Source organism: Pedobacter sp. ok626, from assembly GCF_900100435.1.
Taxonomy (GTDB): domain Bacteria; phylum Bacteroidota; class Bacteroidia; order Sphingobacteriales; family Sphingobacteriaceae; genus Pedobacter.
In genome coordinates, this window is the sequence record NZ_FNEX01000010.1 from 1 (window position 1) to 57671 (window position 57671).

40 protein-coding genes and 1 pseudogene (1 of these 41 running past the window's edge) are annotated in these 57671 nt (G+C 41.0%); 26 read left to right on the forward strand and 15 right to left on the reverse strand.

All coding sequences use genetic code 11. From position 1 onward, the window contains the following. The 7 genes and pseudogenes from BLS35_RS27840 to BLS35_RS14810 form a co-directional block, all read left to right on the forward strand. Positions 1–2730: pseudogene (locus BLS35_RS27840) on the forward strand (hypothetical protein); the annotation flags it as partial. 179 nt (positions 2731–2909) lie between these two features. Further along, positions 2910–4481, forward strand: a complete 1572-nt coding sequence (locus BLS35_RS14785; RefSeq protein WP_175459603.1) for a DUF11 domain-containing protein — start codon at positions 2910–2912, stop codon at positions 4479–4481. 18 nt (positions 4482–4499) lie between these two features. Continuing rightward, positions 4500–5012: a hypothetical protein gene (locus BLS35_RS14790; protein ID WP_090782362.1), complete on the forward strand. Its 513-nt coding sequence runs from the start codon at positions 4500–4502 to the stop codon at positions 5010–5012. A gap of 31 nt (positions 5013–5043) precedes the next feature. Further along, positions 5044–6342: a gliding motility-associated C-terminal domain-containing protein gene (locus tag BLS35_RS14795; RefSeq protein WP_165973324.1), complete on the forward strand. Its 1299-nt coding sequence runs from the start codon at positions 5044–5046 to the stop codon at positions 6340–6342. A 71-nt stretch (positions 6343–6413) separates the two neighbouring features. After that, the gene (locus tag BLS35_RS14800) at positions 6414–7382 is read left to right on the forward strand and encodes a PorP/SprF family type IX secretion system membrane protein (RefSeq protein ID WP_090782366.1); all 969 of its coding nucleotides are present in this window, start codon (positions 6414–6416) and stop codon (positions 7380–7382) included. Between the two features lie 53 nt (positions 7383–7435). After that, a complete protein-coding gene (locus BLS35_RS14805; protein ID WP_090782368.1) occupies positions 7436–9397 on the forward strand; it encodes an OmpA family protein in 1962 nt (653 codons plus the stop codon). A 110-nt stretch (positions 9398–9507) separates the two neighbouring features. Next, positions 9508–9714, forward strand: coding sequence for a hypothetical protein (locus tag BLS35_RS14810; protein ID WP_139205886.1), 207 nt, complete (start codon positions 9508–9510; stop codon positions 9712–9714). A 432-nt stretch (positions 9715–10146) separates the two neighbouring features. Here BLS35_RS14810 and BLS35_RS14820 read toward each other — a convergent pair whose 3' ends face one another. The 6 genes from BLS35_RS14820 to BLS35_RS14845 form a co-directional block, all read right to left on the reverse strand. Beyond that, a complete protein-coding gene (locus tag BLS35_RS14820) occupies positions 10147–11610 on the reverse strand; it encodes a heparinase II/III domain-containing protein (RefSeq protein ID WP_207909120.1) in 1464 nt (487 codons plus the stop codon). Between the two features lie 440 nt (positions 11611–12050). Further along, positions 12051–13316, reverse strand: a complete 1266-nt coding sequence (locus BLS35_RS14825; RefSeq protein WP_090782376.1) for a glycoside hydrolase family 88 protein — start codon at positions 13314–13316, stop codon at positions 12051–12053. Positions 13317–13335: 19 nt separating this feature from the next. After that, a complete protein-coding gene (locus BLS35_RS14830) occupies positions 13336–14862 on the reverse strand; it encodes a glycoside hydrolase family 53 protein (protein WP_090782378.1) in 1527 nt (508 codons plus the stop codon). Between the two features lie 11 nt (positions 14863–14873). Continuing rightward, positions 14874–15833 carry a DUF5017 domain-containing protein gene (locus BLS35_RS14835; protein ID WP_090782380.1) on the reverse strand — a complete coding sequence of 320 codons (960 nt, stop codon included), beginning with the start codon at positions 15831–15833 and terminating at the stop codon, positions 14874–14876. Between the two features lie 15 nt (positions 15834–15848). Continuing rightward, the gene (locus tag BLS35_RS14840; RefSeq protein ID WP_090782382.1) at positions 15849–17465 is read right to left on the reverse strand and encodes a RagB/SusD family nutrient uptake outer membrane protein; all 1617 of its coding nucleotides are present in this window, start codon (positions 17463–17465) and stop codon (positions 15849–15851) included. A 24-nt stretch (positions 17466–17489) separates the two neighbouring features. Continuing rightward, positions 17490–20675 (reverse strand): SusC/RagA family TonB-linked outer membrane protein, encoded by a 3186-nt coding sequence (locus BLS35_RS14845; RefSeq protein WP_090782384.1) that lies wholly within the window; start codon positions 20673–20675, stop codon positions 17490–17492. Between the two features lie 358 nt (positions 20676–21033). Between BLS35_RS14845 and BLS35_RS14850 the strand changes: the two genes are divergently transcribed. Then, positions 21034–24984, forward strand: a complete 3951-nt coding sequence (locus BLS35_RS14850) for a hybrid sensor histidine kinase/response regulator transcription factor (RefSeq protein ID WP_165973323.1) — start codon at positions 21034–21036, stop codon at positions 24982–24984. Positions 24985–25092: 108 nt separating this feature from the next. On the opposite strand, the gene BLS35_RS27845 is transcribed toward BLS35_RS14850, so the two are convergent. Genes BLS35_RS27845 through BLS35_RS14865 form a run of 3 tightly spaced genes read right to left on the reverse strand, consistent with a single transcriptional unit; the run spans position 25093 to position 28144 of the window. Further along, entirely contained in the window at positions 25093–25269 is a 177-nt protein-coding gene (locus BLS35_RS27845) for a hypothetical protein (RefSeq protein ID WP_165973322.1), read from the reverse strand. A 34-nt stretch (positions 25270–25303) separates the two neighbouring features. Next, positions 25304–26890, reverse strand: a complete 1587-nt coding sequence (locus BLS35_RS14860; protein WP_090782390.1) for an ATP-binding protein — start codon at positions 26888–26890, stop codon at positions 25304–25306. A gap of 33 nt (positions 26891–26923) precedes the next feature. Further along, a complete protein-coding gene (locus BLS35_RS14865; protein ID WP_090782392.1) occupies positions 26924–28144 on the reverse strand; it encodes a sensor histidine kinase in 1221 nt (406 codons plus the stop codon). 413 nt (positions 28145–28557) lie between these two features. Here BLS35_RS14865 and BLS35_RS14870 point away from each other — a divergent pair, with 413 nt between their 5' ends. The 6 genes from BLS35_RS14870 (at position 28558) to BLS35_RS14895 (ending at position 38913) form a co-directional block, all read left to right on the forward strand. After that, on the forward strand, positions 28558–32154 hold the full coding sequence (locus BLS35_RS14870; RefSeq protein WP_090782394.1) for a SusC/RagA family TonB-linked outer membrane protein: 3597 nt from the start codon (positions 28558–28560) through the stop codon (positions 32152–32154). Positions 32155–32164: 10 nt separating this feature from the next. Further along, complete coding sequence (locus tag BLS35_RS14875; RefSeq protein WP_090782644.1) at positions 32165–33568, forward strand: RagB/SusD family nutrient uptake outer membrane protein; 1404 nt, start codon at positions 32165–32167, stop codon at positions 33566–33568. Between the two features lie 22 nt (positions 33569–33590). After that, positions 33591–35576, forward strand: a complete 1986-nt coding sequence (locus tag BLS35_RS14880) for a TlpA family protein disulfide reductase (protein ID WP_165973321.1) — start codon at positions 33591–33593, stop codon at positions 35574–35576. Next, complete coding sequence (locus tag BLS35_RS14885; protein WP_090782400.1) at positions 35576–36652, forward strand: alpha/beta hydrolase; 1077 nt, start codon at positions 35576–35578, stop codon at positions 36650–36652. The genes BLS35_RS14880 and BLS35_RS14885 overlap by 1 nt, the downstream gene beginning before the upstream one ends. Positions 36653–36905: 253 nt before the next feature. Beyond that, entirely contained in the window at positions 36906–38468 is a 1563-nt protein-coding gene (locus BLS35_RS14890) for a hypothetical protein (RefSeq protein WP_090782402.1), read from the forward strand. A 1-nt stretch (position 38469) separates the two neighbouring features. Further along, entirely contained in the window at positions 38470–38913 is a 444-nt protein-coding gene (locus BLS35_RS14895; protein WP_132226004.1) for a hypothetical protein, read from the forward strand. Between the two features lie 27 nt (positions 38914–38940). On the opposite strand, the gene BLS35_RS14900 is transcribed toward BLS35_RS14895, so the two are convergent. Then, positions 38941–39948, reverse strand: coding sequence for a FecR family protein (locus tag BLS35_RS14900; protein WP_090782406.1), 1008 nt, complete (start codon positions 39946–39948; stop codon positions 38941–38943). A gap of 79 nt (positions 39949–40027) precedes the next feature. Continuing rightward, positions 40028–40630, reverse strand: a complete 603-nt coding sequence (locus BLS35_RS14905) for an RNA polymerase sigma factor (protein ID WP_090782408.1) — start codon at positions 40628–40630, stop codon at positions 40028–40030. A 238-nt stretch (positions 40631–40868) separates the two neighbouring features. Here BLS35_RS14905 and BLS35_RS14910 point away from each other — a divergent pair, with 238 nt between their 5' ends. The 6 genes from BLS35_RS14910 (at position 40869) to BLS35_RS14935 (ending at position 44118) form a co-directional block, all read left to right on the forward strand. Then, positions 40869–41228 carry a VOC family protein gene (locus BLS35_RS14910; RefSeq protein WP_090782410.1) on the forward strand — a complete coding sequence of 120 codons (360 nt, stop codon included), beginning with the start codon at positions 40869–40871 and terminating at the stop codon, positions 41226–41228. A 75-nt stretch (positions 41229–41303) separates the two neighbouring features. After that, positions 41304–41765, forward strand: a complete 462-nt coding sequence (locus BLS35_RS14915) for a MarR family winged helix-turn-helix transcriptional regulator (RefSeq protein ID WP_090782412.1) — start codon at positions 41304–41306, stop codon at positions 41763–41765. 297 nt (positions 41766–42062) lie between these two features. Then, positions 42063–42284: a hypothetical protein gene (locus tag BLS35_RS14920; protein ID WP_090782414.1), complete on the forward strand. Its 222-nt coding sequence runs from the start codon at positions 42063–42065 to the stop codon at positions 42282–42284. A 16-nt stretch (positions 42285–42300) separates the two neighbouring features. Then, positions 42301–42852: an SMI1/KNR4 family protein gene (locus BLS35_RS14925; protein WP_175459604.1), complete on the forward strand. Its 552-nt coding sequence runs from the start codon at positions 42301–42303 to the stop codon at positions 42850–42852. Further along, positions 42845–43276, forward strand: coding sequence for a hypothetical protein (locus BLS35_RS14930; RefSeq protein ID WP_132226003.1), 432 nt, complete (start codon positions 42845–42847; stop codon positions 43274–43276). The genes BLS35_RS14925 and BLS35_RS14930 overlap by 8 nt, the downstream gene beginning before the upstream one ends. 8 nt (positions 43277–43284) lie before the next feature. Further along, entirely contained in the window at positions 43285–44118 is an 834-nt protein-coding gene (locus tag BLS35_RS14935) for a hypothetical protein (protein WP_132226002.1), read from the forward strand. Positions 44119–44244: 126 nt separating this feature from the next. Here BLS35_RS14935 and BLS35_RS14940 read toward each other — a convergent pair whose 3' ends face one another. The 4 genes from BLS35_RS14940 to BLS35_RS14955 form a co-directional block, all read right to left on the reverse strand. Next, positions 44245–45216, reverse strand: coding sequence for a hypothetical protein (locus BLS35_RS14940; RefSeq protein ID WP_090782421.1), 972 nt, complete (start codon positions 45214–45216; stop codon positions 44245–44247). 277 nt (positions 45217–45493) lie between these two features. Beyond that, complete coding sequence (locus BLS35_RS14945; protein ID WP_090782423.1) at positions 45494–47029, reverse strand: IS1182 family transposase; 1536 nt, start codon at positions 47027–47029, stop codon at positions 45494–45496. Between the two features lie 171 nt (positions 47030–47200). Then, complete coding sequence (locus tag BLS35_RS14950) at positions 47201–47956, reverse strand: SDR family oxidoreductase (RefSeq protein WP_090782425.1); 756 nt, start codon at positions 47954–47956, stop codon at positions 47201–47203. Between the two features lie 54 nt (positions 47957–48010). Next, positions 48011–48409: a helix-turn-helix domain-containing protein gene (locus BLS35_RS14955; protein WP_090782427.1), complete on the reverse strand. Its 399-nt coding sequence runs from the start codon at positions 48407–48409 to the stop codon at positions 48011–48013. A 310-nt stretch (positions 48410–48719) separates the two neighbouring features. Here BLS35_RS14955 and BLS35_RS14960 point away from each other — a divergent pair, with 310 nt between their 5' ends. The 6 genes from BLS35_RS14960 to BLS35_RS14985 form a co-directional block, all read left to right on the forward strand. Next, positions 48720–50654 carry a glycoside hydrolase family 127 protein gene (locus BLS35_RS14960; protein ID WP_090782429.1) on the forward strand — a complete coding sequence of 645 codons (1935 nt, stop codon included), beginning with the start codon at positions 48720–48722 and terminating at the stop codon, positions 50652–50654. A 93-nt stretch (positions 50655–50747) separates the two neighbouring features. Beyond that, entirely contained in the window at positions 50748–51965 is a 1218-nt protein-coding gene (locus BLS35_RS14965; RefSeq protein ID WP_090782432.1) for a glycoside hydrolase family 88 protein, read from the forward strand. A gap of 55 nt (positions 51966–52020) precedes the next feature. Then, complete coding sequence (locus BLS35_RS14970) at positions 52021–53922, forward strand: glycoside hydrolase family 97 protein (protein WP_254778891.1); 1902 nt, start codon at positions 52021–52023, stop codon at positions 53920–53922. Positions 53923–53955: 33 nt separating this feature from the next. Further along, positions 53956–55197 carry an L-fucose:H+ symporter permease gene (gene fucP, locus BLS35_RS14975; protein ID WP_090782436.1) on the forward strand — a complete coding sequence of 414 codons (1242 nt, stop codon included), beginning with the start codon at positions 53956–53958 and terminating at the stop codon, positions 55195–55197. Continuing rightward, positions 55198–57120: an alpha/beta fold hydrolase gene (locus tag BLS35_RS27850; RefSeq protein WP_132226001.1), complete on the forward strand. Its 1923-nt coding sequence runs from the start codon at positions 55198–55200 to the stop codon at positions 57118–57120. A 19-nt stretch (positions 57121–57139) separates the two neighbouring features. Then, positions 57140–57671, forward strand: the start of a protein-coding gene (locus BLS35_RS14985; protein ID WP_090782438.1) for a glycoside hydrolase family 43 protein. The gene runs 1103 nt beyond the window's last position; the window shows 532 of its 1635 coding nt (coding positions 1–532); the start codon lies at positions 57140–57142; the stop codon falls past the right edge of the window.

Here is a 57671-nt window from a genome sequence, read left to right on the forward strand (position 1 = left end):
CCACAGGGAGCAACTGGTGCTACCGGTGCTGCTGGTACTAACGGAACCAATGGGACGAACGGTAAATCGATGCTAAGTGGAACGACAGTTCCTGGAGCTGGTACAGGTGTTGATGGCGATACGTATGTAGATACGACAACTGGTCTAACCTATATCAAAACAGGTGGTACATGGACAGCAGACGGTGGAACATTAAAAGGTCCTGAAGGTGCTCAAGGTATCCAAGGTATTCAAGGTCCAAAAGGAGATACGGGTACTACTGCAGCAGTAACTGCCGATAATGGTTTAACTAAAACGGCTGACAATATTCAATTAGGTGGTCCATTAACTCAGGCTACTACAATTGCAACAAATCCTTCGGGAACAACATATCCATTAAACATTACAGGTTTGCCAACAGGAGTAGCGACTGATAATATTGTAGTATCAAGTACTGGCGGACAATTAAAAACGGTGGCCTCATCTGCCTTAGCTATTGAGCCGTGGAATGTACAAAATACATCAAACAAAGCAACTTTAAATACAGATAATATTTATCAGACAGGTAGTGTGGCAGTAGGCGATTTCAGTACTGCAGCTTCAACCAAAAAAATGGAGGTAAAAGGTGATTTTAAATCAGAGGTGATATCTGGTAACACTTCGTTTGGAACCGAAGTTGCTAGCCCCAGTAATCCACTGGGGGCCATGCATTACTGGCAAAATACAAACGGAGATTTTAGAACATCAACTGCCAATTCAACTTCTGCAGCATTATTAGCTAAAACTGGTACTACAACCAATACCATAAGTGCAGAAGAAACTCAAGCCGCATTATCTTCACAGAATGGTACCAACTCGTTATCGGGTATAAGATCAACTAACACAGGTAACTTTTTTATGGAAAGTTATAATGTTACTGGCAATTTTGGTTCAACTATATCATTACAAAATGATGGTATGCGCTTAAGACATACCAATACCAATGGAGCAGCCGATCCGTTCCCGCTTAATAATAGTTCGGAGATTTTCGTTCAAAAAACAAATGGGGTACGCTTTAATTTTAGAGATGCGAGCGCTGTTCAAACTGGAGAGTATTGGTTTCCAACAACCAGTGGTACCGATGGTCAGATCATGACCCAAACTGCATCGGGAAAAATTGTGTGGACAAGCCCTTCTGCCCTTTCGGTAACCGAAGTTGATGGAGTTATTGGTAACGAAGTAACTAATGCCACTACAAATGGCGGCTTAACACGTGCCGGTGCCGGAACAAATGTTAGTCCTTACACATTGGGCTTAACGCCTGGATCAGCGACAGGAAATGTAATGACTTGGAATGGCACTGCTTGGAACCCGGCGGCTCCTGTTAATATTTACAATGCAAACGGTTCACTAACAAGTAACAGAGTAGCAAATTTAGCTGGAAACAGCCTTAGGTTTACTTCACCAGAAAGAGATATTTATTTTGATAATAATGGTCGTATTGGCACTGAGGCAAAAGGTACTTGGGATGCAGATATATATGCGAGTTCAGGTACTGGAGCTACTTATAACCGTTTTGATATTCAGTCTTTTCCAAGTGGTGAGGTTAATTTAACAGCAACAGGGGCTGTTGGGCAATTGGCGATAGCTACCCATCTGACAACACTTCCATCACCGATAACATTTTCAACAAGTCCAGGTGGTGTTTCGGGAGTAGAAAGAATGCGTATTACGGGAACAGGAAATGTTGGTGTGAATACCGCATCACCAACTGAAAAATTAGACAATGATGGAATTACGAGATTAAGAATCCTTCCGCTAAATGGTGCTACTAATGCTATTAATACCACAGTTGATGGAGATGAGTCCTCAAGTCAGGATCAAACCTTTACAGCAACTAGAACTGTAGTGGCAGATGCTAATGGTGTATTGGGTACGGTGGCAGGTCTACCTGCAACCCCTGTAAATATTTATAGTGCTGATGGTGCCTTAGCAGGGCCAAGAACGGTAACAACAGGTAGTAACTTCCTAAGATTTACAGGTAACAGTAATACAGTTGGTATAAGTAACTCGGGTACACAAGGAAGGTTAAGTGCAACAGGGAGCAGTAGGGGGTCTATCGGTATTGATGGTGGTTCGGGCGCATCAAATAGCTCACTCGAGTTGTATGCAGATGCGAGCAATTTTGCTCAAATCAATGCTGCTGGAACGGGATCAACAGGGTTATCTATGGGGACAACCACTGCTACACCTCTTATATTTAAAACAAGTGGATCAAATAGAATGCGGATAACGCCAACTGGAGAGTTAGCGATAGGAGCGACAACAGCACCTTCGTTTGTAGTAGGCGGCACAACTATTCAACCTCTATTGCATGTAGCTGGAGATATCTCTACAACGGGTAAAATCTGGACGACGAATAGTGTTTATGCCGATTATGTATTTGAAGATTATTTCAACGGATTTTCAAAAATTTATAAAGACTACAAATTCAAATCTTTAAAAGAGGTTGCCGAGTTTATCAAAGCTAATAAGCACTTACCAGGAATAACGCCAATTTCGGAAATCACCGTAGGGAAAAATGGCTATACTATAGATCTGACCCAACTTTCTATGCAACAATTAGAAAAACTAGAAGAATTGTATCTGCATGTAATTGAAATGAACGATGCATTAGGTCAGAAAGATAAGGAAATCAAAGCGCTTCAAAATAAAACTGATGAATTAGAAGAACGATTAAAAAAGTTAGAAAGTTTACTAATTAAAAAATAAGTTAAATCAATTGAGGAAGGTCATTTTAGACTAGTTCCTGTGATCTAATATCCACATCTAATTTAATATTCCCTTCCTAAATTTTTAGAAAGGGAATATTTAAAGTACAAATTATGAGAAGCTTAGTTTCATTAATATTTACTCCCCCATTAAACTTGCTGCTAAACAAGCGAAAGATAATGCTATGCCTACTTCTGTTTACTGGCTTGTTTGCTCATGCGCAAAATAATATAGGTAATCCAGATTTTGAAATTAACAGTTCGGCTCCAACTACTTATGCTCAGACAGATAGGGCAATGGGTTGGATTAATCCGATGAGTCTCTCTGATAAAATAGCGCCAATAAGTGGTGCAGGCAATGTTTATTTAGGGGTATCGGCAGTGCCATTTGATTGCAATTCGCAGATGTATTTATTACAAAATACCAGTACCGGGCTGTATAATGTGGTCACATCCACAAACCCTTTTACTTTCCCTATCATAGGTTCCCCAGCAGGATATCAATACAACGCCTCTGGTTTTAATCCAAGCGATGGTTATATCTATGCGATGAAGACTTTTAGCAACAACCTTCTTAAAATTGATCCTTTGGGTGCAATTACAGATATGGGAGCAATTACAGGTCTGCCTGCTGTAACAGGAACGACTAACTATAATAGTGGGGAGATAGATAACCTTGGAAACTACTATATTAAACCCGTAGGTTCTAATTCCAGCTTATATAAGGTAAATATCAGTACACAGACAGCCACGGAAATCGTACTAAATCAACCTACGAATCCATCTGATTTGGCATATAGTGTACCTACAGGACTATTATATGGTGTAGGAACCGATGGTAGGTTGTTTTCTATTAACCCTGCAAATGGAAATGTTACTTTTATAGGGACTTCTCCTGGAACAGCCACTTTCGGTGCGCTCTTTGGATCAAGCACTGGTGAAATTTACGGTATCAATAATGCTGGAGATTTTTTTCAATTTAATTTAACAACGGGAGCCAGGACAATTATTTCAAGTGCCCCAGCAAGTGGTAATAACGATGGAGCCCACTGTGTTACTGCTCCCATTACTTTTAGTGCTGATCTTTCTGTTACCCAAACAGATAATTCTACTACTTACACACCGGGAACAAATAAGGTGTATACGGTAGTTGTTACAAATAACGGCCCTTTTGGAGTGCTTAATGCAAATGTTTTAGATTATGTGCCGGCAGGTATCCCTAATGCAAATGTTAGCTACACAGCAGTTGCTTCTGCAGGTAGCTCTACAGCAGTTATTGGTACTCAAATTGGAGCAATTAATGATTTGATATCCTTACCGGTAAATGGAACGGTAACCTATACCATTACGGTTGCAGTTCCTGCATTGTTTTCTGGAAACCTAGTTAGCACTGTGAGCGTCAGCCCCCCAGCTAACATTACAGATGCCAACTTAACCAATAACCAGGCAACAGATACCAATATTAATGCTTGTACACAACCTGGAGCTTTCGATCAAGCTGGCCAAGTTAGCACCACAGGAGTTTCTAGTCTAGCAGGTTTTACAGGCGGTGCCACAGGCTGGCCTGCTAATGTACCTAACGGGCATGTGGTTATCGAATCGAAAAATAAAGGTTTTGTAATAACAAGGGTAAGTTCATCAGCAGCAATAGTAAACCCAGTAGAAGGCATGTTGATCTACGATATTGCCGACGCCTGCGTTAAGCTGTATAACGGTACGGTTTGGAATTGTCTGGCTAAAGATTGTTTGTAAAATATAAATCTGAAAAAGATGAAAAGATTTTTAATAATAATGATAATAAGTTTGGGAGCTTTTGCAAGTGCAAGTGCCCAAACAGCTATAGGTAAAAACACAGCAGATGGCTCTTCGGTTTTAGATTTTGCTGCAGGTACAACCAAAGGAATTATTTTACCCGCAGTAGAAACCTTACCGGCCACACCTGCCAATGGTACTTTTTTATTTGATAAGGTTGCCAAAATAGTAAAAATGTACCAAAATGGAGCTTGGGTAAACCTTTCTGGTGTGGGGGATATTGCCGGGGCAGTGCCCATTGCGCCATATAGTGGTACTGTTGATAATGGTAAGCAAACGGTAATTGGATCAAGATCAACAACTGTAGATGGTGTGTTGGTGCTGGAATCTACAGACAAAGCTCTGGTGTTGCCCAAAATTTCCAATCCACATCTAAATGTGAAAAGTCCTTACCCAGGTATGATGTGCTACGATACAAATAGAAAGGCGCTTGCTGTTTTTGATGGAAATGTATGGAACTACTGGAAATGATGATACTATCTTTTTTTTAAGGAGGCAAGCTATGAAAGGAAATTTACTGTTATCCAGTTCAACTTTTATTTTAATATTATTAATCTTTTTCCAAACCAGCAATGCCCAAACTGGATCTGGAAGTATGACTGTTGATAACTCGATTATGACAGTTTCTGCCGGAACTACAGAGCAGCGTTTCAGTGAAGGTACTTATTTTGGTCCTAACGCTGTCTGGCAAATTGATGGTATACTAGAGATTTACAGCAAGAATATTTGGATTGCACCAGGGGCCACTTTTAATGGCTCTGGTAAGATTGTAATTTACAATCCCGGTAATAATCCATTTTATACTTCAATGGCATCGGGACCAAGTCATATCGACGGAAACAATGCTGGTTTTATAAACCTTTTGCTTGAGCACCGTAATTCTAATAATATCAAATTGGATGACGTTAGTGACCCAGGTTTTGGAACTACTAATCCGAGTGGAGCCTTATCGGCTGGCTTAAATATTGGAGGGACTTTGGATCTCGCGGTAAATGATGCCGACGTAATTTTAAATGGTCAGAATTTAGCTTTCAATAATAGCGGAAAAATCACCAACTACAGTAAAGACCGTATGGTTGTTACCGGCAATAGTATTGTTGGCCATATGATCAAAGAATATAATGGTAAAGATTCATTTGTTTTCCCAGTGGGCATTTCTGAAGGCGATTATACACCAGCAACATTAATCCCGCAAAATGCAAGTAAGTTATATGTAAGTGTACAAGATTATATTCGTGCAGGTAAAGCCATTAAAAATTTGTCAACGGGTATGGATAGGGTGTGGCACATTTATGGTTCCGGAGCAACAACAGTATCTATGACCTTGCAACATAATCCCTTTACTAATGGTAATCTTTTTAAAGACGAAAATGCTGCAATTTCCCGTTATGTTACTACAGATAAGTGGGATTTCTTAAAAGGTTCCAACCCATTCCCAGGGGTGCATACCCGAAACAATGTAGAGATTTCTACTGATTTTGCGGCTAATGGAAGTTTCTTTACCAAGCTGGCGGCTTCAGGTGGATCATTATTTGTTCCAAACCTTTTCACGCCTAATGGAGACAGGAACAATGATACTTTCGAAATACGAGGCTTGGAATTGTTTGCCCAGAACGATCTGATTATTGTAAATCGTTGGGGCAACCAGGTTTATAAATCTGATAATTATCGAAATGATTGGACTGGAGAAGGATTGAACGAAGGTACCTACTATTATATTCTTCGTGTGAAAGAGGGTACTGGAAGTGATTGGCAAATATTTAAAGGGTATATCACCTTAATCAGGGCTTTTAAAAATTAGTTTCAAGTGGGTGAAAAATCGCCCTGTTGAAACTATGGGAGACTATTGTTGAACGATCACAATTGAAAAAAATGAAAAGAATATTACAGATATTTAGTGTGCTACTTTTATTCTCCAATTTGGTTAAAGGACAGCAGGACGCGCAGTTCAGCCAGTATATGTTCAATGGAATTTATATTAATCCAGCTTATGCCGGCTACAGGGAGCAATTAAACGTTCATGCATTTTACCGAAATCAATGGACTGGTATCGCCGGATCTCCTAAAACCATGTCGTTGGCGGTTGATGCTATTGCTAATGATGGAAATGTTGGACTTGCACTACAGATTTCAAGCGACCGTTTAGGTGCTCAGCGCAATGAATCCGTGTTTGGTAATTACGCCTATAGAATACGCATGAATAATGATGGCTCTGCAAGATTGGCGTTTGGCCTTGGTATCGGTGCGCTTCAATTAGGGATTGATGGAGCCAAATTAAACCCTAACGATCCTGAGGTATATCAGCCAATAGGAGTTCAAAGTACGATTTTGCCCGACGCAAGAGCAGGTGTGTATTTTTCGAATGATCGTTTTTATGCAGGAGTATCTGTAGATAATCTGATCTCTCAATATATTGACATTGAGCGCTACGCGTTTATCCCACAGCCAAAGCCACATTATTATTTGACTGCAGGTGTACTGTTGCCGTTAAACGAGGGGGTGCTATTAAAGCCATCCTTTCTGCTAAAGGATGATAGGGGAGGTCCAACCAGTTTGGATTTAAATGCGTTTGTGATTTTAGAAAATAAGTTTTGGGTCGGGGGTTCATATCGTACGGGTGTGAAGTTGTACAATAAAGATTATCTGCAAAATAATTTGAGCCAGTTGAATTCAGCGGTAGCAGCGGTACAATTTTTACCTACGGAAAACTTTAGAATAGGTTATGCATATGATTTTTCTATTGGTCCACTTCAAGGTTATAGTTCAGGTACTCATGAAATCTCTATAAGCTATTTCTTCAATAAAAGATATACAAGAATGCGTACGCCGAGATATTTTTAATTTCGACGTAACGCTAAATGTAATTTAAATCCCTGAAGAGGAAAATAAAGAATATGAAAAAAAATATTTACAGATTAATTCTTGCTATTACCGTATTGTTCACCTATCAAACTAAGGTATTAGCTCAATATGCACTGGTTGAGGCTGATAAAGAATATGAACTTTACAACTTCAATAAAGCGATTGATTTATATGAACAGGCTTATAAAAAGAAACCAACCTTACATGCGGCTGAAAGACTGGCACAGGCATATAGCTATCAGAGCAATTATAAACAAGCTGAAAGCTGGTATGCAATCGCCGCTGGTATGTCGACCACCAATCCGGAAAATGTGCTCCATTACGCCAAAGCATTACAGCAAAATTCAAAATATGCTGAAGCAAAAGCGCAATATCAGAAGTATGGTGAATTAAATAAGAATGTTGATCCAAAAAAACAAAATCTTTGGTTGTTGAGCTGCGATTCAGCTGGATTTTGGATGAAAAAACCTACAACAGTGGCCATCTCCAATGAAAAAATACTCAATACTCCCCAGTCAGACTGGGGGGCTACAGTGTATGGGAACAGTATTGTTTTTTCTTCAGATCGTGGAAATACATCAGCCGATAAATTATCGGGGAATAGACCGTTCTTAAAGTTCGATGGAGGTAAGCGGCCCGACCGAACTGTTTATGGCTGGACAGGAAACCATTATTTAAGACTGTATCGAAAAGATGAAAATCAGGATAGCATTTTTAATTTCAATTTAAATGCAAATACAGATTATCATGTCGGACCAGCTAGTTTTAGTAAAGATGGGAATGAGGTTTTTTTTACCTTAAGTAAGATACCTAAAAAGCCAGTTTATGTTAAAGGGAAATTGGCTACCGTTAACGTAGAGATTTATTCGAGTAAAAAAGATGCGGATGGCAAATGGACAAGTCCTGTTTCTTTTAAATATAACAAAGTAGATGATTACTCGGTGGGGGATCCATTTATTACTTCAGATGGAAATAGTCTTTATTTTGTCTCTAACATGCCAAATGGACTTGGCGGAACCGATATTTACATATGCCAGCGCACTGATGCCGGAGATTGGGGCTTGCCTGTAAATTTAAGGGAAATTAACACCGAAGGCAATGAACGGACGCCGATATTGGATAATGAGCATAATCTTTATTTTAGTACTGATGGTCGGATAGGAATGGGAGGACTGGATGTTTTTAAGGTGAAGTTACTGACTGGAAAAATTGCCGAACCGAAAAACCTGGGTTATCCAACAAACTCTCCACAAGATGATTTTGCGTATTTGAAAACTTCGCCATTAACTGGATATTTTACCTCAAATAGAACAGACGGACTTGGCAGCGACGATATCTATAGTTTTACAGAGCAGCAGATCTTTGCGCTCAAATTGATCGGTGTTGTATTTGATAGAGATAATAACCGGCCACTAGCAAATGCTATAGTTGCCCTTTCTAAAATTAATGGTCAAACGATGAAAGTCCAAACTGATGAAACTGGTAGTTTCAGTTTTAATCTGGATAAGGAATCTGATTACAACCTGACAGGAGAAAAAAGTAATTACCGAGCCGATGTTGCATCACTTACAACAAATAATTTAACGGCCTCTGCTGAGATTAGAAAGGATCTTTATTTAAAGAAAATTGAATTGGAAAAGGCAATTAAGATCGAGAATATTTACTATGATTTTGATAAATCGAATATCCGGCCAGATGCTGCGGTTGAACTGGATAAGCTTGTTAAGATTATGAAAGACAACCCAACGATCTGGATTGAACTTGGATCGCATACTGACAGTAGGGGTAATGATCAATATAATCAGTGGTTGTCTCAGCGGAGGGCAAATTCAGCAGTTCAATATATCATTGATCATGGAATCGGCAAAAATAGAATAACAGCAAAAGGTTATGGCGAAAGCAAGTTGTTGAATAAGTGCTCAAACGGAGTGAAATGTTCAGAGGCGGATCATCAGTTGAACAGAAGAACAGAGTTTAAAATAGTTAAACAATAAACAAAGAAGTGGTTGGCATCTCAGACAGGTATTTCGAAAAAAGATATTTTTAGTTTTTCTGCATGCCCTTTAACGAGCTTTCAAAGTTGAAACCTATCGGAGAGATAAATATGAAAAATAAGTTAACAAATAAATTTAATGCTTCTGAAATAGAAACCGATCGTTTGCTTGCCTTTGTTGATATCATTGTTGCAATTAACTATTATGGCATAACTGAACTGTTGGATACGATTGGGGAAGAAAGGCTGAGGGCTCATCTCGAATTGGATAAATTCCAGCAAATTGATCCATCGACATTGCTTCATAACCCATCCTGACAAAGACCTCATTTCTATAATTATTTTCTGTCATTGGCTTACTGGGGCAGACAAATCAAAACTAAAAAAATAGAAACTAAAATTAACCCAAAAAAGGAATACTTTGGTTATTATTGCTTTCAAACTTTATTATTTCTTCACATTCTTTCGGGTATACAAATTCCTCTACTGAATTTGAATCGGAAATTGCTTGGATTTCATTGCAAGTAATAGCTTCCAAATTATTATGATCCAAATTGAAAATAAACTTCACAGCATCTGCGAAATGAATGTGAAAGTTCTTATCATCGCAAAGCATCCGTTTTGTCAGTTAAGAGATCGATTATTTTTCTTTTGTATGTAGTCTCAAATTATTGATAGGTTAAAGAGCTATTTGAGAATTTGTGCATAGTGAAAGTGGAAAATTGACAGCACGCCATTTTGATTTTTTTACTAATTTTTTTGCCATTCATCTAGCGGTTTTAATGCAGACTTCTGAACAGAGATGCTTTTTGATCCGGGAAGTAGCACAACATTGATTGCTGTTTTGGTGTTGGCAGGTATCGTAATTTCGAACCCGATTATGGTGCTCCCTATGTTGAGGGCATCGTAGTTGTTAGGGGGATCAGTTCGCCAGGTTTGCAATTTGACGTCTGCCAGTCCGGCGAGATATATGACCATTTTCTTACCCTTATAAGAAAGCAGTGCCTGGTTGCCGTCAATGGAAGCTATTGTGGCTCGGGTAAGCATGCTCCATCTGATGGTACATGGCTGGTTTCCGGTCTCCAGTTCATCACGGATGCTCAGGTATTCTTTATTCACAATGGCGATACCCCTCTTTGCTGCCGTCAACTGGCTCTTATATACGGAACTGAGGTCCATCACACAACTCTTGAACAGGGAATCCGGAGAAGAGGAGGTGATGGGCGCATTGCCGGCTACATTTTGAAGCTTTCCATTTGCGGTGATCGTACTGTGCGCGAAATTGGAATACCGGTACACCTGCCATCTTTGGGAGTTTTGTGCCATATTCCAGATATTTAACCCTTTAGATTCTAAAGATTCGTAGCCCTGCATTCCGAAGTCTTCAGACCAGCGTACGCCTTCAGCGTCGAGCACAAAAGAGCCGATGTCCATGTGGCCGTGTGAGGCGGATGGCGTACCGCCTTTAAAGCCCAGGTAAATGGCATTCGGATCATTCCATGCTGTTCTCAGTACGGCAATACTATTTTCACCTTTGCTGAAGAGTGTGGTTGCTGAAGGTGGCTGGATCTGATCTGTACGGATGCCCTGCCCCCAAATGAGTGCGGCGGGAAGCAAGCGGTTGCCTTTGGCGTAGAAATTTAACTTGCTCAGGTTTTGCTTTTCAATATATAGTAGAGCAGGGTCTTTCAGTTTATTCGCAAACCAGAACATGGTAGGCTGAAGTGCATCCGGCCCACCGCTGTCTGAGTAATTAAAAGGCAGCCCTGAGGGCCCCATGAGGTTTTCGAAAAAAGTAGCGGTTTTTAGGAATCCGGGCCGCTGGCTCAGTCCGTAGTCGGTATCGAAGATGCTTTCAATGGCGCTGATGAGTAACACATTGAAGGATGTGCCATAACCCCAGTAGTTGTACCCTTCGGCGTAATTTCCGTCAGGAGCATAAGTCTTCATAGGGATGAGTACGCTGTTAAGCGCGCGGTTCACCAACGCGACAGACTGCTGTGGCTGGTTTTCAAATACAGCCAGGGCTCCGTAAGTCATGCCTGCGTTACATACCTGGTTCCAGTTGTTGCTACCCCTGAGCCAGCCGTTGTATTTTGGATCTAAGGAAGGACCGATGCCTTTGTCTATTATTGCCTTACTGATCAGCTGGCGCGACTTTATGCTGAGCTTGTCAAAGAGCCAGTCGTAGCCAATGGCCATTCCTATGGTCATTTCCGCAACATCGAGGAAGTGATCGGGGTTCCAGTCGGTAAAACTGGCGACTGCCAACATCTCCTCTTCACAGCGCTTAAAGTAACTTTTCTTGCCGGTCATGCGCCAGGCGTAAGCCAGATCAAATATCCTTCGGAAAGCTTCCCTTGACTGTTCTAGCAGACGACGGCCAATCAGGGTACGTTCTACCGGATTTTTAAGTAGCATCGCATCACATTCTGTGAGGATACTTTCATGGACATTGCGCCAAAGGGGATCTGCTTCAATTTCTTTTTTGATCAGGAATTCTTGACCCTTAAGCATCAGCAGTCTGGGATGGTCCCCGATTTTGGTACTGTCTATGCTGATCTGCGCGTGTAAAGCTGACCAGGTCAAGAGCATTAGCGTAAGCATTACTGGAATTCTCATATCGGTTTTGAGTAATTTGTTGATCTTAAATTTCAATTCTTAACCGGGTCCTTGTGCTCAAGGAGCAGGTTGTACCTGTTCAGTGCCTCCAGGAAATAGTAATCGGCATACACTAAAGGTACATCAATTTCAACACCATGGGGAATACTGCCAACACAATGCTCCAGGATAAAGCCTCCATTTTTGTCGGGCTCGGCCCGATAGGCTGGACTGGCTAGCGAACGCAATATGTGTGTGGCTGTATTCCTGTAGCTGTTATCTCCGCTTTTACTATAAGTGCTGAGTTCAAACAGTGCGGATGCGGTGATCGCGGCAGCAGAGGCATCCCGATACTTAACCGGTGTGGTCAACGCAGCGGATTTGATGGATGGCGTATAGCCTGTGTCATTGGCGTTGAAATCCCAGTAAGGTACTTTGTCGGAGGGAAGGTTTGAATTGTTGATGTAAAAATCAGCCATTTTCATAGCCGCATCCAAATACCGGCGATCTCCGGTTTCCCTGTAGGCCACCGTAAATCCATAGATGCCCCAGGATTGTCCACGTGCCCATACTGAGTTGTCCGCATAGCCCTGGGCTGTTTCCCGGCTGAGCACCTTGCCACTTTCCGGATCGTAACATACGACATGGTGGCAGCTGTAATCTGCCCGAAGCTGGTTTTTCAGTACATTATCCGCATGTCGTATCGCTATGTCTTTATAGGATGGGTTTCCCGTTGCTGCTGATGCGAAAAACAGGAGTTCCAGGTTCATCATGTTGTCAATGATGACCGGGAACTTATAGTTGTGCTGACCATCCCATGAGCCAAAGCCATCCCATGATTTAATACTTCCGGTTTTTTCGCTGAATCTTGTGCTCAGTGATTGAGCAGCCCTGATCAAAATCTGTTTGTATTTTTCATTTTTGGTTAGTCGGTAAGCATTGCCATAACTGCAATAGACCATGAAGCCTAAATCATGATGCTCGGTGAAATTTTGAAGTGCTTCTAGTTTTTCCGTCCATTTGACTGCCTCATTTTTGAGGGTTTCATTTTTAGTACCCTCGTAAGCATACCAAAGTGAACCGGCGAAGAAGCCGGAAGTCCACTCATATTTCCCGGTCAGCTTGAGCCGACCGTTTGGATCTGTCGTTCTTGGGAATAGGGTATCTCTTTTGTTGGCCTCAGCCAGCATGAACTTGAGCTGATGCACGGAAAAATTAAAGTTTTCGGTGACAAAGACTTTTTCTTCAGGTGCATTGATGAAAGACGCCAGTATAAGGGCTGTCAAAATGATGCCGTATGTTTTGATTCGGAATGACATAACAGGATTTTATGATTTTCTATTGCTTAAAAAATTGGATATCGTCAAAGCTGCAGTACTTGTTGTTGCCATCCGTGTAAAAGCCAATGGTGCATTGACCGTTGCTGACGTTTACATTGCTGATCTTTATTTTTTGCCAGCCCGCCGCCACCGGTATACTTGCGTTGATCTGGGCTGAACCAAAGTCTTTGGCGAACAGTTGGTTCTGTGTCATCGCGTAGGGACTGATCACCCAGGCTTGAAAAGTGTAATTCCCGTTGGGTAATCCGGTGATGGTTTGACTGGTGCTCACATTGTATGCCGCATTTTTGTAGTGTGTTAAGCGATAAGTACCCGAGTGTGCGGTTGTTTCTACATAATTCGCTTCAGCATTGGTTCCGCCGCTCGTCCAGTTTATGGGGTTCTGGGTATTTGCATTATCCACTTCAAATCCCGGATTTTTAACTAGTGAAAATGCATCTATCGCTAGGGTGGGGTTAAAGGTCGTGGAACTGAACATACTTTTGTTTACCGGCGGACGGTCATAATACTGAGGTTCCCAATAGCATACGCCGATTCCCCGATTACCTGGCAGACTACTGACCTGTGTGAGCAGTGTGCTGATCATCAAACGACAGTTCACAGGGTCTGATTGCACATATCCGCATTCGGCAATCATGATATCTTTATTATAAGTGGCGACCAGATCCTGCATATTCGCATTGGTCTGGCTCAGGATGGTTGCGAAGTTTCCGCTCCATGGATAAACCGATAAGCCAATCACATCAAAGTCGGCACCGTTAGCTACGAGTCCATTTAGGACATTTTTGCAGGAATCGTTGTCAAAACCTTTAGAAAAGTGCACCATAACTTTGATGTCCGGGTTGATGGCTTTAACTGCGTCATAACCCGCTTTATATAGACCTGCAAAATTGGCTATATTCCCGGCAGGTATCTGGCCTGTGGGCCACAGCATCCCGTTGTCTACCTCATTGCCTACTTCTACAAAAGCTGGGGTAACCCCATTAGCAATCAGTGTGTTAATGGTGGTGGTGGTATGATTGCTAACTGCTGTTTTTAACTGAGCGTAAGAATAGCTGCTCCAGGTAGCTGGTTTCGTTTGGTTCCATGGATCTGCCCAGGTATCACTGTAATGGAAGTCTACAAATACTTTCAAGCCTGCGTTCTTAGCGCGTACAGCCTTTGCCACCACATCAGCTAAACTATTGTAGGCGAATGTACCTGTGGAATTTACCCAGACCCTGATCCGTATGGTATTGAGCCCGCGTTCTTTCATGATGATGAACAGGTCTTGCTGATCTGTAGTATTGTAGAACAGCTTTCCCGCATTCTCCATGCGGGTGACGTGGCTGATGTCAGCACCCTTTACAAAATCAGCGCTGCTGGTGGATAGGAGTGCGGGTTCGCTGAACGATGTACGCATGGATTGGGTGGGGATTAATTCTTCATTGTTGTTTTTATAGCAGCTGCTCATCCAAAATAGGAGCAGGATCCCAGCTGTCGCAAAGCGTATTTTTCTGAAAATTTGTAAGCATGAGCTTTTCATAGTCGTAGTGTTTAGTTGACTGTTATTTCAATTTTCTTTGATGAGTATTTACTGGCCTCAATGCTCACACTACCTCCTGAGAATGTCGCATTGAACGTCCCCTTTTGGGGATATTTGTAGGTGTATTTGATCGTGCTTGTTTTTTGTGCGACGGATTTTACGGGCTCCCCAACATCAGGTGTTACTTTTTTGAGGTCGATAGGTCCCATGATTGCCCATGCTTCGGAACGGTTGGCTGCTGCCTGGGCAGAGGAAGCACCATTGATGGCTAAAGAAGAGGTATTGAAAGTCCAGTTAAAAATGTTTTCCATAGGATATCCCACAAAGCCAGGGCTATAGGTGGTCACCCCATAATTAGTAAAGCCGACATTCGCAAAGTTGTGGTTCGCGATCTCATAGCTTGTGCCGTCGGCCAGCAGGTTTTTCAAAGAGAACAGGTCAATAAACCACCTGTTTTGTGTGGATCCGGCCAGGCCTGTGTATTTAAACGCCAGGTACACAGGTCTGTTCTGAGCAGCGTAGTCCGTCAGATCGATATTTCCTGAAGGCACAGCAGTAGGGCCCGTTGCTAAAGTGGCGCGAGTGGTAATGTCTGTCCACCCTGCAGTGCTGATGCGCTGCAGGGTCCCGGGGATGTCGTTAAAAATTACCCCCTGGAAATCCTGCGATATCATCAGTGCCAGTGAATTGGGCTGTGTGCCCCCGGTTAATCTTGCTGTGCGAAAACTCAGCTGCGAAGTTCCTTCAGCCGAAGTTCTTTCACGGTATTCGTACCTTTTGCCGACCAGGCCGGAATAAAAGGTAATCACGTCAGGATTTCCGGTGAAACTGAAACGGACCGTATCGCCCAGGGTAATCGTATTTTTATCGGCACTAACCGTAAAATCGGCTTCAGCCTGACTAAGGTCCTTTTTGCATCCGCAGATAACAACAGTTAAAGCGGCTATGATCATTAAATATTTAGACATCATTCTTTTTTATTTTATTTACCAGCCTGGGTTTTGTGTCATTGCATTATTGATATTGATTTCCAATGCAGGGATGGGTAACAGCAGATACCTTGGAGAGGAGGATGCGGTAAGGTAGCCAAGTCCCCAGGTAATTTTGTTTGTGCCCGAGGCATTTGAATTGTTGATCTCGGTCAGCATTGATATCATGGTGGAGGTGAATGTACCCCAGCGTATCAGATCGGCTTTCCGCAAACCTTCAAAAGCAAGTTCTCGTGTTCGCTCATCCATGATGCTCTGCCTGAACTGCGGTTTTGATAAGCCTGTGGTCAAATCTGCAACTGGACTGGCCATGGATACTGGCAGTCCGTACCCTCTTCTACGGACTTGATTAACCGCATTATAAGCAAGAGAGGTTGGGCCGTTTAGCTCGTTCTCCGCCTCCGCCTGCATGAGTAATACATCTGAATATCTGATTACCGGAAAGTTGGTACCGTTGTAATATTGTTGTTTTTTAGGGGTCAGTGGTTCGAAATACCTGCGCCACTTACCCATTTCGCGGTTGATAATGTTGCTGCTGGTATAATTTGTGCGAACGGCTGTTGTGGCATTGCTTGTGCTGAAATAAAATGGGGCAATGGTCCAATCCCGCCGCTGGTCACCATTGCCGTATAAATTGTAAAGCTTGATCGTCGTGCGCATGTTTGCACCTGCGAAGCCCGTATCCAGGTTGTTACAACCCAGATTTGCCGTGCCAAGCTTGCCATTTTCAAAGTAGCTGGCATTGTTGCTATTCGTGTTAAAATCTACTTCCCAAAGGGATTCTTTGATGTCGTAAATGTCCTGTGACTGATTGATAAAGATCTGGCTGAAAGGGGAACGTGTATAGGTTGGGTTTGCAGTCGTACGCAGTTCATGTTCACCACTGCTGATCACTTTTTCCGTCCATTTGAGCACTTCAGAATAGCGGCTTTCATCCTTTAAGGGGAATCCGGCCATATAAAGGTTTACCCTTGCCAGAATTGCTGCAATGGCAGTTTTAGAAACATGACTACTGTTGCCGATGGTACTTGCCTTGTATACTTTGGCTTCCGCCGTTTCCATATCCTTGACAATTTGCGCGTATACTTCTTTGGCAGGCCTGCGGGGTATGTCAACAGAGTTGACGTTTTCAGTTGGTGTGATCTTCAGCGGCACGTCTCCATAGTTGCTGACCAGCAGAAAATGATAGTAGGCCCTCAGGAACAAGGCTTCGCCCAGAATGACCTGACGTTTGGTTTCATCCATTTTAGCATTGTTGATGTTGGCGATCAGCAGGTTTGCACGTTCAATGCCAATATAACATTGCTGCCACAGTCCGGTAATGTAAGGATTGGTGTAGTCGAACTGATAGTACATGGGTGCGGAAAAAGCATTTGAACTGTAGCCATAAAAGCCCTCGTCGGTACATAAGCCCAGTTGCTGCCAGAGTCCACTGGCATAGAGGTACTCATTTCCCAAGGGATCATAGCTGGCGGCAAGTGCCAGGTTCAGGTCACTTTCGCTGTTGTAATAATTTGCGGGTTGTATAAAATCTGTCGGATCTTTATCTAGTATTTTTTTGCACGATGAAGTGAGCACTACAGCGGCAATCAGGATGAACATTAAACGTTTCATATTCGAATGTTTCTAAAATCTCAATTAAAGGTTGATTACTGCGCCCATGGTTACGGCAAAAGGACGCGGGTAGGCTGAAAAATCCACACCGGGTGTGAGTACGGAGTTGTATATGCTCACCTCGGGGTCAATACCCGAATAGTTGGTCAGTGTATACAGGTTCTGTGCAGAGAGATATACACGACAGTTTTTGATGCGTAGTTTTTTGATCAGTCCCGCTGGCAGGCTATAACCCAGGTTAACTGTTTTTAGCCGGATGAATGAACCGTCTTCGATCACCCTTGAATTTGTCCCGGTTGGCGTGGTGGGGCCGGACCCTCCGTTTCCTCCACGTGGGATAAGCGTGTTGGTATTGGTTGGCGACCATCTGTTTTCAAAACTTGCAAACTGGTTCAGGTTGCTGCGGGCCAGGATATTTCCTTCAAAAATATATCTGTTGGCATTGATGATGTCATTGCCGTAGGACCATTGCAGAAAGACGCCCAGATCAAAGTTTTTGTATTTAAAGTTGTTATTGAATCCCCCGGTATGGATAGGCAGACCTCTGCCGATGATGGCGTAATCACTGGCATCAACCTTGAGGTCACCGTTGATGTCCTTAAACTTGATGTCTCCAGGAGTGATGCTGCTTCTTAGGTTCCCGTTGGTGGGTATATTGTCTTTAAGTATATAACCTCCGCTGCTGGTTCTGTTAAAATCATCGTATTGGTAGAGACCTTCAAAAATATAGCCGTACATGGTACCCAGCTGGTTCCCAACTTTTGAAATGTAGGCGGGTATGCTCCTGAAATAAAAGTCAAATGGCGCACTTGAGGTGATCGCATCCTGGTTTTCGGTTAAACTCAGGATTTTATTTTGATTGAAGGAGATGTTAAAATTGCTTTCCCAGCTAAAGTCCCTTTTCTTCAAGATAGTTGCATTTAATGTCAGTTCCAAACCCTGATTGCGTACGCTGCCCACATTTCTCAGTGCTTGTCCGTATCCTAAGGACAACGGGAGGTTGGCCAGGATCAGCAGATCGTTTGTGGTTTTTCGGTAGATATCCGCCGTAAAGCTGATCCTGTTTTTCAGGAAGCTGAGATCGGTACCGACATTTAGTGCAGAAGTGGTTTCCCATTTTAAGCCGCTGTTCCCCAAATTAGATGGAAAAGCACCTGGAGTCGTGACGTTACCAAAAGTATACCCTTGTGAATTGGTCGCAATTGCAATCGCAGATCGGTAGGCAAAATCACTGATCCGGTTATTACCTGTAACTCCATAACTCACACGCAATTTACCGTCTGAGAGCGGCTTGAATTTTTTCATGAAATTTTCCTCCGTAAAGCGCCAGGCAAGTGCTCCGGAAGGGAAGTAGCCCCAACGACTACCTTGAGCAAATTTTGAAGAGCCATCGGCCCTGAAGGTTAGCGTTAAAAGGTATTTGGATTTAAATTTGTAATCCGCCCTGGCCAGCCAGGATGCCAGACCCCAGGAAGAGGTAACCGCGGTTATACTTTGGGGTGTACCTTCGTTTAAACCACTCAGACCCAGTTGGGGATTCGGTAAATTGGTGCCCACACTGCCAAAAGTAGAAGTTTTGTAGCCGGACATAGCATATCCCCCAAGTAAGGTGACCTGATGAGCATTGCCGAAATTCTTGTTATAGGTAAGCGTATTCTCATTGATCCAGGTAGAATACTGTCCAAAGGTGACACTTCCATTGACGCCAACTAAAGATCCTACCAATGTGTGACGGCTGCCATATACGGTGGATGAATCGTTGAACTGGTTGTTCTGTCCGATGGTCCGGTTGATTCCGCCGGAGATTTTTAGTTTCAGGGAAGAAGCGATGTTGTACTCCAGATACGAATTGACTATGGTGTTGGTGTTGAGGTATTCTCTCAGCAAATGCTGTTGATTGATCACCGGATTGATCCTGAAGTCTATCGTAGGATCAATACCCGGATCAAAAAGCGCCTGCTCCAGATCGGGAATGCCGCTGATAGAGAAGTTGCGGTATCCCCACACACTGTACAGGGCAGCGGTGGTATTACTGGCATTGGCTACTGAAGAAGGTGACTGACCGGTTTGCTTGTTGTATGCATGATTGACATATATACCGCCCTTGAGTTTTTTATTGAAAGTTTGATCGAGTGATATGCTGCCCTGGTATCTTTTATAATCAGAATTGATAATGATTCCTCCCTGGTTGAACAGATTTCCAGAGATATAGTACTTGGTAGCAGCATTACCTCCGCTGATGGATATAGAATGGTTCTGTATGGAGGCATTCCTGAAAAATGCATCTTGCCAGTTCACCTCTTTGACATCTCGATAGGACTCCAGTGTTTTGCCGTCGGTAAGGTAGGTAAGCGCCGATTGCGTATAGTCTCTTTCCAACTGGTATTTCACAAATTCGTAGGGACTCATTAAGTCAACGGTTTTTGGGTTATGCTGGAGGCCATAGGAGGTATTGATGCTGACTGCCGGAGGACCGACTTTTCCCTTTTTGGAGGTGATCATGATCACGCCGTTGGCACCACGGGAACCGTAAATGGCAGTCGCTGATGCATCCTTGAGGATATCAATAGATTCGATGTCCTGTGGGTTGATGAAGTTATTGTTCGGATTCTCAATAGGAAAACCGTCTATGACGTATAAGGGTGAATTGTCTTGCGTGACCGATCCTGCACCCCGGATGGTGATGTTAATGGCTGATCCAGGCTGTCCATCAACAGAACTCACATTTACACCGGCGACACGACCAGCTAAGGCTTCATCAAAGGATCGGACAGGAGCTTTTTGCATATTTTCAACCGGAGCTTTGGCTACTGAACCTGTGACATCTGCCTTGGTGGTTGTGCCATAACCAATGACGAAAACCTCATCCAGGTTGTTCATTTTTGCTTTCAGCACAATGGTATAATCTGTTCTGCTGTCTATCTTTTGTTCCTGGGATTCATAGGATAATCCTGATAACACTAAGGTATCACCGGCGGTGGCATTGATGTTAAATTTCCCATTGGTATCGCTCACTGCACCGCCAGACTTATTCTTGACTTTTACGCCAATGGCGATGATTGGTTTTCCGTCTGTATCTTTGACTGTTCCGGTGATTTTTGCCTGGGCGAATGCCTTAACGGATACAAAGAGCAGCAAAACAATAGACAGCAACACAGCCCTGCTGTAAGTACTTTCTTTAATTTTAAGTAAGTAATGATTTCCCGTCATACGCGATAATTCATAAATTGGTTTATAATTGGTTAAAGGTTCATAATAGGAGTCGAGTTGTTCAGGACTTCTCTTTGATCCAAGACAAATATGGCGATACCACAAGAAGCCCTGGGGATAGAAAATGAAAATAATAGGGTGTATTTTTGAAAATATGCAGCTTTTTTTGGGCTTGACAGAAAGTAGATTGATTTTTAGATTGAAACTGTAATCATAAATTTTAAAATTTGATTAGTTTCGTTAAGATACCTCAATGGATCTGAAAACCAAATAATAATCAGCTATGAGATCGTTCGGTCCGATATATGTTTTCGTTGCTCTTTTGACTTTATGGCCTTTCGCCGGCAATGCCCGGCAGATGAGGTTTAATAGTCTTAGCGTAGCTGAGGGCTTATCTCAAAATTCGGTACTTTCTATTGCTCAGGATAAAAAAGGGTTTATGTGGTTTGGGACACGTAGTGGACTAAATAGATATGATTCGCGCTCCTTAAAAGTATTCCGTGAAGGATCTGAAGAAGATAATTACATTACCGCATTGTTGTGTGACCGTGAGGGAAAACTATGGGTAGGCTCAAGAAACGGACTCAGGGTTTTTGATGTCAACAAAGAAAGTTTTGTAGATGTTCCGCTTGATTATAGCTATACCTCGGACGCCTTGAGTAGAACCGTAAATTCCATCTACCAGGACCGCAGGGGCAAACTATGGATTTGCACTCAATTTTCTTTAACGACAATTGAGACAGGGCCGAAGGGGAACACCATCAGATCAATTCCATTGACAAAAGATCGGAATGTTGTGCGTGCTGTGTTTGAGGATCATGCGGGTGTTTTCTGGGTCGCCACTTCGGCAGGTATCCTGAGGCTTTTTCCCCGGGCAAATGGCTATAAGCTGGCCGGTGTTATCGGAAATGTTGATTCCCGAAGTTTAGCGGATGAGCAGGTCATGACTTTTGCAGAAGATCATCAGCAAAATATGTGGATAGGTACTTTGAACGGAGGCTTGAAGCGATATAAAAAAGAAATTGACAAGGTGGTGGATTATGTGGCTAACAGTCCGGACAACAGGCTCGTCAGTAGTAAAATCAGGAAATTGGCCCTGGATAAATCAGGCAACCTGTGGATCGGCACGCAAGGCGGACTATCCATTCTGAATTTAAGCGCTGGCACGTTGAAAAGTTATGTCAATGATCCCTGGAATCCGTATAGTTTAAGCCAGAATTCTGTTCATAGTCTATACAGCGATAACATTGGCAACATGTGGGTAGGAACTTTTTTTGGAGGGGTGAATAGCTACTATTTCTATAATACACCTTTTAAGGCCTTCAGTAACCGGTCTGTTGAAAGCAGGCTGAACAACAATGTCATCAGTTCGGTGATAGAGGATGAACAATTAAACCTTTGGATTGGCACAGAAGGGGGCGGCGTAAATTACCTGAACCGACAAACAGGTAAGGTCAGTTATTATACGAATGATCCGAATAATCCAGAAAGCCTTGGCTCTAATCTGGTAAAACTCATCTTTAAAGACAAAGCGGGCAACATTTGGGTGGGTACTCATGGTGGTGGTTTAAATCTTTTTGATCCTGAGACAAACGGTTTTAGGAGATATTTATACTTCAATAACGAAACGCTGGGGTCGGAGGTGACTTGTATGCTGCAGGATGATTTAGGCCGCTATTGGATCGGTACCGAGATCGCGGGACTGAAGCTTTATCGTAAACAGAGGGAGCGCTTGGAGGCTATATCTGGCTTTTTTAAGGAAAAGATCTTTACCAGGGGCCATATTCTATCCATTATTCAGGCTCAGGATAAGTCGATCTGGTTTGGAGGGCGTAAAGGACTTTACCTCATCAGACAACCAGAGAAAAAGGAGGCAAGGCTAATCAGTCTTAATGTGAATGACATCATCAATTGCCTTTACCAGGATAGTCTCGGTTCTGTCTGGGTAGGAACAAATGACAATGGTTTGCTGGAATATAACAATAAAGGCCAGTTGAGGTCGTCCTATACCTATACGAAAGGTCTTTCAGACAATAAAGTACTGGGAATATGTGAAGATGAGGACCGTAACCTTTGGGTGAGTACAGGTAACGGTCTGTGCAAAATTGATTTCAGAAGAAAGGTGATCAATACCTATACCGAGGCAGATGGACTTTCGGCAAATATTTTTAATAACAATTCTTATTTCCGCAGTAGAACGGGTGAGATGTACTTTGGCGGTTTTGCAGGCTTGAACAGTTTTTATCCGAATCGAATACAGAAAAACCCAAAGGCTCCCCCTGTTTACATAAACGGCATCTACATTCAGGATCAAAAAGGGAAAACCAAAGGTGGCTATATCAGCGCATATCAGAAAAATAACCTGGTGCTTCCGTATGACCAGAATGTGTTTACTATTGATGTGGCGATCCTGAACTTTGTAAAAGCCAGTAAAAACAGGGTCAAATACAAATTGAACGGTTATGATAAGGATTGGGTGATTGCTCAGGATCAATCTATAAACTATACAAATGTTCCGCCAGGGAAATATCAGTTTGTTGTTATGGGGGCAAACAATGATAATGTTTGGAGTAAGGAGTCCAGTTTGAATATCAGTGTTTTGCCTCCCATATGGAGAACATGGTGGGCCTATATGCTTTATGGATTGGCATTTTCTGCTTTGATATTTCTGGTCATCAGGTATATTGTTCTGCGGGCCTTGTACCTTAAAGATAAAGAAGTAACGCAACTGAAACTTAATTTTTTCACCAATATATCTCATGAAATCAGGACACACCTTTCTCTAATCATCGCTCCGGTAGAGCGGTTAATCTCAAAGGGCAATAAAGATCATGTCGATAGAAAGCACCTGTTGACCATAAAAAGTAATTCCGAGAGTCTCCTGCAGCTGGTCAACGAACTGATGGACTTCAGGAAAGCAGAGACAGGCCACCTGCCGCTGCAAGTATCTAGCTGGAATATTGTACCTTTTGTTAAAGACATTTTTTTATCATTCGATGAATTGGCTGATTCGAAGCAGCTCATAACCGACTTTATCGCATCTACTGAAGTGCTTGAAGTTTACTTTGACAAAGAGCAATTGGAAAAGGTTTTTTATAACTTGTTTTCAAATGCAGTTAAGTTTAGTCCGGAAGGAGGTAGGGTACGGGTCAGCATTGATGAATCAGAGAAATCCTGCAGGATCAGGGTAAGCAATACAGGAAGAGGTATCTCAGTCGAAAACATCAAAAAATTGTTTGATAACTATTTTCAGGAAAATGAGGATGGTCGGAATAATACAGGCTACGGTATAGGTCTTGCGTTGACTAAAACAATCGTCGAACTGCATCATGGGGTTTTGGAGGTTGTCAGTGAACATGGATTTGCTGAGCAAAACAGAACGACTTTTACAGTAACGCTTAAAGGAGGAAAGGCACACTTTGATCCAGCTCAAATCATTCCCGTTTCTAATGCCTCAATGCTTCGACTGCCAGTCGTCCCATCCCCAAAGGATCCTAAGCCTGATCCTGGCGAAAAATATACTGCTGATCAAACGGTGATGATTGTTGAAGATAATGAAGAAATAAGAAGATTTATTGCCAATGAATTGACCGACAGGTTCCAGGTCATCGAATGTGTTAATGGCAGGGAGGGCTGGGATGGGGCCTTAAATCACATTCCTGATCTGATTATCAGTGATGTGATGATGCCCGAGATGGATGGCCTGGAACTCAGTAGAAGACTGAAATCGGATCAGCGGACAAGTCATATCCCGTTAATTTTGTTAACCGCTAAAAATGCTGTGGAACATCACATAGATGGTCTCCAGAATGGTGCAGATCTTTATCTAACTAAGCCATTTAGTATCGAAGTGCTCAATCTTCAGATTCATAATATTTTCAGATCACGCGAAATACTATGGTCACAGTTCAATCGGCGACTGAGTCCGGATGCTGAAGATGTAAATGAGAAAGTTGAGGATGCAATTGCTATGCATCCGCTTGATGTCGCTTTTATAGAAAAAGTTAATGCTATCGTTAACGAAAACCTTTTGGGACCCGAATTTGGCATTGCGATGCTTTCTAAAAAGCTTTCAATGAGTCAGCCAGTTATCAATAAAAAAATAAAAGCCATTACCGGACTCTCGGCAAATGATTACGTTAAATCACTGAGGTTGAAGAGGGCTGCCGAACTTCTGTTGGAGAAGAGATATACGGTATATGAGATTGCTTATATGGTCGGGTACGAAAACAGTAAGTACTTTAGTCGTGAATTCAAAAAACACTTTGGCATAACACCTAGTGAATACGGTGCGCTCAAAGAAATATAGTTTAAAGTTGAAGCGTTTTAAACTTCAGACTAGTCTACAAGAGATGACCTGTTTTTTTAGCATACTCTAGTTAAGATAAATGTGATTTTTTATACACATAAAAATATCCTAAAAGAGACTGCAGGTATACCATTTGAATTGAATTGTTTCCATCCGGATAGAGATCCAGTGGGTAATTTTCCCTATATGATTTATAACCGGGGCAATGTTAATGCTCACAGTGTAAGTCTTGCCCTCTTTGGTATAATTGATCAATTCAACATTGCAGGCCTGTTGGTTTTTCATAGCATGGTCAATTTGAACCATGGTGAGGTGTAAATTAACTGATTTCGCTATATTGTTCAAAAGGTAAAATGATACTAAAAACTGCTCCGTTATGGTTGGCAACATTAATGCTACCCCCATGGGCAGTAATACATTGTTTAACTATAGCCAACCCAAGCCCGGTACCATTAATGGTATCGGTGGTTATAAAAGGATCAAAAAGGGTGTTGATGATTTCTGTTGGGATACCGGGCCCATTATCTGCAACAGCGATTTGTACCTGGTTGCTTTTAACATCAAGACTGGCGCTTATCTGAATAGAGGGACCTTTTACTTTTTTAGCTTCCAGTACCACAATGGCATTGTTGATGAGGTTTAGGAAGGCCCGTTTTATTTTTCGTTCATCCAGTGAAACAAGCAGCTCTGAAGGAACAGACTGATGTATGGATATATGTTGCTTATCTGTACCGACAGCCATAGATACAGCCGTTTCTATCAGGTGCTGTAAATTAACTGGTGCTTTTAGAACAGGCTTTTCTTTGATAAAATCCAGGAAATCATCAAATATCTCTGATGCTTCCAATGCACATTCGTCCAGCAGGTGTGTCCATTCTGGTTCCTTATTTTCTTCTTTCATCATGCTGGTAATCACTTTCATGTTTTTGATGGGCGAACGCAGGTCGTGCATCACCATGCCAATAGCTTTACCTACTATAGAAAGTTTTTCTTTCTGAATGAGCTGTTCGGTCAGTTCTGCATTGCGAATGGCCTGGGCCGCATTTTGCACAAAAAGTTTAAGCAGGTACATTTTCTCGGTTTTCAGTTTCTCTTGCTTTTGAAGTACCGCAAAAACGGAATAGCTATCCATGCGGACAAGAACCAACTCATCCAGTTGCACCACTTCGTCTGCTGCAATGCTGATTTTTTTTATTCTGTTGATCAATTCATCAAGGTTAATCTTTGCTTCAATGGCCCCGATAGAAAGGATTTTTTCGTAGCTAAGATCATCATTCAATTTGCCAAGAAGGGCCATATCGGTGCCTATAGAGATAGCCAGCTGTTCAAGAATGTTTTTGAGCAGGGAATTCAACTGCCGTTCGCTTAAACCAATAGAGGATATGGATTCAATTAGTTTTTCGAGATTACGAAGGCGGTCGTAATCTGTAATGGCTTTTGTAGCCAACAGGATAATTTCTTCTGCGGCATAGGGTTTGCAATGATACCCTACATTTTGGCCAGCTTTGTCTACTATCTCTTCTACAGACTGGTCACTATAAGCAGTAATGAATATAATCTCCGCCTTGCTGTCGTATTTACGGATCTGCATGGCGGTTTCCAGTCCATCCCAACCTGGCATACGGATGTCCAGAAAAATAACAGCATAAGGCTTTCCGGCCTCAATCGCTTTTTTTACCATGTCAACGCCATCCATTCCGTTAGCGGCTTTTTTTACCGTAAAAATAGGAATCCGACTTGTGCGTGGGGTCAGGATTTCCTGGGGGGTATCAAACAAAATACTGGCAGCCGCAGAAATGCTGCTATCGACAAGAGCAGCCTTTCGGGGGACAAGTATCTCTTCAATGTTATCGCGTACCAGTTCTTCATCGTCAATTACCAATACAGCGGTATTTACTTGGTTCATAATTAGGTGGATTAGGGATGGATTATTTAAATTTTAGTAGCTAAACCTGATCAGGGTTGTAGTGCCAAGACCAGGCCCCTTGCTGTTCACCTCAATGGAGCCAGCATGGCTTTCTACGATGGACTTGCAATTGGATAGACCTAGTCCCGTACCCGTATTTTTTGTCGTAAAGCCCCTTTCAAAAATACGGGCGGCAGTGGCAGTATCAAAACCCGTTCCGCTGTCCATTATTGTCAATTCCAATGTTTCATCTTTAGGCAGCAGTTCAATGGAAATGTTCTTTTTTTTGGCATCTAAATCGATGGCCTCAATGCTGTTTTTTAGCAGATTTAAAATTACCTGCATTAGCTTGGTACGGTCGCCCTTAATCAAGGGCACCTGCTCCGGAGCATTTAACCTGAAGGCAATTCCTTTTTTATCATAGGAGGCAAACAGCATAGATTGGCAATCGTGGATGATCTCTTTTAAACTGACCGGCTTGCGATCAGGCGTGCCCCTGCCTGTTACATAATGGCGCTGTATGTTCAGTATTTCCTGGATATGGCTCACTATATTCAGCTGTTCGGTAATCGTGCGGCGTATTTCGGCCTGGTTGACTTTTTCCGACCGGGCAATCCCATCAATGAGGTTTAATAAAGCTCCAGCCTTCTCTTCGCCCAGTACTGTGGCTAGTGCAGCTTGCTGGCTTTTTAAAAACAGGGAAGTGTTTTCCAGGTTTTTTACATTGTCCAGCTCCATAGCACGGCTAATACGCGTTAAGTACGAGCCAAAGCCTACCACCGCATTACCAATATCGTGCAATACCTCTGATGCGATCTCGAACTTGCCCTGGGCTACGGCGTTGTCCAGGTTGGCCTGCTGCATGGCCTTTTCTTCCAGGTATTTACTGGTCTGGTCGTCAAAGCCTACAATAATGCAGTCCTCAAACATTTTGCTAACGCTAAACTGGATATGCTTCTCTACCTGGTCATTGGGAGGAGGCAGTTTAAACTTGTGCAATTCGTTATAAATGATCTGGCCATTAGGTTTCCTGTAACTCTTAATCCTCGCTGTGATGCCTGGGAAGATCTTATCGAGAATGGGATAGAGGTTTTCGGTATCTAGTTCGTAGAACTCACATACAGGGTGCAACAAAGTTTTGCCAGCTAAATTTAGTAGTGTTATTTTACCGTCCTGTTTAATTTCGGCCAGGGCCAGGGGGGCATAAGTAAAAATTGCATTGAACTTATGTTCGGAAAGATCTGATTGCTCCATGGGATGATTTTTTTGATCTTTATATATCTATACTATAGTTAAACGTTAACATGAGCTTAATGTTTTTAATTCATAAATAAAATTTCCACTGGGGTCCTTTTACTCAAACCAAGGGTACTGGTTTGAAATTATGAAATAATATGGCGGCTTTTTTCCGTTACGCTCGTCCTGACCGGTGATAAAGCCTGGCAGGCTGGTTCTGCATACGTATAAGCCGACATTGTTAGTTTAATGAATTTTTAAGGCAATTGATTTTATACTTTCGTTTATAGTTTTCTGATGCGGGTAGGTGTTTCGACACAAAAGTTTGGAGCACTAGATAAAAATATGTTCAGCCATGGGGTGATTCTTTTTTTTTTACTGTTATACTGTTGATAGCCCAATTTAAATATCAAACTAAACAATCAATCAACATGACCAAAATTTTTACAAAGCCAATTTTTTACCTGTTGTTGTTCACTACACTTTGTAGCAGCTACAACGCCTTGTACGCTCAAGTAAGAAAGATAACCGTCGAATCGGCACTGGGTGCCATTTCGAAAAAGTACAAAACGAAATTCGCGTACAAGCACGGCATCATTGAAAATAAGTTTGCTGATGCAGAAAGCTTAAAAGCAAAAACACTCGATGAAGCCTTAAAACGTGTGTTGTATCCGAATGATCTTTTATTCCTCTATGTAAGCGAGGGAAATTATACGATCATCCCGAAGGATGAAGATCTAAAAACAAAGCAATCGGGTGCAGAAAATGCACTCCCAGAAACAAATGCCGTAACGAATGAAATGTTTATAACCGGGCAGGTTTCAGATGAAGCCGGCACGCCGATGCCTGGCGTAACTGTCAAGTCAAACGCTTCTAATAGGTCTGTAGCTACCGATGCGAAAGGAAATTTTTCGCTTTGGGTACCTGGCGAGGCCGATTACGTCAGCTTTTCTTATATAGGCTACGACCGTTACGAAGCGAAGCTAAATGGGAAATCACAACGCTTTGCTATTAGTTTGAATCCGGCTGCCGGTAATGCCCTAAAGGAAGTAGCGATTGTTTCTAATGGGTATCAAAACATTAGTCCAGAACGCGTAACGGGATCTACAGTCTCTATTACTGCCAAACAAATTGAGCAGGTCAAAACAGCCAACATCATCCAGCGTATTGAATCCATGGTTCCAGGACTTAAAGTGACAATCACCGCCGGTGACAATAGTTTTGCCTACGGCAACACGCAACCCAATCTCAATAGCGACGATTCGAGAAGCATTGGCGCTTCAGACTATAATATGGCCATTCGTGGAAGAAGTTCACTTAGGACAAAGGCCTTTCCGTTGGTTGTGGTGGATGGTGCGATTTCGGAAATGGACTTAGCTACACTAAACCCTAACGACGTAGAATCTATTACCTTTTTGAAAGATGCTTCTTCGGCGTCAATTTGGGGCGTACGTGCCGCAAATGGTGTGATCGTAGTTAAAACGAAATCGGGACAAAACAATCAAGCGCCTAATGTCAGCTTCTCAATGACAGGCGCTATAAATGCTAAGCCGAGGCTGGATTACCTGAAAATTATGACTGCGGCAGAGCAAATCAACTACGAGCAGGAACTTGTCGCAAAACGATTGATCACCAAACCAAATGCAATCGCAAACTTCGGTGCGCCGGTTGCAGAAGTAACTGATTTGTCATACCAATTAATTGACAATCCTGCTGGAAAGGCAGCATACGATGCCCGGATCACTGAGCTAAGCAGCAGAGACAGCCGCAGTCAGGTTGAACAATATTTGTTGCAGCCTGCAAATAACCAACAATATAACCTTTCTGTTTCTGGGGGCGGGGCGCTAAGTACTTATTTTTATTCCGCTTCTTATAGTCACGAAAGGCCAAGTACAGTAGGCAACGACGCCAAAAGACTTACCATAGGCTTAAACAATACTTTCAAACTTTTTAAAGTTGCTACCCTGAGTACCAACATCAGAGGTTCCTTCTTCAATTATAAAAATAATGGCATTTCGTTAAATAGGTTGTACGGAGCAACATCTTCAACGTTTATGCCCTACGATCAATTGGTGGATGACCAAGGAAATAGAACGAGTTTTTCTTCCCGTTACTATTCTGGATGGACTAACCGACTTCAAGGGCAAGGATACCTGAACTGGAACACCAGCTACCTGGATGAATTGGATAATGCCGATAATAAACAGGCTGTAAATAACTATTCATTTACCGCTAATTTGAATGTTCCGATTTTTAAGGGACTTTCAGCGAATGCTTTTTTTAGCAACGAGCGTACTTTCGGTCTGCAAACGAATTATTATAATGAAAATACGTTTTATTACAGGGATCTCGTAAATACTTTTACGCCGCTACCTGCTGCCGGAACAGCCGCTAAGAATTCAATTGGGCTAAACAGGGGTGCTGGCGGTATTTTACAGCAGGTGAATTCAACTGATAACAATTATACCGTTCGTGGACAGCTGAATTACGACAATACTTTTGCTGGCAAACATCAGCTTACCGTAATCGCAGGGTCTGAAATCAGACAAACCAATGCCGGTCAGGGTGGTAGTACCATGTATGGGTACAACACTGGAACGGGTCTTAGCAGACCAGTAAATTTCGCTACAGGTTACCCGGGGATTCAATACACTTCAAATCTTAGTGGCGCTGCAACCCGTCAGGATAAGATAAGAAGGTATCTTTCCTATTATAGTAATGCGGGATATACCTATAATGGCAAATATACGCTGTCTGCAAGCCTGCGTTATGACGATTACAACAACTTTGGTGTAGACAGGAAGTTCCGTGCAACACCACTTTGGTCTACGGGTTTAAGATGGGACCTTGCAAAGGAAGATTTCCTAAAGTCGCAGGACTGGATCAGTGGACTGGGCTTAAAAGCATCTTATGGAGTTAATGGAAACATCGCAACTTCTGTATATCCTTTTACTAACATTGCATTAAGCGAATCAGATTACCAAACGGGTTTACCTTATGCTTTTGTAGTAACACCGGCAAACCCAGAATTGAGATGGGAGAAAACTTATGTCACCAACATCGGGCTTGACCTATCTCTTTTCAAAGGACGTATCAATGCCACTGCAGATTTTTACCGCAAACATGGAAAAGATATATTCTATGAATTCCCTGTTAACGATACCTATGGGGTATCTTCTTTGCTAAGAAACGCTACTGAATTAAAAGGTAAGGGTGTAGATATTGGATTGAGTGGCGTAGCTTATAGAACAAAAGATTGGGACGTTACTACCGGACTTAACTTCTCTTACAACACCAATAAAATTGCAGATACCAGGTTTATTCAAACTTCCTCTCTGTTTTCAAACCCGGCCTACTCGAGCTATATCCAAGGCTATCCGACAGATAAATTGTTGGTCTATAAAAATGCTGGTCTTGACGCCCGTGGTTTAACCCAAATCTTTGATGAAAATGGGAATAAGGTTGCTGCAGAGCGCAACATCAACTCCATAGATGCGCTTAAAAATGCGGGACGAACTTCTGCTCCGTATTTTGGTGCGGTAAACCAAAGCGTAAAGTATAAAGCGTTTACCCTGATGGCCATTGCGACCTACCAATTCGGTAGTGTTTTCTTAAGGCCAACAATAACAGGATACTCGGGTGGAAGGACTGGTACACGTTATGATTTAAGTGAGGACGTTGCCAAAAGATGGCAAAAAGCAGGTGATGAAAATATCACAAATGTACCAGGAGTAGCAGGTGCTTACGCCGCGGTAAGCTTACAACGTTACCAGCAGTCGGATATCAATGTGCTCAAAGGAGACTATATTCGCTTGAGAGAGCTTTCATTAACTTATGCACTGCCATTGGCACGTTTCACAAAGGTGGCGAAAACGGCCGACCTAAGCTTTGGGGTGCGTAACCTTGGGCTATTGTGGAAAGCGAATAAAGAAGGCATTGATCCGGATTTTGCCACTGGCTTAAACAGTACGACGTTGGGTCTCCCTGCTTCTGTATCCTACAATTTCTCCCTAAATGTTAACTTCTAATTCTGTAAACATGAAATCAATATATAAATATATCGCAATTTCTTTAAGCCTTGCATCTTTAGTTGGCTGTAAGAAATATGTGGACATTAAAACCCAGGGAAATCTGGTGCCCAACCAGACAATCAATTACCGGTATTTATTAAACAACAATTCGGCATTTGAACCAACAGCCAGTCTTGGTGACTACGCTTCGTCTGATATCGAAATCAATGATGCAAGTCAGGTCACAAGCCTGCTTGCCGGATCGTTTTACTTGCCTTTTGTGAAAGCTTATACCTGGCAAACCAATATTTTTCCATTGGGAAGTTCGGAGGAGACAGACCAGAATTGGCGTGCGCTATATGCGAACATTCTGGTTTGTAATACCATAATCAATGAGTTGCCGACAAGTGATGGTACTGAAGCTGAAAAAGCAGCGCTTAGCGCAGAAGCCAAGGTGCACCGCGCAGATGCTTACCTTGCACTGGTAAATACTTACGCAAAACCATACAATGCCACTACGGCTGTCGCTGATCTTGGTGTACCATTATTATTGGAGCAAACGATTAGTCAGAAATTAAACCGTGCATCCGTTCGCGTGATTTATGATCAAATCCTTTCCGATTTAACGACGGCCATGGAATCGCTTCCAAATTCACAGGCCTTAAATAACCTTCCATCGAAAGCCTCTGCCTATGGAGAATTGGCCCGTTGTTATTTGTTAATGCACGATTATACAAATGCAGGAAGGTATGCGGATATGGCGCTGGCAATGAGGAACACCTTAGTGGATCTCTCGGCATATACTACCTCTACTATAAATACCTACCCAACACGTTTCCTGAATCCTGAAATTCTTTTGTCCAGGACTCCTCAAGACCGAGAGGCAGCATATCCACCTAGAATATTTAAGCTAAGCACCCAATATCGTAGTTTAGTGCTTCCAACCGATTTGCGCTATGCCTTATTTACAACTGCGGGAAATCTAGTATCCTCAGATTATGACCCCAATGGGCGATTTTTTACGAAAGAAAGTGCAATTGGACAACCACGTAACCAAGGGCCTTCCGTACCTGAGATGATGCTCATCAGAGCGGAAGTTTATGCCAGAAATGGTGATGCGACAAATGCGATGCTTTGGGTAAACAGATTGCGCCAAAAAAGATTTAGAGCTGCGGATTATGTTGCCTTAACAGCAACAAGCGCGAGTGATGCGCTTGTAAAAGTGATCAATGAGCGCCGCATAGAGTTCTATGGTACTTCGCTTCGCTGGTATGACATGCGCCGCTTGAAAGATGAGGAGCCATTTAGGATGACCTATACCAAAACCTTTAATAATGTGACCTACACTTTGGCGCCGAACAGTGATCGTTACGTATTCCCAATTGCCGAGGTCCTGCGAAAAACCAATCCAGAGCTGGAGCAAAACCCGTAAAATTTAACAACTTATGACACAAATGAAAAAACAATTCCTATTCCTGGTTTTTCTGTGCTATGCTTTAAATAGCATTGCACAGCAAAACGCCAACTTTACTTTTAGTCCCGAAAAGCCAACAAACGGCCAAACCATCCAAATCAATTACGATGCAAAAGGCACTCCTCTGGAAGGGATGCAAAAAGTCGCTGCGGTGGTTTATCAATACAAGAACTACAAATGGGTAGGCGCGGATTTGCCCTTCACTGGCTCGGCAAACCATTGGCAGGCAAAATTTGATATCCCGTTTGATTGTGGGCTTGTTGCATTGAAGTTCAAATCAGATACCTCGGTAGACAACAACCACGACATGGGTTATTTTATCTTGATGAACGATAAAGACCGGGCAGGAGCAATGGCTCCAGGGGCTTATGCCGGCTGGGGTTTGGCACGTTCTCCAAAGTACGGAAAAGATATTCCCGGATACATTAATTTTAAAGGGATCAGCGATACTGCAACCTATCATTGGTTAAGCCAGGAGATCTCTTTTAATCAAAATGCAAAACAAGTGCTGGCACTTGACTATGCGATAGCCTTGAAGGGATATATGGGCGATGCGGCAACTTCAAAGTTGACCAAAGTGTGCACATATCTAACCCGACCAGATGCAACAGAATCAGATCTCTTGAAAGCCAGATATATCTATCAAAACCTAATGGCAAAAAAGGAATCAGTAGATTCTGTAAACAAGGTTATAAATACCAGGTTCCCGAACGGAAGTTTGGCGCGACTGGCGGCTTTTAGGAAAGTATTTGCAGGCAGGGATGTGGATTCAATACTTACCGGTGCTATAAAATTTTTAGCCGATTTCCCGGAATATAAAACCAATGCCAACTTTGATTTGGAAAACCGGATTAACTATGGAATAGTTTATCAGAATGTAATGGTTTTTGGTACCATGAAAGGTTTGACTCCAGACTACGTCGTTAAATACGCGGACTCCATCTCTTACAATATGCTTACTTCAATTTACTACAAGCTTATTGGGATACCTTACCATAGAAAAGAGGGTGATTTACTTAAGCTAGCAAAATACTCAGACCTATTGGTTAGACGGTATGAATCTTTTAAAGAAAACCGTCCGGAATCCATGCAGTATTTGTCCCCTTCAGAATGGGAGACAGAATACAAGAGGGGATTTGTTTCCACGATTTCTGCAGACCACATTGGTTTGCTAAACCTCAGAGGTAAATATGAGCAGGCTTTAAAATATGTGGAAGACGCGCAGGCGTTGTTGAATTACAGCAAGGCCGAAATTAATAATGAGCATGCCTTGATCTTGAAAAAATTAAACAAGATGCAAGCACTTGAACAGTTGCTGGTAAAAAGTTTCTACAACAATCAAAGTTCTACCGAAATGATTGGAATGTTAAAGGAAATTTACGTCAAAAAGCACAAATCGGACAAAGGATATGATGCTTATCTAGAATCTCTGAAAAATCCCGCGGATAAACTTAAGAATTTAGCAGAGTTAAAGGACACGATGATAAAAGAGGAAATGCCAACCTGGAGCATGAAAGACTTGAACGGTAAAACGGTAAATTCTTCGGATCTGAAAGGAAAAATCGTTATTCTGGATTTTTGGGCAACCTGGTGTGTGCCCTGTAAAGCTTCATTCCCAGGCATGAAATTGGCAGTAGAAAAATACAAGAATGATCCTAACGTAGTCTTTTATTTCGTAGACACGGAGGAGCGCGGTGACACCTATAAAGCAGAGAACGCAAAATACATCAAGGACAATAATTATCCTTTCAACGTACTGTTTGACAATAAAGCTGAGGGCATGAAAACGAACTCTGAAGTGTTTAGTAGAATTTGTAAAGCTTTTAGTATCTCTGGGATACCGCAAAAGCTGATTATCGATAAGAATGGTTTGTTAAGGTTCATTTCCGTTGGCTTTAAGGGAAGTGCGACAGGCCTGGCAGATGAAATGTCGGATTTGATTGAAATGACTAAGAACGCAGAATAATGATGAAGAAAATAATATTGTTGCTTTTATGTACTCTGGGCTTGCTGCAGTTGGCCAGCGCCCAGAAGTTTGTAAATAAGGAGGTTACTTTTGCATCGTCTGATGGTAAAATTCAGTATGCTGGAATACTTTCAGTACCTGAGGGCAGCAAAAAAAAATATCCCGCCGTCGTGATTGTTTCCGGGAGCTATAAGCAGGACAAGGATGGTATGATGGCGGGCCATCCGCTATTTAAACAAATTGCCGATGATCTCAGCAGTAGGGGCGTTGCCGTATTGCGATTAGATGACCGGGGGACAGGCAAAACCACTGGCGTTTATGAAACGTCCACCACTGGTGATTTTGCAGACGATGCCCTGCGGGCAATTCAATACCTTAAAGGGGTTAAAGGTATTAACACCAAGAAAATCGGGTTATTAGGTCATAGTGAAGGTGCGGCGGCCAGTGCAATTGCAGCGTCGAAGAGTAAGGATGTTGCATTTATTGTTAGTGTAGCCGGCTTAGCCACATCAGGCTACGAATCTTTGATCCAGCAAAATGAAGATATCGTAAATGCATCTCAGTTAACTGAAGTAGACAAAAAACGTTCTAACGAAATCAATGGACTTATGTTTAAGGTTGCATTTAAGTATGCAGACTCGGATAGTTTAGAAAATAAGCTGAACACCACATATAACGAATGGAAAGTAAAAGATGATGCCTACTTTAAAACATTGAATATTGAATTTGATCATTTCCGTTTTCCAGTGTATAGCTATGTAAATTATGCAATTGGTCCATGGTACAGGTATTTTATAAAATATAATGCACCTAAAACTGTCGGCTCGGTAAAGGTACCGATCCTCGCCTTAAACGGAGATAAAGATCTGATGGTCTCTGGCAAGAGCAACCTGGAGAACTGGAAAAAATATGCTGCTGCCGGAGGAAATCATAAAGTGGAAACCCACTTGCTTCCCGGGTTAAACCACTTATTTTTACCTTGCGTAACCTGCACAACACAGGAGTACGCGAGTATTAAAGCAAGCTTCTCAACAGAAGCATTACATATTATCGGTAACTGGATTCAGTCTATCTAGCGATTGTACCAGAGAGTATCATTAGAATGGCCCTACATGGCTGTTCTAATGATATAGTTTTTACTCAAAAAACTCGATATCACCTCTTTTCCCTAATTAACAACTCTTCATGCATAAATTCTCAACTAGCAATAACTTTCGTTTGAACGTCGCTCTTCGCTTCGTATTAATACTTTTGACACTAAATAACTTGTCTTGCAAAAGAGATGAGTTAGAGTCCGAAAATGAGACTAACCTTAAATATTTTTTCTACATGGGTAATGATGAAGATATTAAAGTCATAATAGAAGATTTTAAGCAACTGGATAAAAAGAAGAGTTTTACCAGCGCTTATCCAGTGAACGATAAAATCTCTTGGGATCATGCTTACCGTTTATACACGCTAAAGAAGTCTGATAGCGTGAAATATAATGTCCCAATTATAGAAGTAGGAGGAGTAGTCAGAAATTTTATCACGATTTCAAAACGAAAAAATGAGCGTATACAAGCGCCTGCTTTACATGTATTCGATGTTGAGTTCTTAGATAATTTAAATATAGAACAGCGAGCTTTTATTGCAAATTCGCTTAACTGCTTTTCAGCTAGGGGACTGAAAGTCCCAAAAGAAGTTTTGGATTTTACTGAAAATTTCAATGAATTTAACCGTAATTTGATACGGAGCACAGAAGCAAGAATGGCTAACCAAATTGACGATTCTAACAAAGGCAACTTTCAGAGACTTAATGATCATGGAAATAATTCGGTTGCGACAAGTTCAACGAACAGTTGTTTTGTAAGTTTGGACTTTGAATGGTCTTTTTACAGGACTGATAATTGTCCATCCATAGCCGATGCCAACGCTTCGATCATAAACACTATCATTACGTACCTCGACCAAAGATTAGCAGGTGTCCCACAAGTTGAAAAAATAGAATATAATCCATTTTCTGGTATTATCATTACTGGAGAGGCTGGTTATATTTCCAATAACAAATCTTATTTCATGTCTTTAGTTGAACAAAGTAAGTACATATATTTCCATTGTGCTGTGGGCGGATCGCTTTATTTTACCAGAAATACTGTTTCAGATAATTGTCAAAACTCTCCGGGAGGCGGCGGGGGCAGTTCTCCTAACAATGTTATAGTAGATCAGACTGTCGTAAACAATGTTAAACTTAGTTGTGTGATGGGTAAGATATTGAATACGGCAAACAGTGGATATGTTAAGTTACTTCAAGGGTTCATCAATAGCTCGACATACAACGTAACTTTTAAGGTTGAACCTGTTATACCGACTCAGACAGGAACCGCAAATGGAAGTACGGTTCAGCCTATAGGTACTAAAAATGTGATTATTTATTTAAAAACCTCGTTCGTTGAGCAGAATTCGGTAGCTAACGTAGCAAAAACGGTTGTGCACGAAATGGCACATGCATACCTAGCACAGAAACTGCTAACTATTGGAGGGGCTGGAAATCTTGCTCAAAATATGAATAACAAAGAGTTTAAAGATTTATTTGCTTACTATTCCAAGTATGTAAACCCAGCCACCGGTGCTTTTTCAGCTGTAGCAAATAATGACTTTGACCATGCAGCAATGGCCGGATTATTGATCAATGATATAGCAGGAGGTATTAAAGATTTTATTGAATCTAATTATCCGGCTGTAAAAACCGACGAATATGTATCATTTGACAACTACAAAGCTCTTGCTTGGATAGGTCTCAGAGATACTGAAGCATATGATAAGTTTAAGTCTTTGACTGGGGAGACTAACGAGTCACAAACGTTGAAAATTACTGTTTTGGAATCTTCAAGTACATATGACTGCAATTAATATGAAAAGTACACTGTTTTTATTAATAATAATATGCTCTTGGCAAACGTTGAATGCTCAGAGTAAAAAAGATATATATCATTTACTTTCTAAGGGATCTTATCAAACACAAAAAATTGTTAGAACTGTAAGATTTAAAACCGAACGACTTGACACAGTATATGCTTTCTCACTGACTTGCGATTGTAAGCCTGGTGCGCTTGGTTTTATTCACACTGTTAATCCAGAAAGGGGACCAGTGAATTTGCCAATACGATCGCTGACTAATAAAGAATTAAAAAACATTGAGTTTTTATCTCTTGATAGCCTTGTCAATCTCATGAAGGACAATGACAATACATTTAATTCAAAATTTAACTTATACTTAGTTGAGAAAGGCAAGGTAAATTTCGCCTACAATGTATTCAAGATCACTTCTTTCGGCGATTATGAAGACGGCTATTAAGGAATTATCTATCTAAATTTTTTCCGCTTACTTACTCATCATCAAAACCGTGTCGCCTTCTTTCACCATCCTCGTTTGGAGAATATTCGATAGTACAAACAAAACACTTTCTTTGCTCTTAAAGGAAACGCTGCCATCAATAGTTACATCAGCCATTTTTGGATCGCTCAACTTAACCCGTTGACCATATACGTCTTCAAGTTCTTGTAAAATCTCCCTCACCGTTGTTTTCTGCATGAACATGTTTCCCTCAATCCAGGCACGTTCGGACGCTATGTTAGTTTGAACAACTTTCAACCTTTCATTTGGCGTCTCTATGGCCATCTGACTAGGTTTTAAAATGAAACTGTTACCCGAGTTTACCGAAGCTACCTGTACGCTTCCATTACTCAGTACAACTTTTGATTGTTGGTTTCTGTCTTTGACGTTAAATTCTGTACCCAATACCTCAATTCGGAGATGTGCTGTACTTACACGAAAACGATCTGCTGCAGAGATGTTTTTGGGATCGTGGTTCAGGTGTACAACTTTAAAATAAGCTTCACCTTTTAATTGAACGGACCTTTTCTTTGTAAGGGTCCAAAGCATAGGATAGTCAATGGAAGAATTCGCATTTAGGACAACCTGACTGCCATCTGGAAGGGTAACCGTTTTCTTTTCGCCATAAGCAGTCTGTATAGTAACTGTAGCATTGAATAGCCAAAGGGATATTCCAAAAAGCGCAAGTATGGCAGCCGCGCTACTAATAGCGATGTATAATTTTCTTACGCTGGATTTTTTTCGCTCCTGCCTATCAATGGAAGCATCGATATCTGCAAGTATACCGGCTTCAAAACCGGCAGGTAGATCAATCCTTTTTGCCGTGTAAATGAATGCAAGTTCTTTTTTTGCGGTTTGATATGCACTGTTTTGCGCTGCGCCTTTTTCAAATTCTTCCCAGAATTCCAGCTCCTCACCATACCTTACAGATCTGATAAAGGCCGGGTCATTGAGGAAATCTTCAGTGCTGTAGTTGTGGTATTTCTGTTCTTGCATCTAATTAATTTTTCAGTAGAGGGCTCTCTTAGATAAACACGGAATTATGAAAAATCACCCCATTGTAAAATGTTTTTTTTTAAAATATCTGCGATTTATACTGAAATAGCATTAGTAAAACCATCGCAGCATCAACATCAAGAATAACTTTAAGTGCTTCCAGTGCTCTTGCCGAAAGTTTGTAGGCGCCTTTTACAGATATATTCATCAATTCCGAAATCTGTTCATAGTCCATCTCTTCAAAATATTTTAAATAAATAATTTCCTTTTGTCTTCCAGTCAACTGTTCCAGGGCCATGCGGATCTTTTGCGACTGTGCCATTGCCTCATCGTTCTGTATATGGACGGATTCCGCATTAAATTCAATAATGAAATCATCTGGCTTTAATTCTGCCTTCAAGAAACGGTCTTCTCTAGCTTTATAGGTCATGATGGTGTTGCGCAATGCCCCTAATAAATAAAGTCGTTCGTTGTCCGTCTGACCTAACGTTTTACGGTTCGCCCAAAGCTTAGTGAACAAGTCGTGGATACAATCTCTGGTTTGATCTTCATCTTTAAGAATTCGCATGCCATATTCAAAAAGACGGGCTACATGCGTATTATAAATCGTGGTAAAAGATTTTCTGTTTCCCCGGGTGAAATCAAGCCATAAATTTGAAGGTTCGCCGTAAGCTTTCAACACGCAATGATATTTTTTTTAAATATAGTATAAAAACCATTATTATAGTGACGCGATGGACCTTACGACTGTTTTAGAAAAATTCCACTTGCTGAAGATTTCCAATATTTCGCTTTGCCTGAAAACATTATTCGGGCTTGCTTTAAGCCCATAAATACAGCGACAAGAATGGATTTAAAATTCTATTTGTATATTGTTGTCGAATATACTATATTTACGACAACAATTAGAGTTTTAGAAAATGATACAATTGACATTTGCATCACTACAAGTGATAAATTTAGAAGCATCAAAAGACTTCTACACAAAAAAATTAGGCTTTGAAATTGACAACTCAAATCCGCAAGCCTGCGTTTTTAAGTATAATGAAGGACAAGCAAGTTTTGCTATCCGCACACCTCTTGAACCAATCGAAGGAAAAGAATTAGGAATTGGTGTGGCCCTTTGGTTTGCCGTTAACGAAAATGTGGACGAACTGAAAGAGAAATTCATTACAAATGGAGTAACTACTGCGGGACCAATTATTGAAACACCTTTTGGCAGAGCATTCCACGTAAAGGACATTGACGGCTATAAATTGACTTTCTTGCAAGCAGGATAATACCTCAAATATGAAAACATTAATTACAACGAACTCATTGTCTGAATTTTTAAAAGAAGTATATAGATAAAAGTCGTGGCTAAAAAAATAGAATTTAAGTTTAAAACCCCAAATGAAAGTCCAGGTTATCTTTTGGGACAATTGACACTGTTGTGGCAACGAAAACTGAAAAAGGTTTTAGACCCATTAAACCTGACACAGACACAATTTGTGCTTTTGGCCGCATTAGGCTGGCTTTCGAGAGAAAACAACAATGTAACACAGGTGGACATCGCTAATCAGGGAAACGCAGACAGAATGATGGTATCCAAAGTTCTACGAACATTGGAAGAAAAGGAATTTATCAGCAGGCAGGAACACCAAACGGACACAAGAGCCAAAGTAATTAAATTGACGGACAACGGTGCGAAAGTTCTGCAAAAAGCATTGACAGCGGTTGAAAATGCCGACATAGACTTCTTCTCAGTTTTGGGCGAAAACTTGACCTTGTTTAATCATCATATGATAAATTTGACCGAACAAAACAAAGACGATTAAAAGTGCTTACTGCTAAAGGGGGGGGGGACTATAAGTACTGGGTATAAGTTTCTTTTTTGCCTGACTTTTTTTCTGGTAATCTTGGCTTGGTTTTACATTGGTGTATACCAGGTCAGCAGTTAAAAGAAGATCTAAAACGCTAATGGGTTACTATAACTATAGAATTAAGAGATTGGATTGCCAGGGAGAGCATATCCGCATTAAAGGATGTTTCAAGAATCAACAACAGTAATAGTAAATCTCGATAACGGGATATAAATTTAGTTAACTTTTTTATATTTACATAATGGTGATCAAATGGTAATTATTCAGGGCGAATATTCTGGCACACAAAATTTTGTCTGCTTAGATATTTCCTTTTTAGAATTTTTACAGATGGCTTTTCTATATAGGGATCTTGAAAATATGCTTGATGAATGGGATGACGGGCTAGATGAAGAAAAGATAGATGGTTTCAAAAAAGAAATCAATACTATAAAATCTAATTTATACGAATTATATCCGTTTCAATATTTTTAGTTTTAAGACAATTCGAATGGTTGATAAGGAATTTAATTTACAAATAACCGGAACTCCCACAGAGTTTGGCGATGTTGGAGAACTTGAGAATTATAGATTTTCCAATGGCAAAGGTTTCCCGCGATCATACAAAGAGTTCGCATTGGTGTACGGATATGGATTGACACTGGAAGAATTCCATATCTATTTACCCATGGGAAAGTATGGCGATTCTCTGTGTATTAGAACTGAGGAAATTAAAAGTACTTATATTAGAGATGTTGATAATAACGACATCTGGTTTGATTTGGAACCTGATGGTTCAGCTAATCTACTGAAAAGACTATTTCCGTTTGCTTCCAGCGATAATGGCCTGTATCTTTTTTGGGATTATGAAAATGATTTTGAGATATATCTGACGGACTTTAGAGGAATTGGATTCAGGAAAGTTGGAAAATCAATGTATGAGATGATAGAGAACTTGACCGGCGATAACTATAGATATTTTTTGCCTTTTTCCGATAAGCCTTTGGCAAGAACTTTTAAGTGTTTGAACAGAATTGAATGCAATGACCTTAAATATGAATAGAATTACATTAAGACCATTAGAGGGAATTACAGTAGGCGACAAGGAAATAAACTTTTATATCGGAAAACTACCGGCGGCTGCTGATGAGGATTTATCTGATGGTTTTTCTTTCCATCATTTATGGGTGGGCGAAAGTAAACTGGATAAAAAAAATATACTGAGGCAGGCCGGAATTGATAAAGATAATGTTGTAAAGCTCAATTATTACCATACTGCCAAGAGCGACAACCTGGACAAGATACTGATCCTTCAGGTTAAGGACTATAATGTTGCCGAAAAAATGATCCTGAAAGTAGATGAAATGAAGATCCTTATTGCCAACTCAATGCTTGACTTGCTTGTAAAAGGTAGTCTCAAAATAGAGGGGGAAAGTATTGCTGATGCTTTGGGAATGAAATATATCGGAAAGTTTGCTTCTAGCTAATGATAATTATGGAGCACAAGAAAATAATAAGCAGTTTTAACAAACAGATAAATAAGGCGAAGAAAGAAGGAGTAAGCCAGAAAGAGATCGACCAATATTATGATCTGATTAAGCAAAGCATTCTGGATGATATCAAAGATGGTTTTAAAGAAACAATTGCAAGGAATCTCACATTGGGAATTGGTGTTCATTCCGGAGAATATCCCAAACATCTGATCTTGAACGGTGAAAAAGAAGGTTGGAAATACGTTACCCGATATCTGTTATGGCAACAGCACATTTTACAGCAGCTTTTTAACTACAAAGAAGTAACGCCAAGAATAATTGGGCCTATTATTGGTTTGGCGATCCTTTGGGGTATGAATGATCTTGCAAGAAGCTCAAGAGATTATTTTCAAATGCTGTTTGAAGATGACAAAGAGAAATATAAACAAAGCGAAACGCATCATTTATTCATGGCAATTTTATATGATCTGAACGAAACAAAAGAAATCAGTCACGGGCTGTATTCAGCTTTGCCGGAAGAAAATATCTATAAAAGGTTTTTGGATAATTGGTCTACAACAGATGCAGAATTATTAGCTGAACTACTTTTTGAGCTTTGTGATTTTCATATCTATAGTGCAATGGATTTAAAAGACAAGTTCTCCGAGATCCTTTCGTTGTATTATATTCCGTATGAGATCAGGTTGGTCGAAAAAATTCGTGATGAACAGGGCCTGATCAATGTTAAAATCAATCACCCCTTAATGGACACCCAACTGGCAGACATACCTACATTCGCTTATGGATGGGACTTGTCAGATGATGAAGTGTATCAGTTTTTAATTAGGAGAGAATAAGATTGGCGAGGGTATAGTGGAAATAAAAACCAAAAATGATTTTTATTATAACGATAGCAAATTTGAATAGGAGAATATGGGTAAAACCTATGGTCAGGAATAATAAAGAAGTCAATTTATCTTGATTTATCGGAGAATTTCCAGTTTGTCTGAGCCTTCAGGTTTATGCAGATAAAAAGTATGGGATTTTGGCATCATTTTTTTTGCTGTTTTAGAAATAAGAGGAGAATAACCGTAGGTTTGAGGATCTTTACAGACTAAAGTAACCACTTTTCCTCCGCCATAAAATTTAAGTTCTGCATCTGTGCAAGGATAGATGAAATTTCTCTTTTCAAGCGCATAATCTACCATTGATTTGGTAATATCTTTTTCTGCATCTTTATTCCAGGGGGTAGAAGCCGCTTCTTCGTAAATGCTTTGCCTCAGCATTGATAAATATTTTTGCTGATTTCCTTCTTCAAGCGTTTTTTTGAAATCTGAATAAAACGCATCTACTTCTTTTCGGGTATTGGCAGAATTTTGAAGATTCTGGCTATTGTTCCATCCCGCTATTTTCCAGTTAATGTCTTTATTATCAATGATAAAATATGTTTTGTACTCAGCAAAGTTTTGTGGTTTACCATCTGATTTTGAAGTCTGATAGCTAAGAACCTGCCACTGATATTGCTGACCTTTATCTTTGGCATTCATCTGATCCAACATTGACATAGGTTCTTTATTTTTCGAAATTTCGATCTTAACAAATGAATTTGGAGAAAGGGAAGGGGCGAACACTGTTTCATCCTTTTTAGAAGGATAAAGACGAATGGTAACCTCTTGTTTGCCAGGCTGAAGAATGTACTGATTGAGATTTACTGTCAATCCCGAGCGTTCTCCCAATCCGAAATGACTTGCAATGGGCATATCATTAATTAAAATTTCATAAGAACAATCTGCATGTTCGTATTTTAGTCTAAAAAGCATTCCTTCCTTTTGATATTCTACTTGATCCATTTTTTTATTTTCGATCACTGTTTCTTTCTCTTTTTTACTTTGTGCGCAGGATTGCAGGCTTATGCAGATTCCAAACATTAAAATTTTAACTATATTATTCGTCATCACCGCTGTTAAATTTATAAAATTCGGGTTCTCATTAATGAAGAGTTTCTTTTATACTCAGTACTATTATTTCTGTTCATATGTGTATAGGTTGATATCAATTATAATAATTTTTCTTAGTATCATAATTCTGTTTTAATTGATGACAAGAGGCCGTATCATTAATCAAAAGATGATACGGCTTCTTTATTTGTTGTTTGTGTGATGCGTTCTGAATATTTTGTTACTGTGTCTTTTTTCTTTGAATATCTGTTGAAGTATACAAAAAACAGCTTTTCTAAGCTGCTTTTTTCCTTATATTTTGTGCAATAGCCAATAATCCCCATTCAATTTCTACTTTTTGTTTACCTCTGAGCATGAAACGGCGGAACCCGTGGTTCTGTTTGATATTAGCGAAAACAGGTTCTACGTCGTAACATCGTTTCTTTCTATGACTGATGCCCTGTTCTGTATTGAGTAGACAATGTGCTTTTTGCTTATGGCTTTGCAAGTTTTCGTTGATTTCGATCAGACGGTTGCCTTTGGATTTGTGACAAGCGCCATTTAGTGGGCAATTGCTGCAGTTTTTAGCTTGATATCGCCTGATTTGTTGCTCGAACCCACTTGCAGTGCGCTTTTTAACTATTCCCACAAAGTCCATACTTTGTCCCATTGGGCAGATGTAGGTGTCTTTTTGTTCATTGTAAAAAAGCTGATTTGCTGCAAAAGGATATTTTTGATTATAGTGTGCATTTTGTTGTTTATCAAACATATTAAACTTAACGAAAGACTCCACCTGTTTTTGCTCTAGCAGGGCGTAGTTCTCTTCTGATCCATAACCGGCATCAGCGGTAAGGGTCTTTGGGGGACGATTGAAGCTATTTTCATGTTGTTCCATATGTGATTTTAAAGTTAAGATGTCTGTAGGATTGGAGTGAATAGTATAATTGACAATGAACTGGTTTGAAGTGGATATCTGTACATTATAAGCTGGTTTGAGCTGTCCGTTACGCATATGATCTTCTTTCATTCTCATAAAAGTTGCATCCGGATCAGTCTTACTGTAACTGTTGCGTTCAGCGAGTATTTCTTCCTGATGTTCATACTTATTAATAGCCTCAGGATAGTTTTTTGTAAGGTAACGGAGCTTTGCTTTGGTCTTTTTATCCACCTGGTTATTGTTAGCCAGCACTTCATTGAGTTTATCAACTGTTGCCTGGATGCTTTCGGGGCTTACTGTTTTTGCCGTAGGTGGTTCAGGTAATAAATCTTCTACCGTAGCCACACTCTGGGCATAGTTCCAGATCTCATCAAGCTGCTTTTTCATCTTCGCTTTATTGGTCTGGATGGATTTCTTCCAGACAAAAGTGTACTTGTTGGCATTGGCCTCAATCTTGGTTCCATCGGTATAAACTTCATCAATACTCAGTAATCCTTCTTCAGCCAGGTACTTGACCACTTCCTCAAATACATTACGCAGAGCATGTTTTAAGCGGGCACCCCGAAATCGGTTGATCGTATTGTGATCCGGTTTACTCATGCCACTCAACCACATGAAAGGAATACTTTCCCGGCAGGCTATGGCCAGTTTTCTACTGGAATAGGTATTGGTCACATATCCATAGACCAATACTTTTAAAAGTAATATCGGATGATAATTGGAAGCGCCCCTGATGTGGTAGGCACTCAACAGAGGTTCTACATTGATCACATTAATAATCTTGTCGACAAGTCTCACAGTATGATCTGCTGGAATCAACTCATCGAAGGTAGGCGGAAATGCCATGAGTTGATGCTGGTAATAGGGCTTAAAAACAGGTTTCTTATTGGCCATATTTAGTGCTGATTATATCATAAATATATGAAAATCAGTAGATTAAATAAAATTTAAAGCCAAAAAAAAATCACCTTAAATTATTAATAATCAAGAATATACAAATGTAAATAAACGCAAAGAGCCTGTATCGATTTATGATACAGGCTCTTGTCAAAAGATAAGGATATTTTATCTTGTTGTGTAACCTCCATTTGCAAAAATGGTTTGTCCGGTAACCCACCATCCGTCCGTTACTAAGAATTCTACCAGTGGTGCGATGTCTTTAATGTCGGTCAATCCACCTAGTGCTGAGGCGGATTTGTGGTATGCGACTGCTTCTGGTGATTCTTGTCCGTAAAAAAATGGGGTGTCCATTGGGCCGGGTGCGACTGCTGTAACTGAAATGCCACGGGTACCAAATTCTTTTGATGCCATTCTGGTAAAATGTTCAACGGGTGCTTTTGCACCTGCATAGGTAGAATACAGTCCGGTATAAGCTGCCAGTAAAGAGGTTACGATGGTATTTATTTTTCCGTTATCGTTTAAATGTTTGCCAGCTTCCTGGATAAAGAAATAAGCCACTTTGGAATTAATGTCGAACATGGTGTCGTATTCTGCTTCTGTGGTTTCCAGGAAGGGTTTTTTCAAGACCATTCCTACTGTGTTGATGGCAATATCGATGCTGCCAAATTTTTCTTTTGTTGCTTGAAAAAGTTTTGCAATGTTTTCTACTTTAGTTAAGTCTGCCTGAAACAGGAATGCTTCACCACCTGCATTGGTAATTTCTGCCAATGTTTGTTCTGCATCTGCCTTTGTACTGTTACTATTGTAGTGTATAGCTATTTTTGCTCCCTTCGATGCAAAGCTGCGGCTCAATAATCCGCCTAAGTTTTTTGCAGCTCCTGCAATTAAAACTACTTTTCCTTTTAAATCGTTTCTTGCCATTGTCTGTATGTTTATTATGATGTTATACAAAGGTCTGCAAGAGATTTATTTATATCATGGTGAACTTTTCGGGACTTTTGAGTTGTCTTGTTTTTGTTGCTTTCGAAATTCGCCCGCTGTTTGTCCAGTAAATTTCTTGAAGAATTTTGAGAAGTTAGAAGGGTCGTAGGTGAGTTGTTTAGCGATGAAGGCAATAGATAAATCGGTTTCTTTCAAAAGTGATTTTGCTTTTTCTACAATTTTGAGGTCGTAAAAATGGCAGGGATGATGTCCGGTTGATTTTTGTAAGGTGTCGGATAGATGGGAGTGAGAAATATGTAAGGCGTTTGCGATTTGGTTCAACTCCAGGAAGTCAGTGGCATTCCCGTTGGCTACATCTTCAACATGTTCGTCTAAAAAAGCAAAGTATTGTTCGGTTATTTCCGCGGCACGCTTGGTTTCGTTGTGGCCCATATTACAGATATGTATAGAATTGATTTCTAAAGTTCGGTATTCTAGTACAAATAAACATGGTGAACTTTTCGGGTTTTTACTAAGGGGTTCTTGGCCAACCAACTCGCTAATTCGTGCAATTTTCCTTAAATCATCAATAAATTTTTTCTACTTCCGTTGAAGCTGAATTTCTCTAAGCCCAAAACTTACACGGTATAAAATATATTGCAGATGAGTATGTAAATAAATTTCTTTTGTCATATTGGAATGAACGCTGTGACTGCTATGTATAGCAAAGTCATGATTAGATGGAATAAGAATTAGATAGAATATGATACGAAGAGTTAGTTTTATATGTTGTTTGTTGAGTTTTGTTGTTCCCATAATACTAAAAGCTCAGTCTCACTATCCCGGGCAGCATAAAGGCAAGTTTGCAATTGAAGATCAATTAAAGCCTGCGGTTTACAGTTTTGACCTGGATGCCGTTAGGTTGCTGGACAGCCGCTTTAAACAAAATATGGAACGCGAACAAAAATGGCTGGCAACTATTGATACAAAACGCTTACTACATAGTTTTAGAACTAATGCTGGCATCTATGATGAGAATGAAGGGGGATATTTTGAAATAAAGAAACTCGCAGGCTGGGAATCGTTGGACTGTGAGCTGCGTGGACATTCTACCGGACACATTTTATCCGCTTTGGCTTTAATGTATGCCTCAACAGGGGATAATCAGTACAAACTCAAAGCAGACAGTCTTGTCAGTGGTCTGGCAGAAGTGCAGCAGGTGTTAAACCAAAATGGCTATTTGAGCGCTTTCCCGCAGGAACTGATCAACAGGAACATGCAGGGAAAAAGGGTCTGGGCCCCTTGGTATACCTTACATAAAATCTATAGTGGATTGATTGATCAGTATTTGTATTGTAATAACAGATTGGCACTTGAAACAGTCAAGAAAATGGCATCCTGGGCTTACCAGAAACTACAAATTGTAACACCTCAACAACGTAGCCTTATGTTACGAAATGAATTCGGCGGGATCAATGAATCATTTTATAATCTTTACACTATTACAGGTAATCCAGAGGATCAGTGGCTGGCTGAATTCTTTTACCATAACGAAATGCTGGATCCATTAAAAGAAGGAAAAGATATTCTTGAAAAGAAACATGCCAATACCTATATTCCTAAATTGATAGGCCTGAGCCGCAATTATGAAATAGAAGGGAAGGGTGAGGGTGATAAAATTGCCAGGTTCTTTTGGGAAACGGTAAATGATCACCATTCCTTTGCTACCGGCAGCAACAGTGATAAAGAAAAATTTTTTAAACCAGACCATCAGTCGGCCCACTTAACTGGGTATACAGGTGAAAGCTGTAATGTTTACAATATGCTCAAATTGAGCCGGCACTTATTTTCGCATACTGCAGATGTTAAATACGCAGACTATTACGAAAAGGCATTATATAATCACATTTTAGGTCAGCAGGATCCAGAAACTGGAATGATTGCCTACTTTTTACCTATGCTTCCTGGGGCACATAAAGTTTACAGCACAGCTGATAGTTCATTCTGGTGCTGTGTAGGTAGTGGTTTCGAAAACCAGGCGAAATACGGCGAAGCTATTTATTATCATACTGAAAAAGAGGTGTATGTAAATCTTTTTATAGCATCGGAGTTAGATTGGAAAGAAAAAGGTTTTAAATTGAAGCAGGAAACCACTTTTCCTGAAACAGGGAAAATGAAGTTTAGTATTTTACAAAGTCCCGGGCTGCAGATGGGGCTGCAGATCAGGTATCCTTCCTGGGCCCTTAATGGAGCCCTTCTGAAAGTGAACGGTAAAGTACTGCCAGTAAAGCAAAAACCTGGCAGCTACCTGCTGATCAGCAGAAAATGGAAAGTGGGTGACAACGTAGAAGTGGATTTTCCTATGTCTTTACGTACGGTGGCCACTAACGATGATCCTGATGTGGCCGCAATAGTATATGGACCTATTGTTTTGGCAGGGGAGATGGGAACGGCTGGTATGAAATCTCCCGCACCTTTTTCAGATCCTAAATTATACAACGATTATTACACCTATGATTATAAGGTGCCCTCCGGTATTGTCACCTCATTGACATTGAAAAAGGATAACTTAAACATATCAGTTCGACCTGTGGCTGGAAAGCCGCTTACGTTTAGAACATTAAAAGAAGGAATTTTATTACGTCCGCTGTACGATATCCATCAGCAAAGATATGTCGTATATTGGAAGCTAAAATAACGCTGATATTTGACCTTTCTGAAAAAAAGGCAGTAAATATGAGTATGTAATTGTTTTTCTATTGTCATTAGGTTAAAACGTATTTGACCAATCATGACTATTTTTCGAAACCTGTTATTAACTGCTATATTCTTGTTTGTTTATGCTGTTGCAAACGCCCAATTAAATGCTTCAAAAGCTATAGCCTATTGTGCAATTCAAGCTGATAAAACCCTTAAACTGATTCCAGCAGATCGCATAAATATTCCCCGTGGCATTGCCCATGGAAAAAAGGACTGGAAGTTCGTGGATTTTAAAGACTGGTGTAGCGGCTTCTGGCCAGGAATTTTATGGTATGCTTATGAAGGTACAGGTAATGTGAAATTTAAGGTGCAGGCGGATAAATTTTCGCGTGAACTTACGCCACTTTCAATGATGAAAGCATTTGACCATGATCTGGGCTTTCAGATCTTTAACAGCTTTGGAAATGGTTACCGTTTAACAAAGAACCCTGAATATAAAAAAATCATCCTTGCTTCCGCTGATACCTTAGCAACCCTGTTCAATCCTACAGTGGGGACTATTTTATCCTGGCCACGTCCAGTACCAAATATGGATTGGCCACAACACAACACGATTATTGATAATATGATCAATCTGGAAATGCTGTTCTGGGCCTCAAAAAATGGGGGTAGGAAAAAGCTTTATGACATTGCGGTATCACATGCGAAGACGACTATGAAAAACCATTTCAGGTCGGACTACACATCCTACCATGCAGTGGTTTATAACAAGCAAACAGGACTGAAAATAAAAGCTGTTACCCATCAGGGCTATGCTGATAATTCTATGTGGGCAAGGGGGCAGTCATGGGCTATATATGGCTATACCATGTGTTATAGAGAGACTAAAGATTCGGTATTTTTGGATTTTGCGCAAAAGGTTAGTGATGTGTATTTAAAAGAGCTACCCGCTGATCTGATCCCTTACTGGGATTTTAATGACCCAGCGATTCCAAATGCGCCACGTGACGCTTCTGCCGCCGCGGTGGTTGCTTCCGCATTACTTGAACTATCTACATTTACGGAGGACAAGACCAAAGCAAAAATATATCGGAAAAAAGCAGAGCAAATGTTAACGTCTTTGTCCTCTGCAAAATACCAGAGCCGCGAAAATAACAGTGCTTTTCTATTACACTCAACAGGACATAAACCCAATGGCTCAGAAATAGATGCGGCTATTATTTATGCTGATTATTATTACATTGAGGCTTTATTACGTCTAAAAAAACTTCAGAAAGGTACCAGTCTTTATTCCAACCTTAAATCGTAAACAGCCGAATTACTTGCCGTAATGGCCTATTTTTATTCACATAAACTAATTAGAAATGATGATCCGACTATTAAATTGCTTTTTTCTGATTTTAACCAGCTGTAACCTGTCATTTGCACAGGGTATTGTAAAAGGTACAGAAGCAACATTACTATCTCCAGATAAAAATACAATAATTAAGTTCTATCAGAAAAGCGATGCCGCCGGCAAAAAAACTTTTTATTATCAGGTTAACTATAAAAGTAAAATAGTAATAGCTGAATCCATAATGGAGCTTCAATTGGACAACCATTTATCCGAAAGCGCAATGGCACTTCCGGTCGATAAACATGAGCGATGGTTTGAAAACCTGAAGGTGAAAAAGATCAGTGTTTCTACCAAAGATACCTCCTGGAAGCCGGTGTATGGCGAGAAGGAGCTTATCCGTGATCGTTTTAATGCTGCGACAATAGAGGCGGTGAAGGACGATAACCCGATTTATTTAATGAACATTGAGTTAAGAGCTTATGATGAAGGAATCGCTTTCCGTTTCTTTTTCCCGGAGAATGAAAAAGGTACCTATTACCGTATCGTGGCCGAAAATACTGAGTTTAGTTTACCTGAGGGAACAAAAGCATGGGTAGCTGATTGGGCACAGGCACCTTACAAAAAACTACCGTTAAAGAATTGGGAAAGGGAAGCGGAACGCCCATTGACATTGGAATTGCCAAATGGGCTGCATGCCGTATTGGCTGAAGCTCAAATGGTAGACTATGCACGTACTAAGTTTAAGCTGAGTACAACAAAGTCAAATACGATTCAGACTGCTATGTTTACGCCAGCGGATCTGATTTCTCCCTTTGCCACACCCTGGCGGGCAATTATGGTAGCCGAAAGTCCAGCTCAACTTGCGGAAAATAATCACTTCATTCTGAATCTTAATGAACCTACGAAAATAAAAGACGAAAGCTGGATCAAACCAGGGAAAATAATGCGGGTAATGTCGCAAACAACTAAAGATGCCCTGGAGAATATTGATTTTGCAGTTGCTCGCAACCTCCAATATATCCTGTTCGACTGGAAATGGTATGGACCTGCCTTCAGCTTCAGTTCAGATGCGTCTAAAGTGGCCATTAAAGATTTTGACCTCCCTGCAATCATAAAATATGGGAAAGAGAAAGGAGTTGGCGTATGGTTGTATGTGAACCAACAAGCCTTATTGATGCAAAGTGACAGTCTGTTTTCTATTTATAAAAAATGGGGAGTAGCAGGTGTGAAGTTCGGTTTTGTGCAGTCTGGCTCACATCGTTGGACTACCTGGGTGGAGAAAGCGATACAGCAGGCCGCTGAAAATCAGATTATGGTCAATATTCACGATGACTGGCGGCCAACGGGAGAGCAACGAACCTGGCCAAATCTGATGACTTCAGAAGGCATTAGGGGTAATGAAGAAATGCCTGATGCTACCAATAATACAGTGATGCCTTTTACACGTTACTTAGCAGGAGCTGCGGATTATACCATTTGTTATTTTGATAAACGAATCAAAACGACGCATGGTCATCAGCTAGCGTTGGCGGCAATTTATTTTAGTCCGCTGCAGACCCTTTATTGGTACGATAAACCATCTTATTACCATAATGAGCCGGAATTGGAGTTCTGGGATAAAATTCCGGCCAGCTGGGATGAAACAAAAGTATTACAAGGGGCTCCGGGCGAATTTGTCAGTGTGGCAAGGCGAAGTGGAAACCAGTGGTTTATGGGAACCATTACCAATACAGAAGCGCGAATAGTAAAAATAAAATTTGATTTCTTGCCTAAGGGAAAAACTTATGTGGCTAAAATCTACAGTGATAACGACAACATAACTACAGCCACTAAGGTCGGTATAGAAACCAAACAGGTGAATGCCAAGACTGTACTTGAAATTAAATTAAAAGCTTCGGGTGGCCAGTCCATTTGGCTGCAACCGAAATAATAGACCAAATAAATAACCTGTTTAACCAATAAAATGAGCGAATCAACAACTAAAGCCAAATTTACCGACAAGAAATTTCTGGTTACCCTTGTCTTTGTCACCTCTCTTTTTATGTTCTGGGGTATTGCCATCACCATGGCCGACGTTCTGAACAAGCACTTTCAACATACCATGAATCTTTCCAAATCGCAATCGGCATTTGTACAGTTTGCTGTTTTCGGTGCTTATGCTGTAATGGGTATACCTGCGGGTTTATTTATGAAACGTTTCGGTTATAAAAAAGGGGTGCTATTAGGACTGTCACTTTTTGCTGTCGGGGCATTTCTTTTTGTACCAGCAGCGAATATCTCATCTTTTGCCTTTTTTGGTATTGCGCTTTTTATCGTCGGTTGTGGTCTTTCCACCCTGGAAACTGTCGCACACCCTTTTGTAGCCTCATTGGGCGATCAACGTACCAGTGATCAGCGTATTAATTTTGCGCAATCTTTTAATGCTGTCGGTGCAATGTTAGGTCCTGCAATTGGCAGTTACTTTTTATTGCGCAATAACGTAGAAGGGAGTACAGACCTAACCTCTGTAAAAGTATTGTATGCTGTAATTGGTGTGGTGATTTTGCTGGTAGCACTGTCATTCTCTTTTGTTAAAGTACCCTCAACAACGGATCCACATGCTGTTTTGGAAACAGATGCCGATGCGGTAAATATTGATGTGGCACCGGATAAAAAACTGTTTGACCATAAGCATTTTGTATGGGCTGTTGCTGCCCAGTTCTTTAACGTAGCGGCTCAGGCTGGAACATGGGCCTTTTTTATCAATTACGGTCATGAAAAAATGGGCTTTTCTGATGCGGAAGCTGGAAATTATATGGTTGCATTTATGGGCATGATGCTCGCTGGTCGTTTTATCGGAACCTTTTTAATGCGTGTTATTGCTCCAAATAAATTGCTCGCTGCCTTCGCCTTTGGAAATATGCTAATGTGCATCATCGTAGCACAAAGTTTTGGGATAGTCTCGTTCATCGCCTTGCTGATGATCAATTTCTTTTTTAGCATTATGTTTCCAACTATATTTAGTTTAGGATTAAAAAACCTTGGCGCACGTACACAACAGGCAGCCTCATTTTTATCAATGGGCGTAGTAGGTGGTGCATTTTTTCCATTTATCATGGGTGCTATGGCCGACAGTTATGGCATTGCACATGCCTATTATGCACCAATCATATGTTATATCGTGATCTTTTTGTTTGGGTATAAATTTTATAAAGTAAAACACTAAATGAGTGATAAGAAAAGTCCGATTTTGTTGATTTGCATATTCCTGCTTTTAGGTCTGCCGCAGGTGCCATTAGTGGTATCTGCACAAAAAATGCGATCCCCTAAATACGATTTTGCTTATCTCGATCGCAAAATACAAGGCTGGGTAGATAGCGGTTATTACAAAGGATCATCCATCATTGTTGTCAAGGATAATCAGCTCATCCATCAAAAATTCTATGGTAATTACAGTGCCGGAACAGTAGCTTACATCGCTTCGGCAGGTAAATGGCTTGCGGCTGCAACTATTGCTGCTGTTGTGGATGAAGGAAAACTTTCCTGGAATGATCCGGTAAATAAATGGTTACCCGAATTTAAGGATGTAAAAGGGCAGGCTACTTTGCGCCAATTGCTTTCACATACAGCGGGCTATCCGGATTATCAGCCGAAAGCAAATCGAACTGATGATTACCAGACTTTGTCTGAATCTGTTGTTGCATTGTTAAATCTGCCGGCAGATACACTACCCGGTACTAAATTTAAATATGGTGGTTTGGCCATGCAGGTTGCTGGCCGTATGGCAGAACTGGCTACAGGGAAAGATTGGGAAATGATCTTTCAGCATAAAATAGCCGGACCTTTACAAATGGAGGCTACTCATTTTACGCCTGTAGATGCTACACCTGGACATAGCCCTATGCTGGGAGGTGGGGCAAGAACGACTTTACAGGATTATGCTAATTTTTTAAATATGATCAGTAACAACGGTCTGTTTAAAGGAAAACAGATTTTATCCTTTAAAGCGATTCAGGAAATGCAGGCTGATCAGGTCGGTAAGGCCTATGTTGCTCCGGCGGAATATGTGGCCAATGCAAGAGCAAGTGCAAGGAATGACATTTATGGTTTGGGTGAGTGGCGCGAAGAAGTGGATGGTCAGGGAAATGTAGAGTTGATCAGTAGCCCAAGCTGGGCAGGTGCTTATCCCTGGATTGATAAAAAGCATGGCGTTTATGGATTTTTTCTGGCTAGAGTTGACCAAATGAAAAATGGTTTTAACTCTTTTCTGGGTAGCCCCGTATTGCCTTATCTGGTCAGAGATGTGTTATTGCAGGCTGCGAATCCTGAACTGAAACATGGATATATAAGCACTCCTGATCGGGCACGTTTGTATTATGAGGAATTAGGGAAAGGAGAACCATTGGTACTCATTCATGGACATTCTTTTGATCGCAGCGAATGGGATCCCCAGTTTTTTGAGCTGTCAAAAAAATATCGGGTAATCCGGTACGATCTTCGGGGTTACGGCTGGTCATCTATGCCTTCAGAAGAACAAAAAGCTTTGCATGCCGATGATCTTGCCGCTTTACTAGATGCGTTAAAAATTAATAAAGCACATATTGTCGGACTTTCACTGGGCGGATTTATTGTTTCTGACTTCATCGCCCTTTATCAATCGCGAATTTTAACGGCCACGGCAGCCAGTGGCGATTTTTTTAAGGTAAAAGGACCATCTCAAGCCTGGACGAAGGAGGAATGGGATAAGCAAAGCGCTAAGATTAAAGCATGGCAGCTTAAGGGCGCAGATGCAATGAAGCGTGAATGGTTTAATGCGTTGACTAAACGAAACGGTCAGGTTATCGAAAATTTGAGAAAGCCGATTTGGGCGATGATCTATAAATGGGATGCCTGGCAACCACAACATCATGAACCCAGATTCCTGCTGGGTGAAGACCTTTCTGCAAAATTGCAGGTGCTGAAAGTAACTGTTCCTGTAATGGTTTTAACCGGAGAGGCCGATGCCGGACATCAGAATAAATTGCTTGCAGCTATTCCCTCAGCAAAACAGGTTTTTATCACCAATGCCGGCCATGTCAGCAATTTGGAGAACCCCAAAGGGTTTAATGAAGCCTTGTTAAATTTTTTAAGTTGGTATAAAGAAGAATAAAATAAGTTACACCATAAATATGAAGAAGATCCTTAATCCCCTGTTTATTTATTTAATATTTTTTGGCACTGGACTGCCTGTCTTTTCACAAGACATCAGCAAAGTTTGGATTGCTGACCAGGGTAATGGCACGTATAAAAATCCCATACTTCATGCAGATTATTCAGATCCAGATGCCATCAGGGTAGGTGATGATTATTACATGACCGCTTCCAGCTTTAATTGTATTCCAGGTCTGCCTATCTTGCATTCCAAAGATCTTGTAAATTGGAAGCTAATCAATTATGCCTTAAAAAAGCAGGAACCTGAAACTTTGTACAATACTCCCCAGCACGGTAAAGGCGTATGGGCACCGAGTATTATTTTTCATCAGGGAGAATATCGGATTTATTATCCTGATCCGGATTTTGGGATTTTTATGGTGAAAGCCAAAAATCCAGCCGGAGATTGGAGTAAACCACAACTAGTAATGGCTGGAAAGGGATTGATTGATCCAAGTGCTTTTTGGGATGATGACGGTAAAGCTTATCTGGCGCTTGCCTGGGCAGGCA

Bases quoted from the DNA above. Each gene is read 5' to 3' on its own strand.
- BLS35_RS14895 (WP_132226004.1), top strand. From the start codon at position 38,470: ATGAAAAGTACACTGTTTTTATTAATAATAATATGCTCTTGGCAAACG.
- BLS35_RS14845 (WP_090782384.1), bottom strand. From the start codon at position 20,675: ATGACGGGAAATCATTACTTACTTAAAATTAAAGAAAGTACTTACAGC.
- BLS35_RS14950 (WP_090782425.1), bottom strand. From the start codon at position 47,956: ATGGCAAGAAACGATTTAAAAGGAAAAGTAGTTTTAATTGCAGGAGCT.
- BLS35_RS14795 (WP_165973324.1), top strand. From the start codon at position 5,044: ATGAAAGGAAATTTACTGTTATCCAGTTCAACTTTTATTTTAATATTA.
- BLS35_RS14880 (WP_165973321.1), top strand. From the start codon at position 33,591: ATGAAAAAACAATTCCTATTCCTGGTTTTTCTGTGCTATGCTTTAAAT.
- BLS35_RS14965 (WP_090782432.1), top strand. From the start codon at position 50,748: ATGACTATTTTTCGAAACCTGTTATTAACTGCTATATTCTTGTTTGTT.
- BLS35_RS14865 (WP_090782392.1), bottom strand. From the start codon at position 28,144: ATGGAGCAATCAGATCTTTCCGAACATAAGTTCAATGCAATTTTTACT.
- BLS35_RS14875 (WP_090782644.1), top strand. From the start codon at position 32,165: ATGAAATCAATATATAAATATATCGCAATTTCTTTAAGCCTTGCATCT.
- BLS35_RS14820 (WP_207909120.1), bottom strand. From the start codon at position 11,610: ATGACCATAGGAATGGCCATTGGCTACGACTGGCTCTTTGACAAGCTC.
- BLS35_RS14945 (WP_090782423.1), bottom strand. From the start codon at position 47,029: ATGGCCAATAAGAAACCTGTTTTTAAGCCCTATTACCAGCATCAACTC.
- BLS35_RS14885 (WP_090782400.1), top strand. From the start codon at position 35,576: ATGATGAAGAAAATAATATTGTTGCTTTTATGTACTCTGGGCTTGCTG.
- fucP (WP_090782436.1), top strand. From the start codon at position 53,956: ATGAGCGAATCAACAACTAAAGCCAAATTTACCGACAAGAAATTTCTG.
- BLS35_RS14920 (WP_090782414.1), top strand. From the start codon at position 42,063: ATGGTAATTATTCAGGGCGAATATTCTGGCACACAAAATTTTGTCTGC.
- BLS35_RS27850 (WP_132226001.1), top strand. From the start codon at position 55,198: ATGAGTGATAAGAAAAGTCCGATTTTGTTGATTTGCATATTCCTGCTT.
- BLS35_RS14785 (WP_175459603.1), top strand. From the start codon at position 2,910: ATGCTATGCCTACTTCTGTTTACTGGCTTGTTTGCTCATGCGCAAAAT.
- BLS35_RS14955 (WP_090782427.1), bottom strand. From the start codon at position 48,409: ATGGGCCACAACGAAACCAAGCGTGCCGCGGAAATAACCGAACAATAC.
- BLS35_RS14850 (WP_165973323.1), top strand. From the start codon at position 21,034: ATGAGGTTTAATAGTCTTAGCGTAGCTGAGGGCTTATCTCAAAATTCG.
- BLS35_RS27845 (WP_165973322.1), bottom strand. From the start codon at position 25,269: ATGAAAAACCAACAGGCCTGCAATGTTGAATTGATCAATTATACCAAA.
- BLS35_RS14900 (WP_090782406.1), bottom strand. From the start codon at position 39,948: ATGCAAGAACAGAAATACCACAACTACAGCACTGAAGATTTCCTCAAT.
- BLS35_RS14935 (WP_132226002.1), top strand. From the start codon at position 43,285: ATGGAGCACAAGAAAATAATAAGCAGTTTTAACAAACAGATAAATAAG.
- BLS35_RS14790 (WP_090782362.1), top strand. From the start codon at position 4,500: ATGAAAAGATTTTTAATAATAATGATAATAAGTTTGGGAGCTTTTGCA.
- BLS35_RS14870 (WP_090782394.1), top strand. From the start codon at position 28,558: ATGACCAAAATTTTTACAAAGCCAATTTTTTACCTGTTGTTGTTCACT.
- BLS35_RS14835 (WP_090782380.1), bottom strand. From the start codon at position 15,833: ATGATGTCTAAATATTTAATGATCATAGCCGCTTTAACTGTTGTTATC.
- BLS35_RS14860 (WP_090782390.1), bottom strand. From the start codon at position 26,890: ATGAACCAAGTAAATACCGCTGTATTGGTAATTGACGATGAAGAACTG.
- BLS35_RS14800 (WP_090782366.1), top strand. From the start codon at position 6,414: ATGAAAAGAATATTACAGATATTTAGTGTGCTACTTTTATTCTCCAAT.
- BLS35_RS14830 (WP_090782378.1), bottom strand. From the start codon at position 14,862: ATGAAAAGCTCATGCTTACAAATTTTCAGAAAAATACGCTTTGCGACA.
- BLS35_RS14930 (WP_132226003.1), top strand. From the start codon at position 42,845: ATGAATAGAATTACATTAAGACCATTAGAGGGAATTACAGTAGGCGAC.
- BLS35_RS14810 (WP_139205886.1), top strand. From the start codon at position 9,508: ATGAAAAATAAGTTAACAAATAAATTTAATGCTTCTGAAATAGAAACC.
- BLS35_RS14825 (WP_090782376.1), bottom strand. From the start codon at position 13,316: ATGTCATTCCGAATCAAAACATACGGCATCATTTTGACAGCCCTTATA.
- BLS35_RS14890 (WP_090782402.1), top strand. From the start codon at position 36,906: ATGGGTAATGATGAAGATATTAAAGTCATAATAGAAGATTTTAAGCAA.
- BLS35_RS14910 (WP_090782410.1), top strand. From the start codon at position 40,869: ATGATACAATTGACATTTGCATCACTACAAGTGATAAATTTAGAAGCA.
- BLS35_RS14840 (WP_090782382.1), bottom strand. From the start codon at position 17,465: ATGAAACGTTTAATGTTCATCCTGATTGCCGCTGTAGTGCTCACTTCA.
- BLS35_RS14940 (WP_090782421.1), bottom strand. From the start codon at position 45,216: ATGACGAATAATATAGTTAAAATTTTAATGTTTGGAATCTGCATAAGC.
- BLS35_RS14960 (WP_090782429.1), top strand. From the start codon at position 48,720: ATGATACGAAGAGTTAGTTTTATATGTTGTTTGTTGAGTTTTGTTGTT.
- BLS35_RS14805 (WP_090782368.1), top strand. From the start codon at position 7,436: ATGAAAAAAAATATTTACAGATTAATTCTTGCTATTACCGTATTGTTC.
- BLS35_RS14970 (WP_254778891.1), top strand. From the start codon at position 52,021: ATGATGATCCGACTATTAAATTGCTTTTTTCTGATTTTAACCAGCTGT.
- BLS35_RS14925 (WP_175459604.1), top strand. From the start codon at position 42,301: ATGGTTGATAAGGAATTTAATTTACAAATAACCGGAACTCCCACAGAG.